The organism is Streptomyces sp. NPDC048257, assembly GCF_043201855.1.
Classification (GTDB): domain Bacteria; phylum Actinomycetota; class Actinomycetes; order Streptomycetales; family Streptomycetaceae; genus Streptomyces.
The window spans coordinates 1-54,911 of the sequence record NZ_JBICZI010000011.1 but is presented as its reverse complement, the minus strand read 5'-3'; the positions used below and the strand labels follow the sequence as shown (position 1 = coordinate 54,911).

The window sequence follows — 54,911 nt, the reverse complement described above, 5'->3', positions numbered from 1 at the left end:
AGGTCGTGGATCAGGGCGATGAGCGCCGCGATCGCCATGCGCCACTCGAAGGCGATGGCCAGGTAGATCACCACGAGGACCATGAAGACGCCGAGGCCGGTCCACGCCTTGCTGGCGATCTGCTCGCCCCAGCTGGGACCGACCAGGTCGGCGTTGATGCCGGCCTGGTCGACCTTGAGGTCAGTGGCGAGCTGCTTCTTCACGTCGGTGGCGGCGTCGGTGTCCACACCCGAGATCTGGATGCGCAGACCGCCGGTGCCGAGCTCCTGGACGATCGCGTCGTGGCCGGAGGCCTTCTCCGCGAACTCCCGGGCCCTGGGCTCCGAGACGGCCGTCTTCGGGGTGGTGAAGACCGCGCCACCCTTGAACTCGATGCCCATGTTGAGGCCCTGGACGGCCAGGGCGACGATCGCCGTGATGGTGATCAGGATGGAAACGCCGTACCAGAGAAAGCGCTTGCCGACGAAGTCGTAGCCGACCTCACCGCGGTACAGCTTGGCGCCGAGATCTCCCAGCTTCGACATCTCTCACGCCTCCTTTGCGTCGACGGGGGCGGGGGCGGGACCGGTACGGCGGGACCGGCGCAGCGGAGGCTTGGCGCCCAGCCGCTTCGGGTCCAGCCCGGACCACGGGTGACCGCTGGCGAAGAACTTCGTGCGCGCCAGCAGCGTCATGATCGGCTTGGTGAAGAGGAACACCACGACCACGTCGAGCAGGGTGGTAAGACCCAGTGTGAAGGCGAAGCCCTGGACCTTGCCGACGGTGACGATGAACAGCACCGCGGCGGCCAGGAACGACACGAAGTCGGAGACCAGGATCGTGCGGCGGGCGCGCGGCCAGGCACGCTCGACGGCCGGGCGCAGGGTGCGGCCCTCGCGGATCTCGTCCCGGATGCGCTCGAAGTACACGATGAACGAGTCCGCCGTGATACCGATCGCCACGATCGCACCGCAGACGGCGGGCAGGTTCAGCGCGAACCCGATGCCCTTTCCGAGCAAGGCCATGATCGTGTAGGTCAGGATCGCGGAGACCAGGAGGCTGACGATGGCGACGAACGCCAGGCCCCGGTAGTACACCAGCAGGTAGATCACCACGAGCAGCAGGCCGATGGCACCGGCGATCAGGCCGGCCTTCAGCTGCTCCCCGCCGAGCGCGGCGGTGACGGTGGTGACGCTGTCCTCGCTGAAGGAGAGCGGCAGGGCGCCGTACGAGAGCATGTTGCCCAGGTCCTGCGCGGACTGCTGGGTGAAGCCGCCGGAGATCTCGGCGTTGCCACCGGTCAGCGCCTGGCTCACGGACGGGTCGGAGATGACCCGGCCGTCGAGCACGATCGCGAACTGGTTCTGCGGCATCTGCTTGGTGGCCAGCTCACCGGTGATCTTGGCGAACTTGTCGGCGCCCTTGTCGGTGAACTGCATGGTGACGATCCACTGGCCGCGCTGGGGGTCGATGACTCCCTTGGCTTCCTTCACGTCCTGGCCGTTGACCTGGGCCGGGCCGAGCACCCACTTGCCCCAGGCCTCGCCGCGCTGGCCACAGGCGAGCATCGGCTCCTCGGGCTTGGCGCCCTTGCCGGCGGCGGCGCGCTGCGCCTCGTCGTTGCAGTCCAGCGCCGCGAACTTGGCCTGGAGGTCCGCAGCGGCGGCCTCGTCGCCGGTCGGCGGTGCCGAGGCGGAGGCCGAGGGCGACGGCGCCTTGGTGTCGTCTGCCTTCTTCGACTCGCTCGCCTTGGGCGAGGGAGTGGGGGCGGCCGGGGCCTTGAGGGCCTCACTGAGCGCGCGGCCCTGGGAAGTGGCCCTGGACGACGGGGCGGCCGAGGGGCTGGTCTTGCCGTCACCGGCCTTGGGAGCCTCGGAGCCGCTCGTGGAGGGGCTCGGGCTCGGGGTGCCCTCGGGGGCGGCCGGGGCGCCGTCCGCGAAGGCGATGACCGGGCGGAAGTACAGCTGGGCGGTGGTACCGACCTGCTCGCGCGCCTGCTGCTCGTTCGTCCCCTTGGGGATGTTCACGATGATGTGGTCGCGGCCCTGCGTCTGGACCTCGGCCTCGGACACGCCGAGACCGTTGACACGGCGCTCGATGATGCCGACCGCCGTGTTCATGTTCGTCTCGTTGATCGCGTCCGGCTTCCCGGGCTCGCTCTTGGCCTTGAGCGTGATGCTCGTGCCGCCCGCGAGGTCGATGCCCAGCCTGGGAGTCGTCTGCTTCGTGAGGAACATCCCCGCGGTGAGCGCCACCATCGCGATCAGGATGATCGCCAGGGCACGCCCCGGCCTCCCCTGAGCCCCCGTGGGCCGCCGGCCCTTCTTCGGTGCTGCCACCTTGTCGTTTCTCCCTGTCCAACCGTCCCGCGCCGGGTCAGCGCGCGGACGGCCACGAAATGTGTGGTGGGGACCCCTGCCCCCCGCAGAAGTGTCACAGACGGGGACCGTGCCGGTCGCCGGTCGGGCGCCTCCACGGTCCCCCGCCGAGCGCTACTTCGCGCCGGCCTCGCCGTCGGACTTGCCGTCCTTGGGCTCGTCGTCGCCCTTGGGCGCGTCCTCGTCCTTCTTGCCCAGGTCGAGCTTGGGAGCCTCGTCCTCGTCCTTGGTGAGGTCCGTCTTCGGAGCCTCGGTCAGCGAGGAGGCGTCGTCCGGGACGACCGGCGTGTCGGTCGTCGCGTCGTCGCTGACGCCGTGGACGATGCGGTTGTACTCCGCGTCCTCGAGAACGGCGCCGATGGAGTTCTTCGCGAAGATCGCGTGGACGCCGGGAGCCACCTCAAGGGTGACCGTGTCGTCACCGATCTCCTTCACCGTGGCGTACATGCCGCCGATGGTGCGGACCCCGGTGCCGGGCGTCATCTGGTCGCGCATCTGCGCGGCTGCCTGCTGCTTCTTCTTCGCGGAGCGGGTCATCAGGAACATCGCCCCGATGAGCACGATGAACGGGAGGAGTGTCACGAGATTCACGGGACGGAGATCCTTCGCACGACCGCACGCGGACGGCGGCCTTTTCTACGGGGGTGGGCACACCGACCCGAAGGGTCGGCATCGGCGGAGTCTAGGCGAGTCCGCACCGATGGAACAACGCCCAGCATGGCACCGCAGTTCCTGAGGGGTCGAACCTCCGCGCCGTCAGGCCCCGAACAAGCCCTGTTGTCCGCTTGATCCATTCCCGCCGTGCTGCGGCGGTACGAGTCCCAGGTGAGCCCATGCGGCAGGCGTCGCCACCCGCCCCCTGGGCGTGCGCGCGAGCAGCCCCTCTCGGACCAGGAACGGCTCCGCGACCTCCTCCACGGTCTCCCGCTCCTCACCGACGGCCACGGCGAGGGTGGACAGGCCCACCGGGCCGCCGCCGAACAGCTTGAGCAGTGCCTCGAGAACGGCCCGATCCAGTCGGTCGAGGCCGCGCCCGTCCACCTCGTACACCTGGAGGGCGGTACCGGCGACCTCGCGGTTGATCACACCGTCCGCCCGGACCTGGGCGTAGTCGCGGACGCGGCGCAGCAGGCGGTTGGCGATGCGCGGGGTGCCGCGGGAGCGTCCGGCGATCTCCGCGGCGCCGGCGGTGTCGATCTCCACGTCGAGGAGGCGGGCGGAGCGGTGGATGACGCGTTCCAGCTCCTCGGGGGCGTAGAACTCCATGTGCCCCGTGAAGCCGAAGCGGTCCCGCAGCGGCGGGGGCAGCAGACCGGCCCGGGTGGTGGCGCCGACCAGGGTGAAGGGCGGCAGCTCCAGCGGGATCGCGGTGGCCCCGGGCCCCTTGCCGACGATCACGTCGACGCGGAAGTCCTCCATGGCCATGTAGAGCATCTCCTCGGCGGGCCGGGACATGCGGTGGATCTCGTCGAGGAAGAGGACCTCGCCCTCCTGGAGGGAGGAGAGGATCGCGGCGAGGTCGCCGGCGTGCTGGATGGCGGGGCCGGAGGTGATGCGGATGGGCGCGCCCATCTCGGCCGCGATGATCATGGAGAGGGTGGTCTTGCCGAGGCCGGGCGCGCCGGAGAGCAGGACGTGGTCGGCCGTGGCGCCGCGCTGGCGGGCTGCCTTGAGGACGAGGTCCAGCTGCTGGCGGACCTTCTCCTGGCCGACGAACTCCCCGAGGTCCTTGGGCCGCAGCGCCGCCTCGACGGCGGTGTCCTCACCGTCGGCGGCGGCAGCCACGATCCGGTCGTCGCTCTCGTCATCCCAGTTCACGCTGTCAGTCTGCCTTCTCGGTGGTGGAGCAGTTCGTCGGACCCCTCGGGGCCCCTCCGGGCGCTGCCCGGTCCCGCGCTCAACGGGCCCCGTCGGCGTTCGAGCCGCGGGGCCCGGGGCCCGAGCCCCGGGGGCGGCGCCGCAGGGGGCGCCGCCCGGGCGGTCAGCGGGCCCGGTTCAGGGACTGCAGAGCCGCCCGCAGGAGCTGCGGCACGGGCGCGGAGCCCCCGGCGGCGATGGCCGCCTCGGCCTGCGGTGTCACGGCCGAGACCGCGTCCTCCGCGTCGCGCGCGGCGTACCCGAGGCCGATCAGCGCGGCCGACAGCTGCTCGGTCCAGGGGGCGGGCCCGGCGGCCGCGGCACGCTGGGCGCCGACCAGGCCGCTGCTGCCCAGCGGTGCCCCCAGCTTGCCCTTCAGTTCGAGGAGCAGCTTCTGCGCGCCCTTCTTGCCGATGCCCGGCACCGCCACCAGCGCCTTCTCGTCCCCCGTGGAGACCGCCAGCCGCAGCGCGTCCGGGCTGTGCACCCCGAGCATGGCCTGCGCGAGCCTCGGCCCGACCCCGCTGGCGGTCTGCAGGATCTCAAAGACCTGCCGCTCGTCGTCGTCGGCGAAGCCGTACAGGGTCAGCGAGTCCTCCCGTACGACCAGGGAGGTCGCGAGCCGGGCCTGTTCCCCCGTGCGCAGGCCGGCGATGGTGTTCGGGGTGCAGTGCACGGCCATGCCCACTCCCCCGACCTCGATCACGGCAAGGGTGGGTGCGAGTGCGGCGACGGGGCCGCTGACGAAGGCGATCATCGGGTACGGCCTTTCGAGGCGTGCAGAGCGACCGCCTGCTGGAGGCGGTTCTGGGCGGGGGCCCGCCAGATGTGGCAGATGGCGAGGGCGAGGGCGTCGGCGGCGTCCGCGGGCTTGGGCGGTGCGTCCAGCCTCAGCAGCCGGGTCACCATCGCGCCGACCTGGGCCTTGTCGGCCCGGCCGCTGCCGGTGACGGCGGCCTTGACCTCGCTGGGGGTGTGCAGGGCGACCGGTATGCCGCGGCGGGCGGCGCACAGCATCGCGACGGCGCTCGCCTGGGCGGTGCCCATCACGGTGCTGACGTTGTGCTGGCTGAACACCCGCTCCACGGCCACGACTTCGGGCCTGTGCGTGTCGAGCCATTCCTCGATGCCCTGCTCGATGACGACGAGCCGGTGGCCCAACTCGGCGTCCGCGGGCGTCCGTACGACCCCCACGCCGAGCATGGTCAGGGGGCGGCCGGCGACACCCTCGACGACGCCGACGCCGCACCGCGTCAGGCCCGGGTCCACACCGAGTACGCGCACGCCACCCCTCCTTCGCCTGTCAGTGCGTGCAGGCTAACCGCTGGCACTGACAAAGCGGCGGGCCGGCGGGGTGTGTCCCCGCCGGCCCGCCGCTGATGCCCGATCAGGCGTCGACCTTCTCCATGACCTCGTCCGAGACGTCGAAGTTGGCGAAGACGTTCTGCACGTCGTCGCTGTCCTCCAGCGCGTCGATCAGCTTGAAGATCTTGCGCGCGCCCTCTTCGTCCAGCTCTACCTGCATGGTCGGCAGGAAGTTGGAGTCGGCCGAGTCGTAGTCGATACCGGCGGCCTGGAGCGCGGTGCGGACCGCGACCATGTCGGTGGCCTCACTGATGATCTCGAAGCTCTCGCCGAGGTCGTTGACCTCTTCGGCACCGGCGTCGAGCACCGTCTCCAGGACGTCGTCCTCGGAGAGCTCGCCCTTGGGCAGCAGGACGACACCCTTGCGGTTGAACAGGTACGAGACCGAGCCCGGGTCGGCCATCGAGCCGCCGTTGCGGGTCATGGCGACGCGCACGTCGGACGCGGCACGGTTGCGGTTGTCGGTGAGGCACTCGATGAGCACCGCGACGCCGTTCGGACCGTAGCCCTCGTACATGATCGTCTCGTAGTCGGCGCCGCCGGCCTCGAGACCACCGCCGCGCTTGACCGCGGAGTCGATGTTCTTGTTCGGTACCGAGCTCTTCTTGGCCTTCTGGATGGCGTCGAAGAGCGTCGGGTTGCCGTCGATGTCGGCACCGCCCATACGGGCGGCGACCTCGATGTTCTTGATCAGCTTCGCGAAGAGCTTGCCGCGCTTGGCGTCAACCACGGCCTTCTTGTGCTTCGTCGTAGCCCATTTAGAGTGGCCGGACATCTGCCTGTCTCCTTCGCGTCACCAACAATGTTCGCCTCAGATCCTACCGGGACGCCGTTACAGCCCTGCGCGCACCATGTCGACGAAGTACGCGTGAACGCGGTCGTCTCCGGTCAGCTCGGGGTGGAAGGAGGTCGCCAGGACGTTGCCCTGGCGCACGGCGACGGTGTGGCCCTCGTACGTGGCGAGCACCTCGGCGGCGCCGCCGACGGACTCGACCCAGGGGGCGCGGATGAAGACGCCCTCGACCGGTCCGTCCGCTATGCCCGCGAAGTCGATCTTCGCCTCGAAGGACTCGTTCTGGCGGCCGAACGCGTTGCGGCGGACGATCATGTCGATGCCGCCCAGGGTCTCCTGGTCCTCACGGCCGTCCAGGAGCTTGTCCGCCAGCATGATCATGCCGGCGCAGGTGCCGTACACGGGCATGCCGGCTGCCACGCGCTCGCGCAGCGGCTCCAGCATGCCGAACAGCACCGCGAGCTTCGACATGGTGGTGGACTCGCCGCCGGGGATCACCAGGGCGTCGACCTCGGCGAGCTCCTCGGGACGCCGGACCGGCCTGGCCACGGCGTCCGCCGCGGCCAGGGCGATCAGGTGCTCCCGTACGTCGCCCTGAAGGGCCAGGACTCCAATGACGGGTGTGGTCATATCCGACTACCAGCCGCGGTTGGCGTAGCGCTCGGCCTCGGGGAGGGTGTCGCAGTTGATGCCGACCATGGCCTCGCCCAGGTTGCGGGAGGCGTCCGCGATGATCTTCGGGTCGTCGTAGAAGGTGGTGGCCTTCACGATGGCGGCGGCACGCTTGGCCGGGTCGCCCGACTTGAAGATGCCGGAGCCGACGAAGACGCCCTCGGCGCCGAGCTGGCGCATCAGCGCGGCGTCGGCCGGGGTGGCGACGCCACCGGCGGAGAACAGCACGACCGGGAGCTTGCCGAGCTCGGCAACTTCCTTGACGAGCTCGTACGGGGCGCGCAGCTCCTTGGCGGCGGCGAACAGCTCGTTGTTGTCGTAGCCGCGCAGGCGGGCGATCTCGTTCTTGATCTGACGCAGGTGGCGGACGGCCTCGACCACGTTGCCGGTACCGGCCTCGCCCTTCGAGCGGATCATGGCCGCGCCCTCGGCGATGCGGCGCAGGGCCTCGCCCAGGTTGGTGGCGCCACAGACGAAGGGGGTGGTGAACGCCCACTTGTCGGAGTGGTTGACCTCGTCGGCCGGGGTCAGGACCTCGGACTCGTCGATGTAGTCGACACCGAGGGACTGCAGGACCTGGGCCTCGACGAAGTGGCCGATGCGGGACTTGGCCATGACCGGGATCGAGACGGCCTCGATGATCTCTTCGATCATGTTCGGGTCGGACATGCGCGCGACGCCGCCGTCCTTGCGGATGTCGGCCGGGACCCGCTCGAGGGCCATGACGGCCACGGCGCCGGCGTCCTCGGCGATCTTCGCCTGCTCGGCGTTGACCACGTCCATGATCACGCCGCCCTTGAGCTGCTCGGCCATGCCGCGCTTGACGCGCGAGGTGCCGATCGCCGACTCGGCGGACTGGGGGGAGGTGGGAAGCGTGCTCACGGATTGACCTCACTCGAAAGGAAGACGGGGTACTGCTCGTACTACTCGGCTGAGGAAACCCCAGGAGACCAGTCCACTACAAGGGCCAATGTGGAGCCTGTGGCTCCTTGATTTGTCCCTCGCGGCCCTTGGGCAGCCCTGGACACCCCCTAGGCCGGGCGATCCGCAAGATCCACCGGAGGCTCGTCGTCCATTTCGAAGGCGAGCGGGAAGGGCGCGTGCCCGGCCAGTCTGAACCAGCGGACCTTGCGATGCCTGCGCAGCGCGCGGGCGGCCCGTACCGAGTCGTTGAGGAAGCGCCGCGCCATGGGCACCCGGCGGACGGCCGCCGCCAGCTCCTCGGTGGCCTCCGCCCCGCCGGGGGCCGCCTTCAGCACGTCGACCTGCTCGGCATCGGCGAAGACCGCCCGCAGCGCCTGGCTGAGCTCGCTCTCGGCCACCTCGCGGTGCTCCTCCTCGGCCTGCCGGGCGCCGTGCGCGGCCTCGTACAGCACCAGGGAGGAGGCGGGGTCGAGCACCCCGGAGGTGGCCACCTCCAGCACGACGGAGGCCCGCCGTACGAGCTGCGCGTCGAGCGCGGCCCGCGCGGCGTCCATCCGCGAGTGCAGCCGGTCGAGCCGGCCGGCGGTCCAGCTGAGGTAGACCCCGATGACTCCGAGAGCCAGGGCGATCCAGACAAGGGTTTCGATCACGCTGCGCGACCCTACCGCTCCGCGCGCCCCCGCCCCCCATCGGCCCCGGCCGGTCCGCCCCGGGACCCCTGGGGTCCGGGGGCGGCACTACCCGGCGTCGCGGGAGAAGCCCAGGCGGGTGCGGAGGGGGACGCGTTCGTCCGTCGCCACCGCCGCCGCGCCGTCCGTGACCGTTTCGTAGACGGCCAGGATGTCCGCGCCGACCGTGGACCAGTCGAAGCGGCGGACGTGCGCCGAGCCGCGGGTGCTGAGCTCGGCACGGCGGTCCGGGTCGCGGAGCAGGGTGATCGCCGCCGTGGCCAGGGCGTCCGCGTTCTCGTTCGCGAAGAGGTCGCCCGCCCCGCCCTGGTCCAGGACCTGCGCGAAGGCGTCCAGGTCCGACGCGAGGACCGCCGCCCCCGCCGACAGGGCCTCGACCAGGATGATGCCGAAGCTCTCGCCGCCGGTGTTCGGCGCGACGTACACGTCGACGCTGCGCAGCAGCCGCGCCTTGTCCTCGTCCGAGACCATGCCGAGGAACTCGACGCGGGAGCGCAGCTCCGCCGGGAGGGTGGCCACCGCCTCCTCCTCGTCACCGCGGCCCGCGACGAGCAGCCGTACGTCCGGGCAGGCCTCCGCGATCTTCGGGAACGCGGCCATCAGCACCGGCAGGCCCTTGCGCGGCTCGTCGATGCGGCCGATGAAGCCCAGCGTCTGCCCGGACCAGTCCGGGTTGGGCTCGGCCTTGGCGAAGAAGTCCACGTCGACGCCGTTGGGGATGACGACCGCGTCGCCGCCGAGGTGCTCCACGAGCGTGCGCCGCGCGTACTCGCTCACCGCGATGCGCGCGCTGATCTTCTCCAGGGCCGGCTGCAGGATCGGGTACGCCGCGATCATCGCCCGGGACCGGGGGTTCGAGGTGTGGAAGGTCGCCACGATCGGCCCCTGCGCCGCCCAACAGGACAGCAGTCCCAGCGAGGGCGAGGCCGGCTCGTGGATGTGGATCACGTCGAAGGTGCCGTCGTGGAGCCAGCGGCGCACCCGCGCCGCCGATAGGAAACCGAAGTTCAGCCGGGCCACCGAGCCGTTGTACGGGACCGGCACCGCCCGTCCCGCCGAGACCACGTACGGCGGCAGCGGGGTCTCGTCGTCCGCCGGGGCGAGCACCGACACCTCGTGGCCGAGCCGGATCAGGTGCTCCGCCAGGTCCCGGATGTGGAACTGGACGCCACCCGGCACGTCCCACGAGTACGGGCACACGATGCCGATCTTCACTACGGGCGCTCCCCCTGGTCGGCCAGATCGTCCAGCCACAGCCGCTGCAGCATGTGCCAGTCCTCCGGGTGCTCGGCGATGCCCCACGCGAAGGCGTCCGCCACCGCCTGCGTCATCACGGCGGTCTTCTCGATCCGGGTCCCGGTCTTCGGTACCTCCACCTCGGGGTGTATCCGGCCGTACATCTTCGGCGTGTCGCCGTAGTGCATGGTCGCCGGGAGCAGGACCGCACCGGTCTGCTGGGCCAGCAGCGCCGGGCCGGCCGGCATGCGCGCCGTGGAGCCGAAGAAGTCCACCTCGATCCCGGAGGCCGACAGGTCCCGGTCCGCGACCAGGCAGACCAGGCCGCCGGAGCGCAGCCGGCGGGCGAGGGTGCCGAAGGCGGCTCCGCCGCTGTGCGGCAGGACCTCCATGCCCAGGCTCTCCCGGTAGGCCACGAACCGGTCGTAGAGGCTCTCGGGCTTGAGCCGCTCGGCGACCGTGGTGAAGGGCACCCCGATGTGGCCGATGGCCCAGGCCCCGGCGAGGTCCCAGTTGGCGAGGTGCGGCAGCGCCACGACGACCCCGCGCCCGGAGGCGAGGGCCTCGCGCAGCAGGTGCTCGTCCTTGAACTCGACATCCGTGCCGAAGCGCTCCGGGTCCATGGTCGGCAGCCGGAAGGACTCCATCCAGTACCGCATGTAGGAGCGCATGCCCGCCTGCGACAGCTCGCGCAGCCGCTGCGGACCCGCGTCGGGCACGACCCGGGCCAGATTCGACTCCAGCCGCAGCACGCTCTTGCCGCGCCGCTTCCACGCCAAGTCGGCGATCCGCCGGCCCAGGGCCACGGCGGCCGGCTCGGGCAGCTTCTTGACCCCGGCCCAGCCGAGCCCGTAGAGCCCGTCGACCAGCTTGTCCTGCATGGCGCCCATCAGGCCGCGCCACCCTCGGCGGCGGCCGCGGCGTCGGCCTCGGCCGATTCACGGCGTACGGTGACCACCCGCTGGATCAGCGTGACGAGCGAGCCCGCGGCCACCACCCACAGGGCGATCGGCAGCAGCACCCCGATCCAGGAGGGCACCCCGAAGGTCTGCAGCCCGGACAGGCCGGCCGCGACCAGCGAGATCACCAGGCGTTCGGCGCGCTCGATGAGCCCGTTGACGGCGACCGGCAGCCCGATCGCCTCGCCGCGGGCCTTGGTGTACGAGACCACCTGGCCGCTGGCCAGGCAGAAGATCGCCACCGCGCACAGGACGTTGTCGTGGCCGCCGCCCGCGTACCAGAGGGCGAGTCCGCCGAAGATGGCCGCGTCGGCCACCCGGTCGAGGGTGGAGTCGAGGAACGCGCCCCATCGGCTGGAGACCCCGGCCTGGCGGGCCATGTTCCCGTCCACCAGGTCGGAGAAGACGAAGAGGGTGATGGTGATCGTGCCCCAGAAGAACTCGCCCCGGGGGAAGAAGACCAGCGCTCCCGCCACCACTCCGGCCGTGCCGATCAGGGTGACCGCGTCCGGACTCACCCCCCGCCGGAGCAGAAAAGCGGCGAATGGCGTGAGAACACGCGTGAAGAATGCACGCGCGTACTTGTTCAGCATGGCCTTCCCGGAGGGTCGCTGGGCCGCACGGCCACCACGGCCACCGGCTGGCCCATCGTAGCCAGCGCGCCACCGCGCGGACGCCGCGCACCCACCGGTTCGTGTCACGTAAGACGTACTTCACGTCCCGGACCGCCTCCGGTGGGCCCCGGCCACGTCCCCGGTACGACGTATGGACGTGATGTGACACCAGTGCAAAGCTCGAAGAATCCCGCATTCCTCCTCCGGGGAAGGGCCGGGAACACCGATCCGGACACCGATCCACCCACCACCCCACCCTCCTCACCGTCACCACCGGGAGGCATGAGCACCATGGGAGCCACATCACACCAAGCCGGAGCCGCCGGCAGGGCACTGGCGGCCGACCGCCCCTCTTCCATCCGGAACGTCGTGCTGGTCGGCCACAGCGGATCCGGCAAGACCACGCTGGTCGAAGCCCTCGCCCTGACCGCGGGGGCGGTCAACCGGGCCGGTCGGGTCGAGGACGGCGCCACCGTCTCCGACTACGACGAGATCGAGCACCGCCGGCAGCGTTCCGTGCAGCTGTCCCTCGTCCCCGTCGAATGGGGCGGAATCAAGATCAATATCCTGGACACCCCCGGATACGCGGACTTCGTCGGGGAACTCAGGGCCGGTCTGCGCGCCGCGGACGCGGCCCTTTTCGTCGTCTCCGCCTCGGACGGGATCGACGGCGCCACCCGCATGGTCTGGGACGAGTGCGAGGCCGTCGGCATGCCCCGCGCCATCGTCGTGACCCATCTGGAGGCCGCCCGCTCCGACTACGCGCAGATGACCACCGTCTGCGGCGAGATCTTCGGTGCCGACGACCCCGACGCGGTCATCCCCCTCTACCTGCCCCTGCACGGCCCGGCCGGACCCGACGGCCACGCCCCCGTCACCGGCCTGCTCGGCCTGCTCTCCCGGCGCGTCTACGAGTACGCCTCGGGCGAGCGCGTGGAGCGCGACCCCGACCCCGCCGAGCTCTCCCTCATCACCGACGCCCGCGCCCGCCTCATCGAAGGGATCATCGCCGAGAGCGAGGACGAGAGCCTCATGGACCGCTACCTCGGCGGCGAGGAGATCGACCTCAAGACGCTCGTCGACGACCTGGAGCGGGCGGTGGCGCGCGGCACCTTCCACCCCGTCCTGATGGCCGCCCCCGCCACCGACGGCGCCCGCCAGGGCCTGGGCACCGTGGAACTCCTCGAACTGGTCACCGGCGGCTTCCCCACCCCCCTGGAACGCGCCGCCGTCACCGTCACCCGCCCCGACGGCTCCGCCCGCCCCGACGTCACCTGCGATCCCGACGGCTCCCTCGTCGCCGAGGTCGTCAAGACCTCCTCCGACCCCTACGTCGGCCGCGTCTCCCTCGTACGCGTCTTCTCCGGCACCCTGAAGGCCGACGAGACCGTCCACGTCAGCGGGCACGGCCTCGCCGACCGCGGGCACGAGGACCACGACATCGACGAGCGCGTCGGCACCCTCTCTTCCCCCTTCGGCAAACAGCAGCGCGTCCTCACCCGGTGCATCGCCGGCGACCTCGCCTGCGTCGCCAAACTCACCCGCGCGGAGACGGGCGACACCCTCTCCGCCAAGGACGACCCGCTCCTCATGCAGCCCTGGACCATGCCCGATCCGCTGCTCCCGCTCGCCATCGAGGCCCACAGCAAGGCCGACGAGGACAAGCTCTCCCAGGGCCTGGCCCGGCTCGTCGCCGAGGACCCCACCATGCGGCTGGAGCAGAACCCGCACACCCACCAGGTCGTCCTGTGGTGCCTGGGCGAGGCACACCAGGACGTCGCCCTGGAGCGGCTGCGCACCCGCTACGGCGTCCAGGTCGATCCCGTCCCGCACAAGGTGAGCCTGCGCGAGACCTTCGGCGCCAAGGCCTCCGGGCGCGGTCGGCACGTCAAACAGTCCGGTGGTCACGGCCAGTTCGCCATCTGCGAGATCGAGGTCGAGCCGCTCCCGCCCGGCAGCGGCATCGAGTTCGTCGACAAGGTGGTCGGGGGCTCCGTGCCCCGGCAGTTCATCCCGTCCGTGGAGAAGGGCGTACGGACGCAGGCCGCCCGCGGGGTGGCCGCCGGGTACCCGCTGGTCGACGTGCGCGTCACCCTCCTCGACGGCAAGGCGCACTCGGTGGACTCCTCCGACGCCGCCTTCCAGACGGCCGGGGCCCTGGCACTGCGCGAGGCCGCCGCCGAGGCCCGGATCGAGCTCCTCGAACCGGTCGCCGAGCTCGCCGTCCTCGTCCCCGACGAGTACGTCGGCCCGGTCATGAGCGACCTCGCGGGCCGCCGCGGCCGCGTCGTCGGCACCGACCAGGCCGGGCCGGGCCGCACCCGGGTCCGCGCCGAGATCCCCGAGATCGAGATCGGCCGCTACGCCGTCGAGCTGCGCTCCGTCTCGCACGGCACCGGCCGCTTCGCCCGTGCGTACGCCCGCCACGAGCCGATGCCGCCACAGATCGCGGACAAGGTGCGCGCACAGCCGGAGAAGGGAAGTTAAAGGGAAGCCGATGGGCGCAGGACCGGTTCGGCCGCCCACCCAACCAGCTTGCGGTGGGCGGCATTTCCCTGTCCCATGACCATGGGGCGGGATCCGCCGATAGGCTCGTCGGCGCACCAAAAGAGCACGAACGCACAGCGATGGGGGCAGCGGTGGCGGACGACGGATTCGACTTCAGGCCCGGAGCGCAGGTCCCGCTGCAGGGCGGCGGTGGGCAGACGGCGGCGACCAACGCCCTCGCCTCGGCCGCGTACCGCGACGGCGGCAAGGACAGCAAACTCGACGTCATACTCGGGGCCAACAACGAGCACCACCCGGCCACGGTCAAGCCCCCCAAGATCTCCCTCTTCGAGCCAAGCCTCGGCGAGGCCTTCTGCCGGGCCGTGGAGGCCCGCACCCTCGGCGCGGGCCGCAAGCCGCTCATCCAGTCCTTCGGCGCCGACCCGCAGACGGTGGTGGAGCACTGCCTGGCCGCCTCGCACATCCGCAAGGACCGCGACCGCAGGCTCCGGCTGATCATGCTGGTCTGCGGTGTGCTGTTCCTGCCCGGCCTGCTGCTGTGGCTGGGCCTGTTCCAGCTCCGCAAGAGCCTGGCCGGCAGGGAGGGCAGGGCCTCCTGGCTCGGCACCGTGCTCCTCGTCGGCGTCGGTGTCGTGGTGGCCGTCCTGATGTTCCGGCTGCCGCTGACCGGTTTCCTCGGCCTGTACGCCCGCGGCATGATCATCGCCCCGGCCCTGGGCTGGCTGCTGGCCCGCCGCACCTGCGAGGCCACGGCCAAGGACCTGCGCGCCCGCTGGGACGGACTGCTGTCGGGCGGCGGGGTCGGCGCCAAGGTCCCCGAGGCCGTGCCCGGCAACCCCGACGAGAAGGCGCGCGAGGACCTGCGCCACCAGCTCGCGAAACTGACCGCGGAGGACCGTAGCAACCAGGTCTTCTACGCGGGCCCCAAGGGCATCCTCGGCATGGGCACCCGGTGGGGCAGCTGGCAGATGGCCGAGGAGCTGGCCCCCAAGAGCGAGGGCATGGAGATCCACCCCTTCCGCAGCTGGGACGTCATACGCGGGATCGACGCCCAGCTCCGCAAGCTGGAGCGGGGTCCCCTGCACACCGGCGGCTTTCCGGCGGCCGCGATCCAGCACTGGATCGTCACCCCGATCGGCGAGGGCGCGGCCGAGGTGGCCCGCCCCGCCGGCGAGAACGTGGACGCCTTCCTCATCAAGCCGCACGAGATCACCCGGATCTGCAACGAGCAGCAGTTCAGCGCCGGAAACCGGCACTACCTGGGCATCCAGTACCCGCTCTGGGACGGCCAGCTGGTCATCAACATGCTGGTCACGGTCACCGTGCTCTACAAGACGCTGCGCGTGGACGTCACCGCGCACGCCCTGGGCCCCGTACACGGCCTGTTCACCAGCAAGTCCAAGGCGCCGACCGTCGAGGTGCCCAAGAGCATCCGCTTTTGGGAGACCGTGGAGCGCCCGCTGCCGCTGGTGGACGCCCAGGAGGTGGTACGCCTCGCCGTGCGGGCCCCGCTGACCTGGTACCCGCCGCTCCTGGAGTTCTTCGGCGGGAAGCTGGTCCTGCCCGAGCCCTTCGGCCTGCGCCACGTCTGGGCGAGCTCGATGTGGCGCCACCGGTTCATGGCGGACGACGCCCTGCGCACGGTGGCCCCGGTCCTGCGGTCGATCCACGCGGCGACCTTCAAGGTGCTCGAGGAGAACGGCGTCGACACCGACCGCTTCACCAACCGCTCCTCGATCATGAGCGGGCTCATCCAGGAGCCCTCCCCGCGCAAGGCCGACGTCTACGACGCGTAGCAGCCGGGCCTGAGTACGCTGGAGGGACGGCCGAGGAGGGACGATGACCGAGCGCAAGCCACCGGGTGTCAGCGTCGAGTCCTGGGTGGACCGGCAGATCCGGGAGGCCACCGAGCGGGGCGAGTTCGAGAACCTGCCGGGCTGGGGAAAGCCGCTGGCCTCGCTGGACGCGCCCTACGACGAGCTGTGGTGGATCAGGGGGAAGCTGCACCGCGAGGGCTTCGCCGTCCTGCCCCCGGCGCTCGCGCTGCGCAAGGAGGCCGAGGACGCCGTGGACAGGGTCCGGGCGGCCCGCTCCGAACGCCAGGTACGGGCGATCCTCACGGAGATCAACGAGAAGATCGGCGCGGCCCTGCGCATGCCCCCGCCGGGCCCGCCCCTGAGCCTGACCGAGTTCGACGTGGAGGCCGAAGTCGAGACCTGGCGCAGGACCCGCACGGACGGGGCCTAGGCAGCGTCTTGTCGATCCGGCCTGATCGACAAGACACCCCCTAGCCGACCGGCCAGGCGTCGGCGAGCATCTGGCGGGTGTCCGCCAGGAGTTGGGGCAGGACCTTGGTGTGGCCCACGACCGGCATGAAGTTCGTGTCGCCGCCCCAGCGGGGGACGATGTGCTGGTGCAGGTGCGCGGCGATGCCGGCGCCGGCGGCCGCGCCCTGGTTCATGCCGATGTTGAAGCCGTGCGCCCCCGAGGCCTTGCGCAGCGCGACCATCGCCCGCTTGGTGAGGTCGGCGAGCTCGTCCGTCTCCGGCCCGTCGAGCTCCGTGTAGTCGGCGACGTGCCGGTACGGGACGACCATCAGGTGGCCGCCGTTGTAGGGGTAGAGGTTCAGCACGGCGTACACGTGCCGGCCCCGGGCGACGACCAGGCCGTCCTGGTCGGACATCTCCGGAATGCCGCAGAAGGGACAGCCGTCCCCGGCCTCCGGGCCGGTCGGCTTGTTCTCCCCCTGGATGTAGGCCATCCGGTGGGGCGTCCACAGACGCTGGAACGCGTCCTGAGTGCCCACACCGATCTGCTGCTCCGGCTGAGTCGTCATGGCGGCAAGCATATGACCTTGGCTTCGCGGACGAGGAAGGCCCCCGGAAAGTGATCACTTCCGGGGGCCTTGCACCGACGGATCAGACCTGGACGCGGTCCGCGACGACCTTGGCGAGCTTGGCCAGCGCCTCGTCCTTGGCGATGCCGTTCTCCTGCGAACCGTCGCGGTAGCGGAAGGAGACGGTGCCCGCGGCCATGTCCTCGTCACCGACGATGATCATGAACGGGACCTTGAGCTTCTGGTGGTTGCGGATCTTCTTCTGCATGCGGTCGGAGGAGGCGTCCACCTCGACCCGCAGGCCCTGCTTCTTCGCCGCCGCGGCGAACTCCTGCAGGTACTCGACGTGCCCGTCGCCGATCGGGATGCCGACCGCCTGGACCGGGGCCAGCCACGGCGGCATGGCGCCCGCGTAGTGCTCCAGCAGCACGGCGAAGAACCGCTCGATCGAGCCGAAGAGCGCACGGTGGATCATGACCGGACGCTGGCGCGAGCCGTCGGGCGCGGTGTACTCGAGGTTGAACCGCTCCGGCAGGTTGAAGTCGAGCTGCACGGTCGACATCTGCCAGGTACGGCCGATGGCGTCCTTGCACTGGACCGAGATCTTCGGGCCGTAGAAGGCCGCGCCGCCCGGGTCCGGGACCAGCGGGAGACCCTGCTTCTCGGCGACCTGGGCGAGGACCGCGGTCGCCTCCTCCCAGGCCTCGTCCGAACCGACGAACTTCTCCGGGTCCTTGGTGGACAGCTCCAGGTAGAAGTCGGTCAGACCGTAGTCGCGCAGCAGGTTGAGCACGAAGGTGAGGGTCGTGTCGAGCTCCTCGGCCATCTGCTCACGGGTGCAGTAGATGTGCGCGTCGTCCTGGGTGAAACCGCGGGCGCGGGTCAGGCCGTGAACGACACCCGACTTCTCGTACCGGTACACGGTGCCGAACTCGAACAGGCGCAGCGGCAGTTCGCGGTAGGAGCGGCCGCGCGCGTCGAAGATCAGGTTGTGCATCGGGCAGTTCATGGGCTTGAGGTAGTAGTCGGTACCACCGTCGAGCTGCATGGGGGGGTACATGCCCTCCGCGTACCAGTCCAGGTGGCCGCTCTTCTCGAAGAGGGCGCCCTTGGTGGCGTGCGGGGAGTAGACGAACTCGTAGCCCTCCTCCTCGTGCCGCTTGCGCGAGTAGTCCTCCATGGTCCGGCGGATGATGCCGCCGCGCGGGTGGAAGACGGCGAGGCCGGAGCCGATCTCGTCCGGGATGGAGAAGAGGTCCAGCTCGTTGCCGAGCTTGCGGTGGTCGCGCTTCTCGGCCTCGGCCAGGAAGTCGAGGTGGGCCTTCAGCTCTTCCTTCGACGGCCAGGCGGTGCCGTAGATGCGCTGGAGCATCGGGTTCTTCTCGCTGCCGCGCCAGTAGGCGGCCGCGTTGCGCATGAGCTTGAACGCCGGGATGTTCCGGGTGGTGGGCAGGTGGGGACCGCGGCAGAGGTCCTTCCAGCACAGGTCGCCGGTCTTCGCGTCCAGGTTGTCGTAGATGGTCAGCTCGCCGCCGCCCACCTCGACGTTCGCGCCGTCGTCGGTGGACGCGGAGCCCTTGATGCCGATGAGCTCCAGCTTGTACGGCTCGTCGGCGAGCTCCTCGCGGGCCGCCTCGTCGGTGACCACGCGGCGGGAGAACTTCTGACCCCGCTTCTGGATCTCCTGCATCTTCTTCTCGATGGCCTTGAGGTCATCGGGGGTGAAGGGGCGGGCGACGTCGAAGTCGTAGTAGAAGCCGTTCTGGACCGGCGGGCCGATGCCCAGCTTGGCCTCGGGGAAGAGCTCCTGCACGGCCTGCGCCATGACGTGCGCGGTCGAGTGGCGCAGGATGTTCAGACCGTCCTCGGAGGAGATCTCCACCGGTTCGACGGTCTCGCCGTCCTGCACCTCGTACGCGAGGTCCTTCAGCTCACCTGCGATGCGCGCGGCGACGATGGTGCGCTCGCCGGCGAAGAGCTCAGCCGCCGTAGTGCCCGTGGCCACCACGCGCTCGTCCCGCTCGGAATCGCGTTGGATGATCACACGGACGTCTGACACCGGTCTCTCCTGACTCAGGGGTGCGCGGGCGAACGGCCGCGCGCCTGAATCGTACCGAGCGGAGTGGCTGCGCCGCTAAACGGTTACCGGGTGGGCCGCCCGACGGGGCCTCCCGGACCCGGCCCGGGACCCGGCCGGGCTGGGCCGGCCTGGCCTGGGCCGGCTCAGGCAGCGCTCCACCGCGAAGCCGTGGCTCCGGCCCGGGCGGGCGCAGGCGGGCTCGTGGGGTGGGCCCCCCGGGGGGCGTCTCCTCGGCTCACGAGCCCTTCGCCGGGTCGGCCCGTTGCCCGGCGGTGGGTTCGCTCGACCTGCGGGGACGCCCCGGTGTGCCCCCACCCCACCGGAAACTCAGGGCCTGTCGGCGCAAGGCACGGATAGCGTGGCCCGGACCGCCCCACTCCCCGGAGGGACCCGCATGCCCATACGTCCGCTGGACCTGACCGACGATGCCATCGCCGATGCCGTTTACCGGATCGGGCGGGCCGCGTACGCGGTGGAGGCGCAGCTGATCGGCTTCGACGGCATCCCGGCGCTGGGCGAGAGCCTCACGGAGATGAGGGCCCGCCCGCTGCACTGGCTCGGAGCGTTTTCGGGGGACGGCTCACTCGACGGCTTCCTCGCGTGGGAAGTGGAGGGGGAGGGGATCTGCATCGATCGGCTGTGTGTGGATCCGGGGCGGTTTCGCCGGGGCGTCGCCTCCCTGCTGTTGCGCCACGTCCTGGCGGAGCTGTTCCCGGGGCGTCCCGTCGAGGTGACGACGGGCGCCGCCAACGCCCCCGCGGTGACCCTCTACGAACGTCTGGGCTTCGCTCGGGGGCCGGACTTCTCCCCCGCGCCGGGGCTGACCATGGCCTCCTTCGCCCGCGCCGCCGGGTGCGGCCCGTGGGAGGGTGGAAGGGGATCTTCCGATCTGGGGTGAGGTGACACCCATGAGAGGTGCGGGGAGAGCGGTTGCCTTGGCCGCCGCGACGGCCGTCACGGCGGGCGGGCTGCTCGCCGGGACCACCGCGGTGGCGGCGCCGGTCGCCGCGTGCACCGGGGAGCAGCTCTCGGCCTCCGGTGCGGTGCGTACGGACTCCACGCGGGTGCGGTTCACCGTGGTCAACGACGGCCCGGCCTGCGAACTGCGCGGATTCCCGACGGTGGCCCTCGCGGGCCAGGGCTCGCCGGACCGGAACCAGCCGCTGCGCGTCATTCCCCGGGGCGAGGCCCGGCCGGTGCTGCTGTCCGAGGGCGGGACCGCCTCCTCGGTCCTGACCTTCACCCCGGTCCTCGGCGAGGCGGACGGGTACTGCGCCTCCGGCGCCGCTCCGGCCGTCGCGCCCTCGCTGGTGGTCGGCATCGCGGGCATGGGCTTCCAGGTGGCGCCCTCCGACGGCGGCCGGTTCGCCCTCTGCGGCAACACCGTCCGCGCCACCGCCTTCCGCTAGTGCTGTGGCCGGAAAGGTTTGCCGGGTCGCGGCGTCCGGTGCGGTGCATCGCCAGGCGGAGGGCCACGGCTCGTACTGGACGTCCTTCCGTGGTCCGACAACGCCGCGAGGTGCCGTGCCGGGCGTCGCGACCCGGTGAACCTTTCCGGTCACGGCACTAGTCGTCGGAGGGCAGGACGTCCTCCGGGTCGAAGGCCGCGTCCAGGGACTTCATCAGCCGGTCCCGCTCGACCTCGTCCATCGGTACCGGCGTCACGTCCGCCGCGTCGGACAGCCGCCGGAAGCCGCCCCGCCGTTGCAGTCGCCCGGTGACCCGGACCGGCAGGCCCACCAGGTGGGCGTGGCCCGCGATGCGGTACGCCTCCTCGTCGAGCGCCGCCCGGACGTACGGGACCTCCGCGCCGGCCAGCACGCGCAGCCGGACGGTGCCCCCTCCCCCGGCGGCCTTGCGCCGCATCCGCACCACGGCCCCCGCGAGCCGGACCTGTACGGCGGGTTCCGCGCGGGTGTAGCGGGCTGCGGCCTCCCGCAGGACGGGCAGGTCGCCCGGGGAGAACTCGACCGGCTCTGGGCGGGCCGCGCAGCCCGCCGGGACTCCCGCCGCGGGTGCCCAGGCCAGCGCGATCCGGGCGCCCTCCGAGCCCCGGACCAGGCGGATGAGCGCCTCGGCCAGTTCCCGGCTGACCCCGGCCGCCACCGCCGCGTCGAAGGCCTCCATGCCGCCGGTGGCCCGCCGGTAGTCCACCGCCTCGCGGGCCGCGTGCAGGGCGTGGTGCAGCCGGGTCACGGGTCCGCGGCCGCCGTCCACGGGGACGTACGCGGTCAGCCGCCGACCGCCCGGGGAGGGCCCCACCAGGACGCCGTCCAGGGTGCGTTCGGCCTGTGCCTGGTGCCGGGCCCCGTAGTACCCGGCGCGGGCCCGGTCGGCGAGGGCCGCCGCGAGCAGGAGCCGGCGGGCGGCCGAGCGCAGCTGTTCCTGTACGGGCCAGGCGGCCTCGCCCCGGATCCCGTAGGGCCCCTCCGGGATCTCCCGCTCCCAGCGGATCTCGTCGCTGGGCACGCTCAGCCCGAGGAGCACCTCGCGCGCCGAGGGCAGGCCGCCGTGCGCGAGGGCGGCGAGCGCCTCCTCCAGCAGGTCCGCGCAGTCGGGGAAGGTGCGGCTCTCGGGGACGAGGAGGCTGGTGCCCGAGCGCCCGGGCGGGGTCCAGCGGCCGTACCGCCCGGCCGCGCCGCCACGCCGCAGCCACCCGTGCCGGTGCAGCAGCGCCCCCAGCACCTGCGGGTCGACCTGCGCCGGATCGGGACCGCCCGACGGGTACTGCGGGGACGGGAGCGGTTCGAGGTGCGGTGAGTGCAGGTTCATCAGGGTGTCCCTCCCGACCCGACCCGGGTCATGATCTCGCACAGCGCACGGTCGTCGAAGATCCGCGTGGTGGGGATCCGTACGGTGGTGCGGCGCCGGCCGGTCACGGGGTGCCCGGCGAGGTTGGTCCAGTAGCAGCAGTGCCTCAGGTCGAGCCGGTCGTGCCCGGCGGCGAGCCACTGGTCGCGCTCCCTCGGTACGAGCATCACGACGAGGATCTTGTGGACGGCGACGGGTGTCCGGGCCAGCTTCACCAGGTGCTCGTTGTCGAGGGTGAAGCCGAAGGTGGCCCCGGCCGGCCGCGGCGGTGTCTGGTAGGTCGCCTTGAGCTGCACCTTGATGGTGACCTCGTCGTCGACGACGTGTTCGGGTGCCCCGTGGGAGACGTGCCAGTCGATGCCGTTGTCGGGGAAGGGCTGGGAGAGCGAGCACCCCGCGGCGGCCGCGACGGCGTGCAGGTATCCCACCTGGAGGGTCTCCATACAGGCGGTGGTGGCGAGTGTGCCGCGCAGGGCTGCGGTCCGCGGACCTGTCCCCTCGTGCAGCACCCCACCCGGTTCGGGCTGTGTGAGCGCCATGGCCGGCTCCCCATGCCTTGCGGGCTCTGCCGCGAGCGTGCTGGGTGACGACCGGTCATGCGTACGGTCCCCCAAGGAAGTTGTCTCCGCACCCGAGTGCCCGCAAACGGCGTACGGGGCAAACAGCCCGGGTATCACCGATGCGGCGGGGGTGGTGTGTTCAGGAAGCTCCACCCGCCGCTCGGGGACGAGGAGTTCGCCATGACACGCTGGTACGAGGGCCCGCTGGCCGCATTCGACACGGAGACCACCGGGGTGGACGTCGAGCAGGACCGGATCGTGTCCGCCGCGCTCGTCGTCCAGGAGTGTGCGGGCGGCCGGGTCCGCACCACGCGCTGGCTGGTCAATCCCGGGGTTCCGGTGCCCCCTGGCGCCACGGAAGTGCACGGGCTGACCGACGAGCACCTGCAGCGTCACGGGCGCTGGCCGGCGCCGGTGGTGGAGGAGATAGCCCGGGCGCTCGGGGAGCAGCAGGTGGCGGGCCGGCCGGTGGTGGTGATGAACGCGCCGTTCGATCTGACGCTGCTGGACCGGGAGTTGCGCCGGCACCGGGCGTCGTCGCTGTCGCGTTACCTGGACAACCGGCCGCTGACGGTGCTGGATCCGCGGGTGCTGGACAAGCACCTGGACCGGTACCGCAAGGGGCGCCGGACGCTGACGGACCTGTGCGCGCACTACGGGATCGAGCTGGAGGGCGCGCACGACGCGGCGGCGGACGCGATGGCCTCGCTGGAGCTCGTCCGGGCGGTGGGCCGGCGGTTCGCGGCCCGGCTGGAGCGGCTGTCGCCGGCCGAGCTGCACACCCTGCAGGCCGTGTGGCACGCGGCGCAGGCGCGCGGTCTGCAGGCGTGGTTCGCGCGTCAGGGGACACCGGAGGCGGTGGATCCGCACTGGCCGCTGCGGCCGGACCTGTCGACGGCCGCGTAGGCGTGGCCGCAAGCGGGGCCCGAACATGCGGAAGGCCGGTCCGTCTGGGACGGACCGGCCTCTCCCGGTGGGCGATACTGGGATCGAACCAGTGACCCCTTCGGTGTGAACGAAGTGCTCTCCCGCTGAGCTAATCGCCCGGGAACGCACCGAACAATACAGAAGGCCCGGGGCTGGTTCAAACCGCTTCCCCCGGCACGGCCCCCCGTCCGCACGTCAGGTACCTACTCAGGGCACATCTGAGTACGCACGCCCATGTCCTGACTGCGTGACCGGCGCCACACTCCGGATATGAACACCCCACTGCCGCCCGCCGAAGAGCTGGCGCTCATCGACCGCGAGCTGGCCCAACTCGATGCCCGGCGGCTGTATTTGCTGAGCCGCCGGGACTGGCTGCTGCGGCTCCTGCAGCAGGCCGGCGCCGCGCCCGCTCCGGTGCGCTGGGGGCCCGCCGCGTCCGCCGCGCCCACCGGGCCCGCCAAGGAGGCCTCGGCTCCGAGCGCGCAGAACGTGCTGCTCGCCTTGGGCGCGGTGCTGCTGGCGGTCGCCGCGCTCGCGTTCACGCTGGTCAGCTGGGGGTCCATGGGGATCGCCGGGCGCTCGGCGGTGCTGGCCGCGGTGACGGCGGCGGCGCTGGGCGCGCCCGTGCTCCTGCTGCGCCGCGGTCTGCGGTCGACGGCGGAGTCGGTCGCGGCGGTGGGGCTGCTGCTGACGGTGCTCGACGCGTACGCGCTGTACGCGGTCGGCCTGGCGGACCTCGACGGCACCGGTTACGCGGCGGGGGCGGCCGCCGTGCTGGCGGCGGTGTGGGCCGGGTACGGCGCGGGCCTGCGCACCCTGCGGATCCCGCTGCCGGCGGCGGTGCTGGCCGCGCAGCTCCCGGTGCCGCTGGCGGCGCTGGCCGCGCAGCCGGGCCCGCTGGGACTCGGCTGGGCTCTGCTGGCGACGGCGGCGCTGGACGCCGCGCTCGCCCTGCGGGTCAGGTGGGCGGTTATCCCCGCTGCCGTGCTGGGCTCGGTGGCGCTGCTGACCGGGGCCGCCCAGTCGTGGTCGGCCGGTTCGGCGGGCCAGGCCCTGGCCCCGGCGGCGCTGCTGCTGGCGGGCGCGGGCCTCGGGGTGGCGGTGGCCTGGCGGGAGCCGCGCGCCTCGGCCGCGGCGCTGGTGGCCGCCCTGGCGGCGGTGGCCGGCCTGGGCGGGGTGGCCCGTCCGGGCCTGGAGCCGGCCTGGACCGTGGTGGTGCACCTGCTGCTGGCGCTGCCGCTGCTGGCGGCGGTACGGGTTCCCGCGCTCCCGGCGGCGGTCCGGCGCGGGCTGGCCCGGGGCGGGGCGGCGGTGGTGGCCCTCGCGGCGCTGTCGGCGGGCTCCGCGGTGGTTCCGGTCCTGGTGACCCGGCTCCGGGTGCTGGCCGAGGTGTGGGCGCCGACGACCCCGGACCTGGATCCGTACGGGCCGGGTCCGGCGGCCGCGGTGGCCCTGCTGATCTCGGCGGGGGCGGCCTGGTGGCTGTCGCGGGCGCTGTCCCGGCCGGAGCCGCTGGTGGTGGCGGTGGTCCTGGCCTGGTCGGGACTGTTCACGGCCCCGGTGCTGCTCGGCTTCCCGGTGGCGGCGGTCTTCGTCGCGCAGCTCGCGGTGGCGGGCGCGGCGGGGGTCCTCGCCCTGCGCACTCCGGCACGCGGGGCCCGGATCGCGGCCGCCGCGTGCGCGCTGATCGGCGCCGCGAACGTGTCCCTGGGTGCGCTGGACGGCCGGGCGGCGACCTTCGCGGTGTGGGGCCTGCTGGGGGCGGGCTGTGGGGCGGGAGCGGCGTACGGGCCGGCTCCGCGGCCGGTCCGTTCCGGAGCGGCCATGTGCGCGGTCGGGTACGCCACGGGCGTGCTGGTGGCGGTGGGCGCGGTGACGGAGGTGGCGGTGGTCTGGTGGTCCCTGCCGGTGCTCACGGTCCCGGCCGTGGTGGCGGCGCTCGGGCCGCGGCTGGGCGGGGTCCGGCTGTCCGCCGAGATCGCGGCGGCCGTGGCGGGCGCGGCGGCGGTGGCCCTGTCGGCCGGGCGACCGGGAACGCTGGCACTGGTCCTGGCGCTGGCCGGGGTGATCTGCGCGGGGGCCGCGGTGCGGCCGGACCGCCGGGTGCTGGGCTGGGCGGCGGGGGCGCTGTTCGCGGCGGCGACCTGGGTCCGGCTGGCCGAGGCCGGGGTGACCGCGCCGGAGGCCTACACGCTGCCGGTGACGGTGCCCGCCCTGGTGGTGGGCCTCCTGCGGCGCCGCAGGGACCCGCAGGCCTCGTCCTGGACGGCGTACGGCCCTGGGCTCGCGGCGACGCTGCTGCCGAGCCTGCTGGCGGCTTGGGGGGACCCGGACTGGATGCGCCCGCTGCTGCTCGGGGTGGCCGCGCTGGCGGTGACCCTGACGGGCGCCCACCGGCGGCTGCAGGCCCCGCTCCTGCTGGGCGGTGCGGTGCTGGCGGCGGTGGCGGTGCACGAGCTGGCCCCGTACGTGGTGCAGGTCGCCGGGGCGCTGCCGCGCTGGGTGCCGCCGGCCCTGGCGGGCCTGCTGCTGCTGGCGGTGGGGGCGACGTACGAGCGGCGCCTGCGCGACGCCCGCCGGCTGCGGGCCGCGATCGGCCGGCTGCGGTAGCGGAAACGCCAGAGGCCCGGAGACTTTGAAAGTCTCCGGGCCTCTGGTCCGGGTGGGCGATACTGGGTTCGAACCAGTGACCCCTTCGGTGTGAACGAAGTGCTCTCCCACTGAGCTAATCGCCCGGACGCACCGCAAACATTACCGCATGTCAGCGGTGCTCCTTGACCATCACTGGTCCTTGAGGTTCCAGGGCAGGACGAGCCCGTACTTCCACAGGTAGAAGCCGATCAGGGCGCCCGCGATGACGAGGCCCACGCTGGTCAGGATGATGTTGCGGCGGCGGACCTTGGGGTCGAGCGCCTTCTGTGCGGCCTCGGTGACCTTCCGCTTGGTCCAGCGCAGCACGAGGTGGGCCCAGGCGAACTCGGTGGCCCAGATCGCCAGGCCCGCGAAGATCGCGACCCAGCCGGGGCCGGGCAGCACGAGCATGGCGATGCCGGCGCCGATCACCGCGAGGCCGACGATGAAGACGCCGACCTGCCAGCTCAGGTGCAGGCTCCGGTTCCGCTTGATGAAGGCCGGGGCCTTCGACACGTGCGGCGTTTCCTCGGCTGCCTCGGCCGCGGCTTCCGCGCCGGATGCGTTGGCGGACGCCGTGGCCGATTCGTCAGCGGCGGACCCATGCGTTCCGCGGTCACTCCCCGTATTCATGGGTCCGAATCTACCGGAGCGGGATGCACACGTGAATGCAGGTTTGGATCCGCCGTCCGAGGGACCCAGAGGTCCGCAAAACGGTCAGAGGGGTTTACAACGGCACCGTAGGTGGCATGTCGATTTCGCCGACGTGCGAATCCCCGAGCGCACACTGAGCGAAAGGCCCTGGCGCTTATGAACACCACGGTCAGCTGCGAGCTGCACCTGCGCCTCGTTGTGTCGAGCGAGTCCTCACTGCCTGTTCCCGCGGGCCTGCGGTATGACACGGCCGACCCCTACGCCGTGCACGCCACCTTCCACACCGGCGCCGAGGAGACGGTCGAATGGGTATTCGCCCGCGACCTCCTCGCGGAGGGCCTCCACCGGCCCACCGGTACCGGCGACGTCCGCGTATGGCCGTCCCGCAGCCACGGTCAGGGCGTCGTCTGCATCGCCCTGAGCTCACCGGAGGGAGAAGCACTGCTCGAAGCACCTGCCCGAGCACTCGAGTCGTTCCTCAAGCGGACGGACGCCGCGGTCCCACCCGGGACCGAGCACCGGCACTTCGACCTCGACAAGGAGCTCTCCCACATCCTGGCCGAAAGCTGAGCCAGGCCTACAGCCGCTCGACACCGTCCGACTCGGGGCGACGGTGCGGGTCGGCCGACAACCACATACGCAGTGCCGGCGCTGTTCCCGCGGAAGCCAACCGCGAGGACGGCGCCGGTCTGCTTCGACGGGACCCGCTATTGTCGGGCGGCAGTGGCGGCGCCTTTCCCGTCGCCGCAGGCCCGGCCCCTGAGGGAGACCCCGTGCAGATCCCCCACGACACCCGTCGCGCGCTCGACGTCGTCGTCGCGCTGGTGAACACCGCGGCCGAAACGGACCAGCCCGACGGGCTCTCGGACATCGGCGCGCTGCGCGGATTCGTCCAGGAGTACTCGATCAGCGACGTCGGCGAGCTCAGCGCCCGCGACCTGGCCGGCGTGCGGACCGTGCGCAGCAAGTTCGCCCAGGTCTTCGCCTCGCCGAACCCGCGTGCGGCTTCCATACTGATCAACGAGCTCGTGGCCACGGCCGGCACCACGCCGCAGCTGACCGACCACGACGGCTACGACTGGCACGTGCACTACTTCGCGCCGGGCGCGTCGGTGGGCGACCACCTGGCGGCCGACGGCGGCATGGCCCTGGCCTTCATCGTGGTCTCCGGCGAACAGGAACGGCTGCGCCGCTGCGAGGCCCCGGACTGCCGGCGGGCCTTCGTGGACCTGTCCCGCAACCGCTCCCGGCGCTACTGCGACAGCCGGACCTGCGGGAACCGGCTGCACGTGGCGGCGTACCGGGCGCGGCGCAAGGAGGCCGACGCGGAGGCGTCAGAGCAGGAAGAGATCGTGCACGGCGGCAAGCAGCAGCAGGATGCCGATCACCGCTAGGAAGATCATCAGGGGTGGTTGGGAGAGCGCGAAGAGACAGCCTCGCGGCTCCTCGACGACAGGGGCGGGTACCGGCGGCTCACCATGCGATGTGTCGAACATGTCGGGCCGATGATGGCGCAGGGCACCACCGCCCGCCCCTCAACACGCCAACATCCGCGCGGGAGTTCGCCCGATCTTGTGGACGAGCCGGGGCTCGGGCCGGATCCCGGACTCAGATCCCGTGCTTCTTGAGAATGGCCTCGATGTCGGAGAAGTCGTCCGCGGGGGCGGTGGGCTGGGGCTGCGAACCGGCTCGGGCGCTGCCCAGGGACGGCGCGGAGGCCGACGGGGCGACGGCCTCGGTGACCGGGCTCCCCTTGACCTTCTTCGCGGGCTTCGCGGGCTTCCCGGAGGCGGCGAGGCTGCGGCGCTCGATGGCGCGGGTGGTCATGAAGAGCAGCCAGGACACGCCCAGCAGCCCGAAGCCGGCCCAGACGGTCGGGTCGAAGACCATCCCGGACACCCACTCGACGAACCCCGTCATCACCAGGGCGACCGGCACCAGCGCGTAGGCGGCGATCCGCGCGGCGGCCAGGAAGCGCTTGCGGTAGGCGGTCACCGCGGCGAGGCCCAGGCCCGCCGCTGACACCGCGGAGCAAATGGTCTCGGCAAGCATGCGGTCCTCCGGACTGTCGGCGGGGTGACGATCTGTCCCTGTCCATCCTGCACCGGCCACCGCCGCAGCGGCCAGGTCCGAAGGCGCACCCGTACGGATCTCCGGGACATCTCCGGGTCGCGGCTCCTCCCCAGGTCCCGGTCGGTGGGGCGGGCGGGGGCTGGGAGACTGTCCGTATGACCGATTCCGTGATCCTCGACGTCTGGTGCGAACTGCAGTGCCCGGACTGCCACCGCGCCCTGGACGACGTACGCGCCCTGCGGGCCCGCTACGGCGACCGGCTGGACATCCGGCTGCGCCACTTCCCCCTGGAGAAGCACAAGGACTCCTTCGCCGCGGCGCAGGCCGCCGAGGAGGCCGCTCTGCAGGGTCAGGGCTGGCCCTACGCGGAGGCCGTGCTGGCGCGCACCGCCGAGCTGGCCGAGCGCGGCGAGCCGGTCCTGCTGGACGTGGCGCGTGAACTGGGTCTCGACGTCGAGGAGTTCGACACCGCCCTGATCGACGGGCGGCACATCCTGATCGTCGACGCCGACCAGGCCGAGGGCAAGGCGATCGGCGTGACCGGCACGCCGACGTACGAGATCGACGGACAGCGTCTCGACGGCGGCAAGAGCCAGGACGGTCTGCGCGCCCGCATCGAGGAGATCGCGGACCGTCTGCTGGCCACCCCCTAGAGCAGGTCCTTGGCGAAGTTGAAGTGGGTGGGACGGTAGTCGAGGGACTGGTACAGCCGCAGGGCCGGGGTGTTGTCGGTGAAGACCTGGAGCGCCAGCAGCCGGTGGCCCTCGGCGAGGGCCGAGCGCTCGGCGAGCAGCATCAGGTGGCGGCCGTGCCCGCGGCCCCGGTGCTCGGCCCCCACCGCGATGTCGTAGACGTACGAGCCCTCCCCGCGCGGCGCGAGCCACACGTGGCCGACGGGCGCTCCGTCCGCCTCGAGGACGACGAAGGTGGCTCCCGGAGTCGCCGGGCCCCGGGGCAGCCGGCTCTCGTGGTCGGCCACGGACTTGGCGCGGGCGGCCTCTTCGGACATGCCGCGGCTGCTCCAGTTCGCGGCGTACGCGTCGACGGCCCCGGCGTGCCAGACCTCGTACTCGGCGTCCGTCATGGGCCGCCCGAGCACCCCCTCGGGGAGGACGGGCGGCTCGGCCGGCAGGTCCTTGGCCATGTTGCGGCTGTACTCGGCGTACCCCAGGGCCCGAGCCATGCACAGGCCGCCCTCCGAGTCGGCCGGAACCGTGACGCGGACCCGGCGGCAGCCCCAGCCGCGCAGTACCTCCTCGGCGGCGAGCGCGGCCACGGTCGCCCGGCCCCGCCGCCGGTCCCCCTCCTCGACGTCCAGGTCGCGGATCTCCCCGACCGTCGGCCCGAAGGGGGTGTCGGAGGCGATCAGCAGGGCGCCGACCGGCCTGCTGTTGACCCGGATCTCGTACGGGCGCGACCGCGCCCCGCCCGCCGTGCGCTGGAGCGGCCCGGACGGCCGCAGGGTGGTGGTCATCCCCCGAGTTCTACCCCTCCCGCGGCCGCCGCGACAGCCCTTACGGGTCGAGGTCCGCGCCGGACATCACCTCGAAGATCCGCATCACCTCGGCCGTGACGGGTCCGGGGGCGGTGCCCAGCTCACGGTCGTCGATCCGCAGCACCGCCTGGGCGTCGCGCAGCGAGGAGGTCAGGAAGATCTCCTCGGCCCGCTCCAGCGCCTCGAAGGGCAGGTCGGTCTCCTTGGCGCCGGCCCAGTCGATGATCAGGGCCCGGGTGATGCCGGCCAGGCAGCCGGAGTCCAGCGGCGGGGTGTGCAGTTCTCCGTCGAGTACGACGAAGACGTTGGAGCCGGTGCCCTCGCAGAGACGGCCGAGGGTGTTGGCGAGGAGCGCCTCGGAGGCGCCGGCCCGGTGCGCGGCGGCGAGGGCGACCACGTTCTCGGCGTACGAGGTGGTCTTCAGCCCGGCCACGGCGGAGCGCTCGTTGCGTACCCAGGGCACCGTGACGACGGCGGTGGTGTCCGGGCGGCGGGAGGACTCCGCGACGGCGGCGATCAGGGTGGTCCCGGAGTCCCCGCGGTCGGAGCCGAGGGGGGAGACCCCGCCGGTGTAGGTGACGCGCAGCCGCCCGTGCTCCACCGGTTCGGCCTCCAGTACGGCGGCGCAGGCACGGCGGACCTCGTCCAGGTCGGGGTCCGGCAGGCCCAGGCCCCGGGCCGAGCGGGTGAGCCGTTCCAGGTGGCGGGTGAGGGCGAAGGCGTGGCCGCGCTCCGCCTTCAGCGTCTCGAAGACGCCGTCACCCACGGTCAGGCCGTGGTCGAGGACGGACACCTTCGCGCTGTTGACCTCGGTCAGCGCTCCGTCGAGCCAGATTCTCATGGTGCGGTCCTTCCGATCGTGCCGTTCGTCCCCTGGGTGCCGTCCACCTCGTGACCCATTGCCACCCGCAGCAGGCGGGCGGCCTTGAGTTCGGTCTCCGCCCACTCGCGGTCGGGATCGGAGCCCCAGGTGATGCCCGCGCCGGTGCCGAAGAGCAGGCGGGGGCCGCCGGGTGCCGCGCGGTCGATCCAGAAGGTGCGGATGCCGACGGCGAGCTCGGCGGTGCCCCGGTCGGCGTCGACCCAGCCGATGCCTCCGCAGTAGGGGCCGCGGGGGACGGTCTCCAGGGCGTCGATGATCCGCAGGGCGGAGGATTTGGGGGCGCCCGTGACGGATCCGGGCGGGAAGGTGGCGGCGAGCAGCTCGGGCCAGCCGGCGCCGTCGGCGAGCTCACCGCTGACGACGGAGACGAGGTGGACCAGACCCGGGTGCTCCTCGACGGCGCACAGCTCGGGGACGGCGACGGAGCCGGTGGCGCAGACCCGGCCGAGGTCGTTGCGTACGAGGTCCACGATCATCACGTTCTCGGCGTGGTCCTTGGGGAGCAGGTCGTCGACGGTGCGGCCGGTGCCCTTGATGGGTCCGGACTCGACGTGGCGGCCGGCCCGGCGCAGGTACAGCTCGGGGGAGGCGGTGGCGATCTCGACTCCGTGCGCGGCCAGGCGAATCGTTCCTGCGAAGGGTGCGGGGTTGCCGCGCGCGAGGAGCGCGGTGAGCGCGTCGACGTCGGCGCGGTCCGGGTGGGGCAGCGGTGCGGACATCACGCGGCACAGATTGGCCTGGTAGACCTCACCGGCGGCGATGTGCTCGCGGACGCGCCGGACGCCGGCCACGTACGCGGCGCGGTCGAGCGAGGAGGTCCACCGGTCGGCCTGGGGGCCGTGCCAGGCGCCGGGCACGGGCGCGGGGACGGGCTCGTGGCGGACGTCGCCGAAGCGCGCGCAGACGAGCCGCCCCTCGAAGTCGGCGGACACCGCCCAGAAGCCGGCGGAGTCGAGAGCGGCGGGGTCGCTGGTGACGTCCCGGAGGTCGGTCGCGAGGAGGCCGCCGAAGCGGGCCATGGGGGGCAGGTCGTGCACGGCTGCGAGTCTATGACCGGTGAGGACGTGGCGCCGGTGCGGTGACGGGCGGGTGACCTGTGGTGATCGAGCGGCAGCACGCTGCGGAAACGCGTTTTTGAGCTGGCCCGGGAATCCGCTAGAGTTCAACACGTCGCCAGGCAGCGAAGGGGAAAACCCCCGGAGCGAACACGGTGACCTGCGGACGTAGCTCAGTTGGTAGAGCACCACCTTGCCAAGGTGGATGTCGCGAGTTCGAGTCTCGTCGTCCGCTCGAAGTGGGGGATCTTCCCGAGAATCCCTGCAGCTCCATGGTGGAGTGGCCGAGAGGCGAGGCAACGGCCTGCAAAGCCGTCTACACGGGTTCAAATCCCGTCTCCACCTCCAAGGACGATTAGCTCAGCGGGAGAGCGCTTCCCTGACACGGAAGAGGTCACTGGTTCAATCCCAGTATCGTCCACTGATCCGCAAGGATCCCCGCGCGATTAGCTCAGCGGGAGAGCGCTTCCCTGACACGGAAGAGGTCACTGGTTCAATCCCAGTATCGCGCACGCATCACCCCGCATTACCTGCTTGACCTGCGGCTTTCGAGCCGTGGAGCCCGCGCGATTAGCTCAGCGGGAGAGCGCTTCCCTGACACGGAAGAGGTCACTGGTTCAATCCCAGTATCGCGCACCGACCGAAAGCCCCGGCCGTTCTCACGGCCGGGGCTTTCGCGTTCCTCCGCACGAGTGGGCGCAGCCGCCGCTTCCCCGGTCCGGGCATGAAAAAGGGTGCTGCCCGTCCGACTCCCCAGTCGTACGGGCAGCACCCTTCACCTGCCGTCCGTCCGTCGCTCCCCCGTCCCCACGGAGTTCGACAGGCCGATGTCCCGGTCCGGGCCGCTCTCCCGGACCTGGGGCGCCGCTCAGCGCCCCAGCATCAGGCCTACGGACGACGCCTGCGCCGCCAGCTGATCGAAGCCTCCGAAGAGGAAGAGCAGCAGGGCGGCCAGGGGGAGCACCATCGCCGCCGCCACCAGCGGGTGGCGGGTGCCGGACTCGTGGCCGTTGAACGCGAATGCCTTGCGTCCCTGCCGTGCGATGTCCGCCATGGCCCTCTCCCTGTCGTTTGGCAGCGGCGGGCTTGTGACCTCGGGGGACGAGTGCGCCACCCGCCGCTTGTCTTCAACACTAGGCGGGCGGGCGGCCCCTGGCCTCATGCCCTCGTACCCATTGGCGGGCCTCCGGGAGGATGACGGGGACTCCCCCGTGTACTCCCCTGGGTGGAGACCGGTCCCCCGTTGTGGGGGTCTTCCCGGAGGGGATGACCGGAGGGTAGTGACTTCGCTCACTTCCGTCACTCCCTGTTGCCACGTGTCCGCCCGGCGGCCGTCGGCAAGATCGACTCGACCGGGGACCCCGTACGGGCGCGCCACAGTGGGCCCGGGCGCGCTCGCCGGCCTCAATCCCCTTGGCGCAAGGGCTGCTTGGGCGGACGGAGCCCTGCGGACGCATTCCCGGACCGCAGCACTGATGCCCCCTCAAGTGTGCTGTGCCGCACTGACAATCGAATCCCCCGGCGAGGGCGCGGCCTCTGAGCACGCATGCCGGATGGTCCGTAAGCTGTGCCAGGTCAACAGGACGACCGGTCAGCGGGGTGGACATGGCGATGATGCGGCTCCGGCGCGAGGACCCGCGTGTCGTCGGCTCGTTCAGACTGCACCGCAGGCTCGGCGCCGGCGGTATGGGCGTGGTCTACCTGGGATCGGACCGGCGCGGACAGCGCGTCGCGCTCAAGGTCATCCGGCCGGACCTCGCCGAGGACCAGGAGTTCCGCTCGCGGTTCGCCCGCGAGGTGTCCGCCGCCCGGCGGATCCGGGGCGGCTGCACCGCACGCCTGGTGGCGGCGGACCTGGAGGCGGAGCGGCCCTGGTTCGCGACCCAGTACGTACCCGGCCCCTCGCTGCACGACAAGGTGGCCGAGGAAGGCCCCCTGACGGCCGCGCAGATCGCCGCCGTCGGCGCCGCGCTCTCGGAGGGCCTGGTCGCCGTCCACGAGGCGGGGGTCGTCCACCGCGACCTCAAGCCCTCGAACATCCTGCTGTCGCCCAAGGGCCCCCGGATCATCGACTTCGGCATCGCCTGGGCCACCGGGGCGAGCACCCTCACCCATGTCGGTACGGCCGTCGGCTCCCCCGGATTCCTCGCCCCCGAGCAGGTGCGCGGCGCGGCGGTCACCCCGGCCACCGACGTCTTCGCCCTCGGCGCCACCCTGGCCTACGCGGCCACCGCCGACTCGCCCTTCGGGCACGGCAGTTCCGAGGTCATGCTGTACCGCGTGGTGCACGAGGAGCCCCACCTTCAGGGCGTCCCGGACGCGCTGGCGCCCCTGGTGCGGGCCTGCCTGGCCAAGGACCCCGAGGAGCGGCCCAGCACGCTCCAGCTGTCGATGCGGCTCAAGGAGATCGCTTCCCGCGAGGCGCAGGGGCTCTCCGACGGGCGCCCGCCGGCGCAGCGGGGCCGGGTCGAGCGGCCTACGGGACGGCTCCCCGAGGCCGAGCTCCCCGGCGGGGCCGAGGAGTACCCGGGGCGGCGTACGGACCGTCGTACGGGCGGCGCCACCACGCCCCGGGCCCAGGGCGGGTCCCCGAGCGGACCGCACTCGCGGCCCTCGTCCTCCCGCAACCCGCAGAACCCGGGCGGCCCGTCCTCCCGGCCGACCTCGGGGCGTACGGGCGGCCGTCCGGCCCCCAGGACGACGGGCGCGGGACGGCGGCCCTCGCGGCCGGACCCGAAGCTGATGCGGCAGCGCCTGATCGTGTTCGTCGTGGTGACGCTGATCGTGGCGCTGGGCATCGCGGCGGCCCAGAAGATCTAGGGCTAGGGGGTGTTCTGCGGTCGGACCCGCGGGCCCGACCGCAGAACCCACCCGAGCGCTCCTACTGCGCGGGGCGGCCCTGGGCCACCGCGTAGAAGGCGACCGCGGCCGCCGCGCCCACGTTCAGCGAGTCCACGCCGTGCGCCATGGGGATCCGTACCCACTCGTCGGCGGCGACCAGCGCCTGCGTGGACAGGCCGTCGCCCTCGGCGCCTAGCATCAGCGCGACCCGTTCCAGGGACTGCGGCGCCGCCACGTCGATCGGCGTGGCCTTCTCGTGCGGGGTGAGGGCGAGCAGTTTGAAGCCCGCCTCGCGCACCGAGTCCAGGCTCTTGGGCCAGGCCTCCAGACGGGCGTAGGGGACGGAGAACACCGCTCCCATGGAGACCTTCACCGAGCGGCGGTAGAGCGGGTCCGCACAGTCGGGCGACAGCAGTACCGCGTCCATGCCGAGGGCGGCGGCGCTGCGGAAGATGGCCCCGATGTTGGTGTGGTCGTTGACCGCCTCCATGACGACCACCCGGCGGGTCGTGGAGAGCAGCTCCTCCGCCGTCGGCAGCGGCTTGCGCTGCATGGAGGCGAGCGCCCCGCGGTGCACGTGGTAGCCGGTGACGCGTTCGGCGAGCTCGGGGCTCACGGCGTAGACCGGTGCCGGGAGTTCGTCGATGACGTCGCGCATCACGTCGACCCACTTGGCGGAGAGCAGCATCGAGCGCATCTCGTACCCGGCGTCCTTGGCGCGTCTGATGACCTTCTCGCCCTCGGCGATGAACAGGCCTTCGGCGGGCTCGCGCCTGCGCCGGAGTTCGACGTCGGTCAGGCCCGTGTAGTCGCGCAGGCGCGGGTCGTCGGGGTCCTCGACGGTGATGAGATCAGCCACAGGGTGATACTGCCTTGTCCTGGGTGCGGTGCCAACGGCCTGTCAGGCGCTGGTGGTGGGGAGGGTGCCCGGGTCGTTCACGCGGACGACCTCGCCGATGACGATGACGGCCGGCGGGCGGACCTCTTCGGCGCGCACGGTCGCGCCGACCGTGGCCAGGGTGGCGTCCACCCGGCGCTGGGTGGCGGTGGTGCCCTCCTGGATCACCGCGACGGGCGTGTCCGCGGAACGGCCGTGGCGCACCAGCGCCTCGGCGATCAGGCCGATCTTGTCGACGCCCATCAGGATCACCAGGGTGCCGGTGAGCTTGGCGAGGGAGGCCCAGTCCACGAGGGAGCGCGGGTCGTCGGGGCCGACGTGGCCGCTGACCACGGTGAACTCGTGCGCCACGCCGCGGTGGGTGACCGGGATGCCGACGGCGCCGGGCACCGAGATGGAGCTGGAGATACCGGGGACGACGGTGCAGGGGATGCCGGCCTCGGCGAGGGCCAGGAGCTCCTCCATGCCGCGGCCGAAGACGTACGGGTCCCCGCCCTTGAGCCGGACCACGGCCTTGCCGGCCTTGGCGTGCTCGATCAGGGCGTTGTTGATGGCCTCCTGGGCCATGAACCGGCCGTACGGGATCTTCGCGGCGTCGATGACCTCGACGTGCGGCGGGAGCTCGTCGAGCAGGTCACGGGGGCCCAGCCGGTCGGCGATGACCACGTCGGCCTCGGCCAGCAGACGGCGGCCGCGCACGGTGATCAGGTCCGGGTCGCCCGGGCCGCCGCCGACGAGGGCCACGCCCGGGGTGGCCTTGTGCCGGTGGGAGGGCGCGGTGAGGGTGCCGTCGCGCAGGCCCTCCACGACGGCGTCGCGGACGGCGGCGGAGCGGCGGGGGTCGTTGCCGGTCAGCACGGCGACGGTGACGCCTTCGATGCGGCCGGTCGCGGGGGTCCAGGCGGTGGCGGCGGAGGCGTCGTCGGCGCGCACGCACCAGACGCGCTCGCGCTCGGCCTCGGCGGAGGCGCGCTCGTTGTCCTCGCGGTTCTGGGTGGCGATCAGTGCGTACCAGGCGTCGGCGAGGTCACCGTCCTGGTAGCGGCGGCGCTCCCAGCGGATCTCGCCGGTCTCGGCCATGGCGTCCACGGAAGGGGTGGCGGAGGGCGAGATCAGCAGGACGTCGGCGCCGGCCGCGATGAGCGCGGGGAGGCGGCGCTGCGCGACCTGTCCGCCGCCGATGACGACGACGCGGCGGCCGGCGAGGCGGAGTCCTACGGGGTAGGCGGGGGTGTCGGCCATGGCGGTGCGGCTCCTGGTGCGGCGGGCGTGCGGTCTTGCCGCTGCGGCTCTGGAGCGGCGGGTTGCTGACGTGCGGCTTCTTGGTGCGGGTCCACCATACGACTCGGGTCGTCCCGAAGCGCGGACGGGGCTGCGGGTGCGGGTCAGGGCACGGGGCTCCGCCCCGGACCCCGCGCCCTCAAACGCCGGCGAGGCTGATTCTGCCCGGCGATCGGGATTGCCGGGTTTCCCCTGACGGGCCGGGCCCGCCGTGGGGCGGGGACACTCCGGGACGTCCCCGCAGGTCGAGCGAACCCGCCCCCCGATCAGCGGGCCGACCCGGCTCAGGGTTCGCGAGCCGAGGAGACGTCCCGGAGGGGCCCCGCCCCACCGCGAAGCCCCCTCGGGCCCGCTCGGGGTCTACTTCTCCGTCACGCCCGCCGAGTCGAAGGTGGCGACCTCGTGCATCGCGCGGGCCGCGCTCTGGACCAGGGGGAGCGCGAGCAGGGCGCCCGTGCCCTCGCCGAGGCGGAGGTCGAGGTCGACCAGCGGGCGCAGGCCCAGCTTGTTGAGCGCCGCGACGTGGCCCGGCTCCGCGCTGCGGTGGCCCGCGATGCACGCCGAGAGGGACTCGGGGGCGATGGCGCGGGCCACCAGGGCGGCGGCTCCGGCGCTCACGCCGTCCAGGATCACCGGGGTGCGCAGGGAGGCGCCGCCGAGGAGGAGGCCCACGATCGCCGCGTGCTCCAGGCCGCCGATCGCCGCGAGGACACCGATCGGGTCCGCCGGGTCCGGCTGGTGGAGCTCCAGGGCGCGGCGGACGACCTCGACCTTTCGGGCGTGCGTCTCGTCGTTGATGCCCGTGCCGCGGCCGGTGACCTCGGCCGCGTCCACGCCGGTGAAGACCGAGATGAGGGCCGCGGAGACCGTGGTGTTCGCGATGCCCATCTCGCCGGTGAGCAGGGCCTTGTTGCCCGCCGCGACGAGGTCGCGGGCCGTTTCGATGCCCACCTCGATGGCGGCGACGGCCTCTTCGCGCGTCATGGCCGGGCCCGTGGAGAGGTCGGCCGTGCCCGGGCGGATCTTGCGGGGCAGGAGGCCCGGGGTGGCCGGGAGATCGCCGGCGACGCCGACGTCGATCACGCAGACCTCGGCGCCCACCTGGTTGGCGAAGGCGTTGCAGACGGCTCCGCCGCCCAGGAAGTTGGCCACCATCTGGGTGGTGACCTCCTGCGGCCACGGGGTGACGCCCTGGGCGTGCACGCCGTGGTCACCGGCGAAGATCGCGACCGCGGCCGGCTCCGGGATCGGCGGCGGGCAGACCCGGGAGAGGCCGCTGAGCTGGGCGGAGATGATCTCGAGCATGCCCAGGGCCCCGGCGGGCTTGGTCATGCGCTTCTGCCGCTCCCAGGCCTCGCCGAGTGCCTTCGCGTCCAGCGGGCGGATGCTGGCGACGGTCTCCGAGAGCAGGTCGTGCGGCTCCTCGCCGGGCAGGGCGCGGCGGCCGTAGGTCTCCTCGTGGACCACCCAGGAGAGCGGACGGCGCTGCGACCAGCCGGCCTGGGCCAGCTCGGGCTCCTCGGGGAACTCGTCGACGTAGCCGACGCAGAGGTAGGCGACGACTTCGAGGTGCTCGGGGAGGCCGAGCTCGCGGACCATTTCGCGCTCGTCGAAGAAGCTGACCCAGCCGACGCCGAGGCCCTCGGCGCGCGCGGCGAGCCAGAGGTTCTCGACGGCGAGGGCCGAGGAGTACGGGGCCATCTGCGGCTGGGTGTGCCGGCCGAGGGTGTGGCGGCCGCCGCGGGTGGGGTCGGCGGTGACGACGATGTTCACCGGGGTGTCGAGGATGGCCTCGATCTTGAGTTCCTTGAACTGCTTCGCCCGGCCCTTGGGCAGCGACTTGGCGTAGGCCTCGCGCTGGCGCTGGGCGAGCTCGTGCATCGTCCGGCGGGTCTCGGCGGACCGGATGACGACGAAGTCCCAGGGCTGCGAGTGGCCGACGCTGGGCGCGGTGTGGGCCGCCTCCAGGACGCGGAGCAGCACCTCGTGCGGGATCGGGTCGGTACGGAAGCCCTTGCGGATGTCGCGGCGCTCGCGCATGACGCGCAGGACGGCCTCGCGCTCGGCGTCGGCGTAGCCGGGGGCCGGGTCGCCTGCGGCGGGCTCGGCCGGGGCGCCCACCGCGGGCTCGGCCTGGGCGGCGGGCACTGCCTCCGGCTGCGCCTCGGGCTGCGCGTCCGGCTGTGCTTCGGGCTGCTCCGCCCGGACCGGCTCCGGGGCGGCCTCGGGGTGGATCTCGAGGCGGGGTTCGTGCTGCTCCGGCTGGACGGCCTGCGGCTGGACCGGCTCGGCCACGACGGCCGGAACCGGGAGCACCGGCTCGGGCTGCGCCTCGACCGGCTCCGGGGCGGCCTCGGGCTGCTCCGGCTGGACGGCCTCCGGCTGAACGGGCTCGGCCACGACGGCCGGAACCGGGAGCACCGGCTCCGGCTGCGCCTCGACCGGCTCCGGCGCGGCCTCGGGCTGCACCAGGACGGGCTCCGGCTCGGCCGGTGCGGCGGCGACGGGCTCGGGGGCTTCGGGTGCGGCCTCGGCCGGTACCACCGGCTGGACCGGCTCGGCGGCGACCGGCTCGGGTCCGGCGGGGAGCGCCTCGGCGGCCGCCGGCTCGGGGGATTCGGCTGCCGCGGCGGTCTCCACGGCCGGGGCGGCCTCGGGCTGTGCGGGCGGAAGCACCGGTTCTTCGGCGACGGCTACCGGCTGCGGCTCCACCGGGGGCTGCGCGGCCTCGGCGGTGGCCGCGACGGGCTCCGCCACCGGCTCGGGCGCGGCGACCGGCTCCGGCGTCCACGGTGTCCCGGCCTGCGGCGGGATCTCGCCCAGCTGGGCCGCGGGAGCCTCGGGCGTCTCGGCGCGCGGGATGTCCAGGTACTCCGGCCCCGTGGTCGGGGGCCCCGCCTGGCGCAGCGGCATGGGCGCCGCCGGGGTGCTCACGGCGGCCATCGGGGCGGCCTGGGCGGGCGCCGCGGCCGGACCGCGGTCCGCGAGGGACCGTACGACTCCGCCGTTGGCCTCGGGCAGGGGCGGGCCCATGTGCAGCGGGCGCCGGAGGGGGGCAGCGGGGGCGACGGGGGCCGCCTGCGGCGGGACGACGAGGCCGCCGAGGTCGAGCGCGCCGGAGTCACGGCCGCCCGTCTCGTGCGCACCGGCGCTGTAGCCGCCGTCGGGGAACACGGGCGGGGGGAACTCGGTGTACGCGGCGGGCTCGGGGTACGCGGCCGGGGCCTCGGGGTAGGCGGGCTCGGCGGCGTAGGACGGGTCCGCGTACGTCTGCGGCTCGAGGGGCTGCGGCGCGACGGGGAAGGCGGGGGCCTGCGGCACGACCTGCGGGTCGCTCCACGCGCCCTGGCCGCTCGGCATCAGCAGCAGTTCCTCGTCCTCCGGCTCGGCCGGGTTGTCCATGAGGTCCTGGAAGGCGTAGCCAACGGGGATCGGTGCCGGGATCTGGACCGGAGCGGGGACGCCCTGCTGATCCACCATGCCCGCGTTGTCCGGGAGACCCTCGCCCGGGACCTGGCCGGTGTCAGTCATGCTTACCCCTCGCCCATCGGTGTTGCCTCTTCGATCGCCCGGTCGCCCACGAGGCCGCCGAACGGTTGTGCCTGCGGGGTTGCGGTGCGACGGACTCGTCTCGCATACGCCTGCACGACAACCACTAAGCATTGTCGCGCCCGTCGGCCACCGTGGCGGCCATAACCGTCACGGTCCTCTGTGGACTGCGCCACGTCGCGCGTCCAGGCGGTGCCGCGATGCCCGAATCGTCCGGGGCAGTACGACGATCGGCCAGCCTACCCCGGCCCTCGTCTCAGCGCGTGACGGGGCGTTCCGCTGCCAGGAGGAACACCACGGAACGGTCCTGTTCGGCCCAGGTTCGGGGGTCCAGGGCGACGGACTGGAGGAGCGCGCACTCGACGGCGTAACCGTGTTCGGTGAGTACCCCGCCGATCGCCTCCGCCTCGTCGCGGGTGGAGGCGTGGCTGACGATCCGTTCGGGGCGGCGTTCCGCGACGGCCGCGACGACGGCGGCGCCCCCGCCCCCGACGCGCACGACATCGGGCTCGGGCAGGTTCTCCAGTACGTGCGGTGCGCGCCCGGCGTGGACCTGGAGCTGCACACCCCGCTTGCGGGCGGCGGCAGTTACGCGGTCACATGCGGCCGGGTCGGCGTCCACCGCGATGACGGCGGCGCCGAGGGCGGCCGCGTCCACGGCCACGCCACCGGAGCCGGCGCCGATGTCCCAGACCAGGTCGCCGATACGCGGGCCGAGGCGGGCGAGTTGGGCCGCGCGCAGTTGCGCCGACTCCCCCTCTCCCGCGTCCGGCTGGGGCCTGGCCCAGCCGCGGTCGGCCGACTGGGCGGCGGACTGTCCGAGCAGCCAGCCGGCGTCGGCGGGCGCCGGTCCCCCGCCGCCGATGACGATGACGACGTTGGGGTCGCGCCAGCTGTGGTCGGCGGCCTTGTCGGAGGTGAGGACGCTCACCTGCTCCCGGTCCGTGCCGAGTTCCTCGCAGACGACGAAGGTGCGGTGGACTCCGTCGAGCAGCAGGGCGAGTTCGGCGGGGCCGGCGCCGGGTGAGGTGAGGACGGCGACCTTGGCGTGGGCGCGGCAGACGTTGACGGCGCGGCGCAGGGTGCGGGGGTGGGCCACGACGACCTGGGCGTCGTCCCAGGGCATGCCCGCGCGGGCGAAGGCGGCAGCCACGGAGGAGACGGCCGGGACGACCTCGACCTCCAGGCCGTGCTCGGGGGCGCGCAGGGTACGTACGACGCCGAAGAAGCCGGGGTCCCCGTCGGCGAGGACCACCGCGGTGCCGCGGTGGCCGGCGATGCGGCGCGCGGCGAGGCCGAGGCTGCCCAGGCGGATGCGTTCGGCGGTGGGCGGGACTTCGGGGAGGGCGAGGTGGTGTGCGGCGCCGGCCACGAGGGTGGCGGCGGAGAGCGCTGACCGGGCGCCCGCGGTCAGGGGCGAGCCGTCCCAGCCGATCACCGTGACCCGGTCGGCCATCGTCGTGTGTCTCCTGGTCTGGGGGCGGGCGAAGCTTCGTCTGGGGGCGGGCACGGTGAGACTACCCGGTCATCGGTTCAGTTCCAGTCGGCGCCGACGGGGTAGCCGCTCGCGTCGGCCCGCTGCGGGAACGCGCTGCTGCGGGCGTATCCGTCGTAGCTGTCGTAGCTGTCGTACCCGTCATAGCCGTCGCCCTCGTCGAGGTCCTCCGGGAGGAGGCTCCAGACGATGAGGTCGGTGCGGGTGTCGGTCCAGGTGCCGTCGGCCGTCTGCGTACGCACTATCCACGCGTTGCGCAGGACGCCCTCGCTGATGCAGCCGATCTTCTGGGCCACCTGCTGCGAGGCGGTGTTGTCGGCGGCGGTGCGCAGTTCGAGGCGCTCGAATCCCTGGTCGCGGAAGAGCCATTGGGCGACGGCGAGGACGGATTCGCTGGCGTATCCCTCGCCGCGGGCCCAGGGGGCGGTGACGTAGCCGACCTCGGTGGCGCGGGTGCGCCAGTTGGTGTTCTGGAGGTGGACGACGCCGACGAGGCGCTGGGTGAGGAACTCGGTGACGGCGAGGACGATGCCGCGGCCCTCGGTGCGTTCGGTGTGGGAGTGCCGGGTGGCCCAGGCGTGTGCTTCGGCGTGGGTGTAGGGGTGGGGTGCGCCGGTCCAGGCGATGACGTGCTCGTCGTTCATCATCTCGGCGAGCGCGGTGACGTCCTCTTCCTCGAAGGGGCGCAGCACCAGCCGGTCCGTGCTGATGGTGACGTCCGGGAAGGTGGTAGTCATGCGCAGCTCCATGCCTGAGACCGTGGTGCGACCGTGTTGCGATGCGACCGCGGTGCGGGACCGTTCGTGCGGGACCGTGCGTGCGGGTCGTAGGCCACAGCATGCAGCATCGACCGGGTGATGTGCAGGGCCGGGTTGCCCGGAAGCGGGCAGAGCTCGGCCCCGCGCGCCGTCAGGTGCGTGCGGGGCCGAGATTCATGACCGGTTGCGGAAGAACCGGTTCAGGAGGGGTCGGGAGGACCGGTCAGGAGGACCGGTCGGGAGGACCGGGTCGGACCGGTTCAGGAGGCGGGGGTGCCGAAGGCCGGGATGACCGAGCCCTGGTACTTCTCCTCGATGAACTTCTTGACCTCGTCGGAGTTCAGGAGCTTGGCCAGCTTCTGGATCCGCGGGTCGTTCTGGTTGCCGTCCTTGACCGCGAGGAAGTTGGCGTAGGGGTTGCCCTCGGCCTTCTCCAGGACGAGCGCGTCCTTGGCGGGCGACAGCTTGGCCTCGAGGGCGTAGTTGCCGTTGATGATCGCGGCGTCCACGTCGTTCAGGGCGCGCGGGACCGTGGCGGCCTCCAGCTCCTTGAACTCCAGGCCCTTCTTGTCGGTGATGTCGGACAGCTTGGCGCTGGTGCCGACACCCTCCTTGAGGGTGATCAGGTTGTTCGCGGCGAGCAGCTGGAGCGCGCGGCCCTCGTTGGTGGTGTCGTTGGGGACGGCGATGGTCTGGCCGGCCTTGATGTCACCGATGGCCTTGATCTTCTTGGAGTAGAGACCGAGGGGCTCGAGGTGCACGTTCACGACGGGCACGACGTGCGTGTTGTTCTTCTTGTTGAAGTCGTCGAGGTACGGCTTGTGCTGGAAGAAGTTGCCGGCGACCTGGCCCTGCTCGGTGGCGGTGTTGGGCAGGACGTAGTCCGTGAACTCCTTGACCTCCAGCGTGAGGCCTTCCTTGGCCGCGAGCTTGTCCTTGACGAAGTTCAGGATGTCGGCGTGCGGGCTCGGGGAGGCCGCTATGACGAGGGGCTTGCTCTCGTCGGTCTTTCCGCCGTCCGACTTGGCCGAGGACGGGTCCGAGGAGCTGCCGCAGGCGGTGAGGCCGAGGGCGAGCGCGGTGGCCGAGGCGGCGAGGGCGGTGAGCTTGATGTTCTTACGCACGAAGAGTGCCTTTCTTGCTGAACAAGTACCGATGACTTGCTGGTGGTGGCCCAAGCACGACAAGTGCGGGCTCTCTGAGGGGAGGGGAAAGTCTTTTCAGGCGGTGCGGCCGCGGCGGGCGAGGAGTCGGACCACGCCGTCGCCGAGCAGCTGGATCACCGTGACGAGGACGATCAGGACCACGACGGTGGCGACCATGAAGCCGGTCTCGAAGCGCTGGAAGCCGTAGGTGATGGCCTTGGAACCGAGCCCTTCGCCGCCGACGGCGCCGGCCATGGCCGAGTAGCCGACGAGGGTGATGACGGTGGTGGTGACACCGGCGACCAGGGAGGGCAGGGCCTGCGGGAGGAGCACCTTGCCGACCAGGGTGGGGATGCCGCCGCCCATGGACTCGACGGCCTCGATCAGGCCGTGGTCCACCTCGCGGACGGCCGTCTCGACGAGCCGGGCGAAGAAGGGGACGGCGCCGATGGCGAGCGGGACGATCATGGCGGTGGGGCCGATGAAGGTGCCGACGACCGCGGTGGTGACCGGGATCAGGAAGATCAGCAGGATGATGAACGGCAGCGAGCGGCCTATGTTCACGATCACGCCGAGGACCTTGTTGAGCGGCTGGTTCTGCAGGAGGCCGCCCCTGTCGGTGAGGACCAGCAGGATGCCGATGGGCAGGCCGCCGAGCACGGTCACCAGGGTGGACCACAGCACCATGTAGAGGGTGTCGTAGGTGCCCTGGGTGAGCAGGGGCTGCATTTCGGACCAGGTCACTTGGCACCATCCTTGACCAGCGCGGCGAATTCGGTGTCGGTGTCGGAGTCGGTGTCAGCGGCGCCCTCGACGACGTCGATCTGGAGGCCCTGCTCGCGCAGGAAGCCGACCGGCACGACGTTGTCCTCGTAGCCGCCGGGCAGTTCGATGCGCATCCGGCCGATCTGGCGGCCCGCGACGGTGTCCATCGCGGCGCCGAGGATCGAGATGTCGATGTTGTACGTGCGCGAGAGCTGCGAGATGACCGGCTGGACCGCGGCTTCGCCGTGGAAGGTGACGTCGACGACCGTGCGGTCGGGGCCGGTGGCGGTGCCGGTGACCGGGAAGAGTTCACCGGCGAGCTCGGAGCCGGGGGTGGCGAGCAGTTCGGCGACGGTCCCGGACTCGATGATCCGGCCGTTCTTCATCAGGGCGGCCGAGTCGCAGACGGACTTGACCACGTCCATCTCGTGCGTGATGAGCAGCACGGTGAGGCCGAGCTGCTGGTTGAGGTCGCGCAGCAGCTGGAGGATGGAGCGGGTGGTCTCGGGGTCCAGGGCGCTGGTGGCCTCGTCGGAGAGCAGCACCTTGGGGTCGCCCGCCAGGGCGCGGGCGATGCCGACGCGCTGCTTCTGACCGCCGGAGAGCTGGGTCGGGTAGGCCTTGGCCTTGTCGGCGAGGCCGACGAGGTCGAGGAGTTCCAGGGCCTTGCGGGAGCGCTCGCGGCCGGAGACGCCGAGGATCTCCAGGGGCAGCTCGATGTTGGACTGGACGGTGCGCGAGGACAGCAGGTTGAAGTGCTGGAAGACCATGCCGATGCGGCTGCGGGCCTCGCGGAGCTCCTTGCCGGCGCGGCGGCCGCGTCCGGCGAGGGCGGTGAGGTCGACGCCGTCGACGGTCACGGTGCCCGTCGTGGGGCGCTCGAGCAGGTTGACGCAGCGGATCAGGGAGGATTTGCCTGCGCCGCTCTGGCCGATGACTCCGTATACCTCGCCCTCACGGACGTGGAGATCGACGCCGTCCAGGGCGGTGACCTCGCGGCCACGGGACTGGTAGACCTTCGTGAGGCCCGATGTGGTGATCACAGGATTTCCGTCGCTGTCGAGTGCACGGCGCAGCGGGGTGCCGGGCACGGGGCAAACAATCTGGGGACGCGATACGGGACGAACCGTCAGAAAACGATGGCATCGACGCGTGCGCGGGGCAGGAGCGAGCCGTGCGTGCTGTTCATCAGGTGACGAGGCACTGGCGCGTCTGGTCTCGCTTCGGGGCGCGAGGCTCAGGAAGGGGCCCTCAGAAGGCGCACATTCGACACATACAACGAGCACCGGGCGTCATCGTCGCCTCGGTCGCAAGGGTGCGGCTGCTCGTCGTGGTCATGGGCCCCAGTAAAGCAGACGTATCCCGTGACCGATCAACGCCGTCCGGATAGCGGACGCATTCCGACCACATACCGGACGATGCCGGCCATCGCAGGCGATCCGTCCCACGCCCGTTCCCCCGGCACTGACCTGCACCGGAACGGCCACCGGAGCCCCTACGTCCGCCACGGCCCGGGGTGCGGCGACCGAGGCCGCTGTGGTCAAGACCACGGTCGGTGCGCGGCACGCCTCCGGTGCGCGGGAGCCGCGACACAGGGGTGCGCGCATCGGGTCTTTCGGCCCGTAATACCCTCGCTGCATGCTCGACGCCCTGACGGTCGCCATCGGCGTGGCCGCACTCGCCCTCGCCGCCTGGTGCGGCCACGCCGCATGGCGGGACCAGCCGACCAAGGACTGGCACTTCATCGGCATGGCCGTCGTGACCGTGCTGGTCCTGGCGCAGCTGGTGATCGGCCTGGTGAACCTGGCCCAGGGTGAGAAGCCCGACGAGGGCTCGGTGATCTTCGTGGCCTACCTGGTGGGCGCTTTCGCCGCGGTGCCGGCCGCCGGGATGCTCTCGCTGACCGAGCGGACCAAGTGGGGATCGATCACGGTGGCCGCCGGTGCGGTCGTGCTCGCCGTCCTCGAAGTACGGCTCTACGACATCTGGGGAACCACCGGTGCCTGACGCTGACACGACCACTGCCGCTCCGACCGGGCGCAAGCGGCTGGTCTCCGGGCCCGGGCTGCTGCTGGTGTGGCTGTACGGGGTGATGGTGGTGGGCGCGGTCTCCCGCTCGGCCTACCAGATCTCCACCGAGTTCGGCCGGGCGCCGCTGCCCTACTCGCTGTCCGCCGTGGCGGCCCTCGCCTACGCGTTCATCACGTACTCACTGGTCCGCGGCGGGGAGACCGCCCGCAAGGCGGCGCTGATCTGCTGCGCCGCCGAGCTGGCCGGCGTGCTCGCCGTCGGGACCTGGACGGTGCTGCAACCCGAGTCCTTCCCCGACACGACCGTGTGGTCCCAGTTCGGGATGGGCTACCTGTTCATCCCGGTGATCCTGCCGATCACCGGGATGCTCTGGCTGCGCAAGCGCTGACGTACGGGACGGGCCCGCAGGGCACGCAGGGGTCGTACTAGGCGCTGACCGCGAAGTCGGTCGGGTCCTTGGCTTCCTTCTCCAGGATCACCAGCTGGACGCCGTCGGAGGCCGTGCGGCCGCCGACCTTGACGTATCCGGCCTTGCGGTAGAGGCGCAGGTTGGACTCGCTCTTGTGCCCGGTGTGCAGGCGGAAGCGGGCGGTGGTGCCGGGGCCCGCCAGGGCCTCCTCGACCGCACGCAGCAGGCGCGCTCCGAGACCGTGACCCTGCAGGCGCGGGTGCACACAGAGCTTGGCGATCTTGCCGGTGCCGTCCTCGTCGACGTTGCCGCGCACGGTCCCGACGATCTCGTCGCCGAGCCGGGCCACCAGGACGGTGCCCGTCGCCAGCTCCCCCTTCAGGGAGTCGAGGGACTGGGTGAGCGGCTGGATGAGGTAGTTGCCGTACAGCTCGGCCTCACGCTGGAAGGCCAGGTACTGCAGTTTGAAGATCTGCTCAGCGTCCTCGGCAACCGCCGCCGAAATGGTCACGCTCATGCCCATGTGCGCATGCCTCCAGCTCACCTGGTAGCCCGTTGGTCTACCGCTCCTTTCCCCGCAGGCCAGGAGCCGCAACCTCTGCAGCCAGCATTCTGCGCAGACATCCCAGGCAACGGGAACGCACGGGCCCCAAACTTCCTTGTGAGATACCCAACTCTCCTGCGATTTCACGGTAAGTGAGGTCTCTGGGCGAAAGAAGTGCCTTCATCAGCTCGGGACAGCGTCCGGGCAACCGGGCGACCGCCGATCGGAGTGCGCGGTTCTCCTCGCCGTGCAGGAGGGCGTCTTCCGGTTCGGCCGCGGGGGCCGTGCCGGCCGGAGGCCCCCCGTCCACGGAGTGCCGGCGGTGGCCGTCCACGGAGGGGCGGCGGTAGTCGTAGGAGACCTCCCGCCTGGCCCGGCGCCGCGCGAGGCGGGCTTCTGCCCGGACCGCCCGGCGCAGCCAGCGCGCCGGCTCCGCGGGCTCGGCCGGATCGGGGGCGAGGCGGCCGCTCTCCAGCAGCCTGACCCAGACGGCTTGTTCCAGGTCGGCCGCGTCCACTCCGGTGCCCGGGGCCTCCGCGGCCGCCTCGGCGGAGAGCAGCGGGCCGAGCTTGTCGAGGTAATCAGCCTTCAACAGGTCCATGCCGGGCGGGACGAGTGGGCCGGGCCGTGCGGTTTCCGCGCCGGGCCCGGCCCACTCGTACGGGAAGCCGCGCTCAGCGGTTGACGGGGCGCCGGCCCGGACGGAAGGCCTCCGCCGCGAGCAGTCCGGTGTCCGGGTTGTCGGTGAAGATCCCGTCGATGCCCTGTTCGAAGTAGGTCCGGAAGGCTCCGAAGGCGTCCCCGTAGGCGTTCGGGTCGGTGCCCCTGCGGTACTCGGCGGGCAGGAAGCTGTTCTCGTTGCGCGCGGTGTAGGGGTGCAGGAGCAGCCCGCGGGCGTGGGCGTCCTTCACCAGGGTGGTGGGCGTGCCGAGCCGGCCGGCCGCGTCGCGCGGGAGGATCAGGTCCATGGTCGGGCCGATGCCCTGGGCGAAGCCGGCGATCCACTTCAGGCCCTCGGGCTTCACCAGGTCCGCGACCGTGCGCGGGTCCTTGGCCTGTTCGAAGTCCCAGGGGCGGGTGCCGGCCGCGGAGAGCAGGACCACGCGGGGCGCGGAGACCAGCCGGGAGAGCCGCTGGATGCTGGAGGGTTCGAAGGACTGGAGGAAGACCGCTGCGTTCCGGCCGTCGCGCCCGTAGCGGCGCAGCAGCTTGGCGAGGGGCTCCTCCAGGCCGAGGCCGAGCGCCCGGAAGTAGCTGGGGTGCTTGGTCTCGACGTGCAGCCACACCCGCCTGCCGCGCCGCCTGCCCTCGCGGTCGGCCCAGCGGAGCACCTCTTCGAAGGTGGGCACGGCCCACTGGCCGTCGTAGAGCGTGTTGCGCTGGCGGACGGCGGGGATACGTTCCTTCGCGCGCAGGGTCCTCAGCTCGGCCAGGGTGAAGTCCTCGGTGAACCAGCCGGTGACGGAGACTCCGTCGACGGACTTGGTGGTGCGCCGGGAGGCGAATCCGGGGTGCTCGGCGACGTCGGTGGTCCCGCCGATCTCGTTCTCGTGGCGGCACACCAGGTGGCCGTCCTTGGTCGGGACGAGGTCCTGCTCGACGACGTCGGCGCCCAGGTCGAGGGCGAGCTGGTAGGAGCCGAGGGTGTGCTCCGGCCGGTAGCCGCTCGCTCCGCGATGGCCGATGACCGTCGGGTGGGGGAGGTCCCGGTGACCTCCGTCGCCGTGGCCGTCGCCCGCGGCGGACGCGGCGGATGCGGATCCCGCCGTGAGTCCGGTGATGCCGGTCCCCGCCGCCAGGACGGCCGCCCCCAGGACCGTGCGCCGCGCTGCCCCACCCTGTGTCATGAGTGCCACTCCTCGTCGTGAAACGCCGTGTCGCGGCCCGCGATCGGCGTGCCGATGGTAGGCAAAGGGGGGTGACCGTCGGGGGTGCGGCGACGGCACATCCGGGGAACTTGGCGCAAACATGCGTCAACAATGCGTATCCGACACGTGAACCCGATGTGCGCTCGGAGCTGACCCGCGAGTATCGTCCTCACCTGCGCTACCGCCGCTGGGTGGGTGCGCGACCCGCTTTTCGATGCCGGAGGGCCCCACGTTGTTCCGTACGAAGCTCATCAAAGCCACTGTCGGACCGGTCATGCGCATGATGTTCCGTACCCGCGTGGAGGGCATCGAGAACATCCCCGGCTCCGGACCGGTGATCCTGGCGGGCAACCACCTCACCTTCATCGACTCGATGATCCTTCCGCTGGTGTGCGACCGTACGGTCCACTTCATCGGCAAGGACGAGTACGTGACCGGCAAGGGGATCAAGGGCCGTGCCATGGCCTGGTTCTTCACCGGCTCCGGCATGATCCCCGTCGACCGTGACGGTGCGAACGGCGGCGTCGCGGCCCTGATGACCGGTCGCCGGATCCTCGAAGAGGGCAAGGTCTTCGGCATCTACCCCGAGGGCACCCGCTCCCCCGACGGCCGGCTCTACCGCGGCCGCACCGGCATCGCCCGCCTGACCCTGATGACCGGTGCCCCCGTGGTGCCCTTCGCCATGATCGGCACGGACAAGCTCCAGCCCGGCGGCGCCGGCATGCCGCGCCCGGGCCGGGTCACCGTCCGCTTCGGCGAGCCGATGGAGTTCTCCCGCTACGAGGGCATGGACCGCGACCGCTACGTGCTGCGCGCCGTCACCGACTCGGTGATGGCCGAGGTCATGCGCCTCTCGGGCCAGGAGTACGTCGACATGTACGCCACCAAGGCGAAGGCGGCCTAGTCCGCCCGGCCGCCTACTGACGCTGGAGTGACCGGCTGACGCCCGCCGCCGTGGTGGTGGCGAGGATCCAGCCGGTCACGATCAGCAGGTACGACAGCCACTGGTGCCAGCCTCCCGGTGCGAAGGCCGCCTCCTGGCCGAAACTGACGATCGGCACCATCAGGTCGATCGTGTAGAAGACCGCGTTGAAGTCCGGTGCCTCTCCCGTCTTCAGCGCGCGCGGCGGGTCGATCCCGTACGCGATCGATCCCGTCAGTAACAGCGCCAGCAGCCATCCCGCCGCGCGCAGCGGGCGGAATCCGTAGCCGACGGTGGCGTCCTGGAGCAGCCCCCACACCCGGGCGGGCCGGGGCAGGGTGTGGCGGTGTCTGCGCAGCTTCGCGAGCTGGACGGTCCGCGCGGCCGCCTCGTCGCCCGCCGTACGGTAGGCCGCCGCGAGCTGTTCGTAGGCGTAGGGCAGGTATCCGGACTCCTCCCGCTCCAGGGCGGGCAGCCGCTCCTCGGCCGGCAGGTGCGGGGCCAGGGTGCGGTAGCTGAGCCCGTCGATGCGGATCTGTTCCGGCCAGGTTCCCGGATCGATGTGGAGCAGGTCGATGGTCGACCGGCGCAGGTTCACGTCACCCCGGACCGTGTCGCACCGGCGCAGCCACAGCTCGCCGATGGAGCAGCTGGAGGCGCGCAGGGCGATCCCGTCCGGGTTGGCGAGGTCGGCACGGGTGAAGTAGGCCTGGCCCGGTATGCGGGATCCGGTGAGGTTGACCATGCCGCGGGCCTTCAGGCGGTGCCCGCGCAGGTCGGTGCCGACGGTCAGGTTCTCGGCGTGCAGGGCGATCCCGCCGGGGGCCAGGAGCCGCGCCCGGTCGAGCTGGATCTGGCCGCCGACGGTGGCTCCGGTCAGGCGGAGCTGGCCGTGCACGGTCAGGTCGTTCGCGATGATGTCGGTGTCGATCTCGACGTGGTTGAGCTGGAGCGGGGGCTCGTCCGCCTCCTCGCCCGTCGTGGGGCCGATCACGGCCCCCTGGAGGAAGAGCCCGCCGGACACCTTGGCGCCCTGCAGCCGCACCGGGCCCGCGATCCGGCAGGAGGAGAGTCGCAGGACCACCTCGACGCGCACGGTGGACGCGGTCAGGCCGGGCAGCGTGGAGTAGCCGAGGACCAGGGCCCGCAACTGGGCCCCGTAGATCAGGGGCTTGCGCTCGAACCAGCAGTCGCGCAGACGGATGGGGTGGTCGATGACGGCGTAGCGCAGGTCGAGCTTGCCCACGACCTTCGCGCCCTTGACCTTGAGGCCGGGGACCCGGCCCTCCTCGGTGGGGCAGGCTCCCAGCAGGATGGCCCGCAGCACCTCGGCGCGCAGGGTGCGCTCAAGACCCCAGTCGGCTCCGTCGACGGAGCTGTCCTCGGGTGCGGCACGGAAGTCGACCCCGTCGCCGCGCGGGAAGGCCTCCCAGACGCGGCGTTCCGCCGGGGTCAGATCGTTGATCTCCATCGCCGGGATGGTGTCCCGCAGTTCTGCGGACTGTCAACTTTGGCCGGAACAGCATCCCTTGAGCGGATACACCCGCCGGTGCGTCAGTGCTCGACGCCGTCCTGGAGCCGCTGGCCCTTCAGCAGGAACCAGGCGGCCACCGCGGTGGCCAGCAGCACGGCCGCGCCGACGCCGGAGGCGAGCCGCAGCCCGTCGACGAAGGCGTCCTGGGCGGCGCCGACCATCTCCTGGGCGAGGTGGGGGTCCAGCGCCTTGGCGGCCTCGACGGCCCCGCCGAGGGATTCGTGTGCGGCGTCGGCGACCGGGCCCGTGACCGAGGCCGGGGCGGTGAAGCTCTGGTAGACGCCGGTGACGATGGAGCCGAGCAGCGCGATGCCGAGGGCGGCGCCGAGTTCGTACGCCGTCTCGGACACGGCGGAGGCCGAACCGGCCTGCTCCTTGGGCACGCTGGAGAGGATGACGTCGGCAGTGACGGTGAAGGAGAAGCCGGCACCGAGACCGACGACGAGCAGGGCCGCGCCGAGCAGCGGGTAGCCGCTCTCCTTGTGGATCGCCGTCAGCACGGCGAGTGCCAGGCCGATGGCGCCGAGGCCGCCGGCCACGATGGTCCGTACCGAGTACCGGCGGGCGTACCGGCCCGCGATCAGGCCGGTCACCACCGCGCCGATGGCGGCGGGCAGTTCGGCCAGACCGGCCTCCAGCGGGTCGCGGCCCTGGACGAGCTGCAGGAACTGGGAGAGGAAGAAGACCAGTCCGGAAAGGCCGAAGACGGTGAGCAGGTCGGCCAGGACGGCGCCGGAGAAGCCGCGGTGCTTGAAGAGCCGCATGTCGAGCAGCGGGGACGGCAGGGTGAACTGGCGGCGCACGAAGCCGTACAGCGCACCCGCCCCCAGGGCCGCGGTGGCCGCGACCTCCCAGGTCATGCCGTGGGTGGCGACTTCCTTGACGGCGTAGACCACGCCGATCACGCCGACGAGGGAGAGGCCCACGCTGACGAGGTCCCAGGGGCCGGCGACCGGGTTCTTGGATTCGGGAAGCAGCTTGATTCCGACGACGACCAGGGCGATCATGACGGGCAGGTTGATCAGGAAGACCGAGCCCCACCAGAAGTGCTGGAGCAGCGCTCCGCCGACGACCGGGCCGACGGCCGCGCCGGCCGAGGCGGTGGCGCCCCAGATGCCGATCGCGAGGCTGCGCTCCTTGGGGTCGTGGAAGATGTTGCGGATCAGCGCGAGGGTGGACGGCATCAGGGTCGCGCCGGCGACGCCCAGCAGGGCCCGGGCGACGATCATCATCTCGGGGCTGGTCGCGTAGGCGTTGAGCACGGACACGGCGCCGAACGCGGCGGCGCCGGTGAGCAGCAGCTTCTTGCGGCCGATGCGGTCACCGAGGCTGCCCATGGAGACCAGGAGTCCGGCGATGACGAAGGAGTAGATGTCGCCTATCCACAGCAGCTGGGTGCCGGACGGCTTGAGGTCTTCGGAGAGTGCGGGCGTGGCGAGGCCGAGGACGGTCGCGTCGACGGCGACCAGCAGCACGGCGAGCACGAGCACGCTCAGGGCGAGCCATCGGCCGCGGCTCTTGGTCTCCGTCCCGATCGGGCCGGTCAGCTGCTGGATGCTGCTCATTTCTCCACACTCCGTCTGGCGCCACCGAGCAGGAGCTCGATGATCATGTACTGGAAGTCCTTGGCGGCGACCCGGCCGTCCATCACGGCCCAGGCGCAGGTGCCGACGAGGCCGTAGAGGGCCTCGGTGAGCCATGCGGGACTCAGGTCGATCCGGATGTCGCCCTCTTCCTGGCCGCGCCGGAACAGTGCACTCACACGGGCGTCGAGCCGGGCCCATCCCTCGTGGACCTCGTCGCCCTCGAACAGCTGGTTCTCGGTGACGAGGAAGGCCAGTAGCTGGGCGTTGGGCTCGGCCTCGGCGACGAGACGTCTGAGCGCCTCCACCGCCGTGCCCTCGTCGAGGCGTGCGTTGTCGAACGCCACCTCGAACTCCCGGATGCCGAGTTCCTCCAGGGCCCGTACGAGGGCGTCCCGTCCGGCGAAGTGCCGGTGGAGGGTCGCGCGGCCGATTCCGGCGGCGCGGGCGACCTCGTCCATCGTGGCGGTCGACTTGCGGGAAAGCAGGGCGGCCGCATCGCGGAGCACCCGGTCACGATCCATGGCCATGAGACAAGCATAACCCGAATGAGACGTCTCTGTCTCATTCCTCGCGAAAATGGGCTGCCCGAGGGTGGCCGGAACGGAATCCTGCTGCAATGAAGCCACTGCTGCTGATCGACGTCGACGGACCGCTGAACCCCTACGCGGCCAAGGCCCAGCGCCGCCCCGAGGGGTACAGCACCCACCGGATGCGCCCGACGGGCTGGACGGAGGCGGAGCGGGCCAGGCCGCTGCGGGTCTGGCTGAATCACGACCACGGGGCGGAGCTGCTCGCCCTCGCGGAGGCCTACGAGCTGGTCTGGGCCACCACGTGGAAGGACGAGGCCAACGACTGGATAGGCCCGCACCTCGGGCTGCCCCGGCTCCCCTTCGTCGACTGGCCGGTGATGCACGGCCGAGCGCCGCGCGGCACGTTCTGGAAGACCCAGTACATCCTCGAATACGCGGGGCAGCGGCCCTTCGCGTGGATCGACGACGACATCACGGCGATGGACCGCGAGTACGTCGGCCAGCGCCACCCGGCGCAGGCGCTGCTGCTGCGGATCGACGAGCGGATCGGACTGGTCCGCTCGGACTTCGACACGCTGGCCGCATGGGCCACACCGTAACCGGATGACCACTCAGGGCGGTGTCCCGATACGCCGCAGGGGCGGTGGGGGCCGGCGCCGGGGCCCCCCCCCCCCGCGGGGCCGGCGGGGGTCGGGGTGTGGGGCGCCCCGGGGGGGTGGGTGACCACGTCGGCCGTGAGCGGCGGGTGCGTGGTGGGGACCCCCGCCCGGGGCGTG

Annotated in this window: 52 protein-coding genes and 7 tRNA genes (1 of these 59 running past the window's edge); 20 read left to right on the top strand and 39 right to left on the bottom strand. The window is 72.1% G+C overall.

Annotated elements, in window-relative coordinates:
* From secF to pgsA, 13 genes are all read right to left on the bottom strand, one after another.
* On the bottom strand, window positions 1–524 hold the 5' portion of the coding sequence (secF, locus tag ACGFZK_RS21980; protein WP_393850565.1) for a protein translocase subunit SecF. It extends 532 nt beyond the left edge of the window; only the first 524 of its 1,056 coding nucleotides appear in the window; the start codon lies at window positions 522–524; its stop codon lies off the left edge, out of view.
* 3 nt (window positions 525–527) lie between these two features.
* Window positions 528–2,318, bottom strand: coding sequence for a protein translocase subunit SecD (secD, locus tag ACGFZK_RS21975; RefSeq protein ID WP_393850564.1), 1,791 nt, complete (start codon window positions 2,316–2,318; stop codon window positions 528–530).
* 153 nt (window positions 2,319–2,471) lie between these two features.
* Window positions 2,472–2,948 carry a preprotein translocase subunit YajC gene (gene yajC / locus ACGFZK_RS21970; protein WP_393850563.1) on the bottom strand — a complete coding sequence of 159 codons (477 nt, stop codon included), beginning with the start codon at window positions 2,946–2,948 and terminating at the stop codon, window positions 2,472–2,474.
* A 165-nt stretch (window positions 2,949–3,113) separates the two neighbouring features.
* Complete coding sequence (gene ruvB, locus ACGFZK_RS21965; protein WP_393850562.1) at window positions 3,114–4,175, bottom strand: Holliday junction branch migration DNA helicase RuvB; 1,062 nt, start codon at window positions 4,173–4,175, stop codon at window positions 3,114–3,116.
* A 163-nt stretch (window positions 4,176–4,338) separates the two neighbouring features.
* The gene (ruvA, locus tag ACGFZK_RS21960) at window positions 4,339–4,971 is read right to left on the bottom strand and encodes a Holliday junction branch migration protein RuvA (RefSeq protein WP_393850561.1); all 633 of its coding nucleotides are present in this window, start codon (window positions 4,969–4,971) and stop codon (window positions 4,339–4,341) included.
* Window positions 4,968–5,498 (bottom strand): crossover junction endodeoxyribonuclease RuvC, encoded by a 531-nt coding sequence (gene ruvC / locus ACGFZK_RS21955; protein ID WP_393850560.1) that lies wholly within the window; start codon window positions 5,496–5,498, stop codon window positions 4,968–4,970. Before ruvC ends, ruvA begins: the two co-directional genes overlap by 4 nt.
* A 103-nt stretch (window positions 5,499–5,601) precedes the next feature.
* Complete coding sequence (locus ACGFZK_RS21950; RefSeq protein ID WP_030765687.1) at window positions 5,602–6,354, bottom strand: YebC/PmpR family DNA-binding transcriptional regulator; 753 nt, start codon at window positions 6,352–6,354, stop codon at window positions 5,602–5,604.
* 57 nt (window positions 6,355–6,411) lie between these two features.
* Window positions 6,412–7,002: a pyridoxal 5'-phosphate synthase glutaminase subunit PdxT gene (gene pdxT / locus ACGFZK_RS21945; RefSeq protein ID WP_393850559.1), complete on the bottom strand. Its 591-nt coding sequence runs from the start codon at window positions 7,000–7,002 to the stop codon at window positions 6,412–6,414.
* A 6-nt stretch (window positions 7,003–7,008) separates the two neighbouring features.
* Window positions 7,009–7,926 carry a pyridoxal 5'-phosphate synthase lyase subunit PdxS gene (gene pdxS / locus ACGFZK_RS21940; protein WP_030706266.1) on the bottom strand — a complete coding sequence of 306 codons (918 nt, stop codon included), beginning with the start codon at window positions 7,924–7,926 and terminating at the stop codon, window positions 7,009–7,011.
* A 149-nt stretch (window positions 7,927–8,075) separates the two neighbouring features.
* Window positions 8,076–8,618: a hypothetical protein gene (locus ACGFZK_RS21935; RefSeq protein WP_393850558.1), complete on the bottom strand. Its 543-nt coding sequence runs from the start codon at window positions 8,616–8,618 to the stop codon at window positions 8,076–8,078.
* A gap of 87 nt (window positions 8,619–8,705) precedes the next feature.
* Complete coding sequence (locus tag ACGFZK_RS21930; protein WP_393850557.1) at window positions 8,706–9,872, bottom strand: glycosyltransferase family 4 protein; 1,167 nt, start codon at window positions 9,870–9,872, stop codon at window positions 8,706–8,708.
* Entirely contained in the window at window positions 9,872–10,783 is a 912-nt protein-coding gene (locus ACGFZK_RS21925; RefSeq protein ID WP_393850556.1) for a phosphatidylinositol mannoside acyltransferase, read from the bottom strand. The genes ACGFZK_RS21930 and ACGFZK_RS21925 overlap by 1 nt, the downstream gene beginning before the upstream one ends.
* Entirely contained in the window at window positions 10,783–11,445 is a 663-nt protein-coding gene (gene pgsA, locus ACGFZK_RS21920) for a phosphatidylinositol phosphate synthase (RefSeq protein WP_393850555.1), read from the bottom strand. The genes ACGFZK_RS21925 and pgsA overlap by 1 nt, the downstream gene beginning before the upstream one ends.
* 312 nt (window positions 11,446–11,757) lie before the next feature.
* Here pgsA and ACGFZK_RS21915 point away from each other — a divergent pair, with 312 nt between their 5' ends.
* The 3 genes from ACGFZK_RS21915 (at window position 11,758) to ACGFZK_RS21905 (ending at window position 16,221) form a co-directional block, all read left to right on the top strand.
* Entirely contained in the window at window positions 11,758–13,953 is a 2,196-nt protein-coding gene (locus ACGFZK_RS21915; RefSeq protein WP_393850554.1) for an elongation factor G-like protein EF-G2, read from the top strand.
* A 152-nt stretch (window positions 13,954–14,105) separates the two neighbouring features.
* A complete protein-coding gene (locus ACGFZK_RS21910; RefSeq protein WP_393850553.1) occupies window positions 14,106–15,770 on the top strand; it encodes a hypothetical protein in 1,665 nt (554 codons plus the stop codon).
* Window positions 15,771–15,813: 43 nt separating this feature from the next.
* Window positions 15,814–16,221, top strand: a complete 408-nt coding sequence (locus ACGFZK_RS21905) for a DUF1992 domain-containing protein (protein WP_393850552.1) — start codon at window positions 15,814–15,816, stop codon at window positions 16,219–16,221.
* Window positions 16,222–16,261: 40 nt separating this feature from the next.
* Here the strand turns inward: ACGFZK_RS21905 and ACGFZK_RS21900 are convergent, their stop codons facing one another.
* A complete protein-coding gene (locus tag ACGFZK_RS21900; protein WP_393850551.1) occupies window positions 16,262–16,822 on the bottom strand; it encodes an HIT family protein in 561 nt (186 codons plus the stop codon).
* 70 nt (window positions 16,823–16,892) lie between these two features.
* Window positions 16,893–18,869: a threonine--tRNA ligase gene (thrS, locus tag ACGFZK_RS21895; protein ID WP_393850550.1), complete on the bottom strand. Its 1,977-nt coding sequence runs from the start codon at window positions 18,867–18,869 to the stop codon at window positions 16,893–16,895.
* Window positions 18,870–19,284: 415 nt separating this feature from the next.
* Here thrS and ACGFZK_RS21890 point away from each other — a divergent pair, with 415 nt between their 5' ends.
* The gene (locus ACGFZK_RS21890) at window positions 19,285–19,788 is read left to right on the top strand and encodes a GNAT family N-acetyltransferase (protein WP_393850549.1); all 504 of its coding nucleotides are present in this window, start codon (window positions 19,285–19,287) and stop codon (window positions 19,786–19,788) included.
* Window positions 19,789–19,825: 37 nt separating this feature from the next.
* A complete protein-coding gene (locus ACGFZK_RS21885; protein ID WP_393850548.1) occupies window positions 19,826–20,299 on the top strand; it encodes a DUF4232 domain-containing protein in 474 nt (157 codons plus the stop codon).
* Window positions 20,300–20,456: 157 nt separating this feature from the next.
* Here ACGFZK_RS21885 and ACGFZK_RS21880 read toward each other — a convergent pair whose 3' ends face one another.
* The gene (locus tag ACGFZK_RS21880) at window positions 20,457–21,662 is read right to left on the bottom strand and encodes a hypothetical protein (protein ID WP_393850547.1); all 1,206 of its coding nucleotides are present in this window, start codon (window positions 21,660–21,662) and stop codon (window positions 20,457–20,459) included.
* A complete protein-coding gene (locus ACGFZK_RS21875) occupies window positions 21,662–22,240 on the bottom strand; it encodes a DUF4365 domain-containing protein (RefSeq protein ID WP_393850546.1) in 579 nt (192 codons plus the stop codon). Before ACGFZK_RS21875 ends, ACGFZK_RS21880 begins: the two co-directional genes overlap by 1 nt.
* A 201-nt stretch (window positions 22,241–22,441) precedes the next feature.
* Here ACGFZK_RS21875 and ACGFZK_RS21870 point away from each other — a divergent pair, with 201 nt between their 5' ends.
* Entirely contained in the window at window positions 22,442–23,167 is a 726-nt protein-coding gene (locus ACGFZK_RS21870) for a 3'-5' exonuclease (RefSeq protein ID WP_393850545.1), read from the top strand.
* Between the two features lie 68 nt (window positions 23,168–23,235).
* Here ACGFZK_RS21870 and ACGFZK_RS21865 read toward each other — a convergent pair.
* Window positions 23,236–23,307, bottom strand: a tRNA-Val gene (locus ACGFZK_RS21865).
* Window positions 23,308–23,458: 151 nt separating this feature from the next.
* Here ACGFZK_RS21865 and ACGFZK_RS21860 point away from each other — a divergent pair.
* A complete protein-coding gene (locus ACGFZK_RS21860) occupies window positions 23,459–25,798 on the top strand; it encodes an SCO7613 C-terminal domain-containing membrane protein (RefSeq protein WP_393850544.1) in 2,340 nt (779 codons plus the stop codon).
* Between the two features lie 53 nt (window positions 25,799–25,851).
* Here the strand turns inward: ACGFZK_RS21860 and ACGFZK_RS21855 are convergent.
* Both ACGFZK_RS21855 and ACGFZK_RS21850 read right to left on the bottom strand, forming a co-directional pair.
* A tRNA-Val gene (locus ACGFZK_RS21855) sits at window positions 25,852–25,923 on the bottom strand.
* Between the two features lie 46 nt (window positions 25,924–25,969).
* Window positions 25,970–26,452, bottom strand: coding sequence for a TIGR02611 family protein (locus ACGFZK_RS21850; protein WP_393850543.1), 483 nt, complete (start codon window positions 26,450–26,452; stop codon window positions 25,970–25,972).
* Window positions 26,453–26,629: 177 nt separating this feature from the next.
* Between ACGFZK_RS21850 and ACGFZK_RS21845 the strand changes: the two genes are divergently transcribed.
* A complete protein-coding gene (locus ACGFZK_RS21845) occupies window positions 26,630–27,043 on the top strand; it encodes an SsgA family sporulation/cell division regulator (protein ID WP_030011909.1) in 414 nt (137 codons plus the stop codon).
* Between the two features lie 203 nt (window positions 27,044–27,246).
* Window positions 27,247–27,867 (top strand): CGNR zinc finger domain-containing protein, encoded by a 621-nt coding sequence (locus tag ACGFZK_RS21840; RefSeq protein WP_393850542.1) that lies wholly within the window; start codon window positions 27,247–27,249, stop codon window positions 27,865–27,867.
* Window positions 27,868–28,081: 214 nt separating this feature from the next.
* Here the strand turns inward: ACGFZK_RS21840 and ACGFZK_RS21835 are convergent, their stop codons facing one another.
* Window positions 28,082–28,525 (bottom strand): hypothetical protein, encoded by a 444-nt coding sequence (locus ACGFZK_RS21835; RefSeq protein WP_393850541.1) that lies wholly within the window; start codon window positions 28,523–28,525, stop codon window positions 28,082–28,084.
* 176 nt (window positions 28,526–28,701) lie between these two features.
* On the opposite strand from ACGFZK_RS21835, the gene ACGFZK_RS21830 reads away from it, so the two are divergent.
* Window positions 28,702–29,199: a DsbA family protein gene (locus ACGFZK_RS21830; RefSeq protein ID WP_393850540.1), complete on the top strand. Its 498-nt coding sequence runs from the start codon at window positions 28,702–28,704 to the stop codon at window positions 29,197–29,199.
* Here the strand turns inward: ACGFZK_RS21830 and ACGFZK_RS21825 are convergent.
* The 3 genes from ACGFZK_RS21825 to ACGFZK_RS21815 are packed head-to-tail and all read right to left on the bottom strand — an operon-like array spanning window position 29,196 to window position 31,961.
* Window positions 29,196–30,020, bottom strand: a complete 825-nt coding sequence (locus tag ACGFZK_RS21825; RefSeq protein WP_393850539.1) for a GNAT family N-acetyltransferase — start codon at window positions 30,018–30,020, stop codon at window positions 29,196–29,198. The genes ACGFZK_RS21830 and ACGFZK_RS21825 overlap by 4 nt on opposite strands.
* Window positions 30,021–30,060: 40 nt before the next feature.
* Window positions 30,061–30,882 carry an aminotransferase class IV gene (locus ACGFZK_RS21820; protein WP_393850538.1) on the bottom strand — a complete coding sequence of 274 codons (822 nt, stop codon included), beginning with the start codon at window positions 30,880–30,882 and terminating at the stop codon, window positions 30,061–30,063.
* Window positions 30,879–31,961 (bottom strand): chorismate-binding protein, encoded by a 1,083-nt coding sequence (locus ACGFZK_RS21815; RefSeq protein WP_393850537.1) that lies wholly within the window; start codon window positions 31,959–31,961, stop codon window positions 30,879–30,881. Before ACGFZK_RS21815 ends, ACGFZK_RS21820 begins: the two co-directional genes overlap by 4 nt.
* 180 nt (window positions 31,962–32,141) lie before the next feature.
* On the opposite strand from ACGFZK_RS21815, the gene ACGFZK_RS21810 reads away from it, so the two are divergent.
* The 5 genes from ACGFZK_RS21810 to ACGFZK_RS21790 all read left to right on the top strand — a co-directional run bounded on the left by ACGFZK_RS21810 (window position 32,142) and on the right by ACGFZK_RS21790 (window position 32,615).
* A tRNA-Gly gene (locus ACGFZK_RS21810) sits at window positions 32,142–32,214 on the top strand.
* A 39-nt stretch (window positions 32,215–32,253) separates the two neighbouring features.
* A tRNA-Cys gene (locus ACGFZK_RS21805) sits at window positions 32,254–32,327 on the top strand.
* A gap of 1 nt (window position 32,328) precedes the next feature.
* A tRNA-Val gene (locus ACGFZK_RS21800) sits at window positions 32,329–32,400 on the top strand.
* A gap of 19 nt (window positions 32,401–32,419) precedes the next feature.
* Window positions 32,420–32,491: transfer RNA gene (locus ACGFZK_RS21795), tRNA-Val, on the top strand.
* Between the two features lie 52 nt (window positions 32,492–32,543).
* Window positions 32,544–32,615, top strand: a tRNA-Val gene (locus ACGFZK_RS21790).
* Window positions 32,616–32,847: 232 nt separating this feature from the next.
* Here ACGFZK_RS21790 and ACGFZK_RS21785 read toward each other — a convergent pair.
* On the bottom strand, window positions 32,848–33,033 hold the full coding sequence (locus ACGFZK_RS21785) for a hypothetical protein (RefSeq protein ID WP_030387161.1): 186 nt from the start codon (window positions 33,031–33,033) through the stop codon (window positions 32,848–32,850).
* A 545-nt stretch (window positions 33,034–33,578) separates the two neighbouring features.
* Between ACGFZK_RS21785 and ACGFZK_RS21780 the strand changes: the two genes are divergently transcribed.
* Window positions 33,579–34,799: a protein kinase gene (locus tag ACGFZK_RS21780; protein ID WP_393850536.1), complete on the top strand. Its 1,221-nt coding sequence runs from the start codon at window positions 33,579–33,581 to the stop codon at window positions 34,797–34,799.
* 61 nt (window positions 34,800–34,860) lie between these two features.
* Here the strand turns inward: ACGFZK_RS21780 and ACGFZK_RS21775 are convergent, their stop codons facing one another.
* The 8 genes from ACGFZK_RS21775 to ACGFZK_RS21740 form a co-directional block, all read right to left on the bottom strand.
* Window positions 34,861–35,679 carry a TrmH family RNA methyltransferase gene (locus tag ACGFZK_RS21775; protein WP_393850535.1) on the bottom strand — a complete coding sequence of 273 codons (819 nt, stop codon included), beginning with the start codon at window positions 35,677–35,679 and terminating at the stop codon, window positions 34,861–34,863.
* A gap of 42 nt (window positions 35,680–35,721) precedes the next feature.
* Window positions 35,722–36,960 carry a uroporphyrinogen-III C-methyltransferase gene (cobA, locus tag ACGFZK_RS21770; protein ID WP_393850534.1) on the bottom strand — a complete coding sequence of 413 codons (1,239 nt, stop codon included), beginning with the start codon at window positions 36,958–36,960 and terminating at the stop codon, window positions 35,722–35,724.
* Between the two features lie 399 nt (window positions 36,961–37,359).
* Window positions 37,360–40,530: a nicotinate-nucleotide--dimethylbenzimidazole phosphoribosyltransferase gene (gene cobT, locus ACGFZK_RS21765; protein ID WP_393850533.1), complete on the bottom strand. Its 3,171-nt coding sequence runs from the start codon at window positions 40,528–40,530 to the stop codon at window positions 37,360–37,362.
* A 274-nt stretch (window positions 40,531–40,804) separates the two neighbouring features.
* Window positions 40,805–42,004 (bottom strand): precorrin-6y C5,15-methyltransferase (decarboxylating) subunit CbiE, encoded by a 1,200-nt coding sequence (gene cbiE / locus ACGFZK_RS21760; protein ID WP_393850532.1) that lies wholly within the window; start codon window positions 42,002–42,004, stop codon window positions 40,805–40,807.
* Between the two features lie 77 nt (window positions 42,005–42,081).
* Window positions 42,082–42,780, bottom strand: coding sequence for a GNAT family N-acetyltransferase (locus ACGFZK_RS21755; protein WP_393850531.1), 699 nt, complete (start codon window positions 42,778–42,780; stop codon window positions 42,082–42,084).
* A 281-nt stretch (window positions 42,781–43,061) separates the two neighbouring features.
* A complete protein-coding gene (locus ACGFZK_RS21750) occupies window positions 43,062–43,925 on the bottom strand; it encodes a MetQ/NlpA family ABC transporter substrate-binding protein (RefSeq protein ID WP_393850530.1) in 864 nt (287 codons plus the stop codon).
* A gap of 96 nt (window positions 43,926–44,021) precedes the next feature.
* On the bottom strand, window positions 44,022–44,690 hold the full coding sequence (locus tag ACGFZK_RS21745) for a methionine ABC transporter permease (RefSeq protein WP_393850529.1): 669 nt from the start codon (window positions 44,688–44,690) through the stop codon (window positions 44,022–44,024).
* The gene (locus ACGFZK_RS21740; RefSeq protein ID WP_393850528.1) at window positions 44,687–45,754 is read right to left on the bottom strand and encodes a methionine ABC transporter ATP-binding protein; all 1,068 of its coding nucleotides are present in this window, start codon (window positions 45,752–45,754) and stop codon (window positions 44,687–44,689) included. The genes ACGFZK_RS21745 and ACGFZK_RS21740 overlap by 4 nt, the downstream gene beginning before the upstream one ends.
* Window positions 45,755–46,349: 595 nt before the next feature.
* Between ACGFZK_RS21740 and ACGFZK_RS21735 the strand changes: the two genes are divergently transcribed.
* Complete coding sequence (locus tag ACGFZK_RS21735) at window positions 46,350–46,718, top strand: hypothetical protein (protein WP_393850527.1); 369 nt, start codon at window positions 46,350–46,352, stop codon at window positions 46,716–46,718.
* A complete protein-coding gene (locus ACGFZK_RS21730; protein WP_393850526.1) occupies window positions 46,711–47,130 on the top strand; it encodes a hypothetical protein in 420 nt (139 codons plus the stop codon). Before ACGFZK_RS21735 ends, ACGFZK_RS21730 begins: the two co-directional genes overlap by 8 nt.
* A 37-nt stretch (window positions 47,131–47,167) precedes the next feature.
* Here ACGFZK_RS21730 and ACGFZK_RS21725 read toward each other — a convergent pair whose 3' ends face one another.
* The 3 genes from ACGFZK_RS21725 to ACGFZK_RS21715 all read right to left on the bottom strand — a co-directional run bounded on the left by ACGFZK_RS21725 (window position 47,168) and on the right by ACGFZK_RS21715 (window position 49,542).
* Window positions 47,168–47,674, bottom strand: a complete 507-nt coding sequence (locus tag ACGFZK_RS21725) for a GNAT family N-acetyltransferase (RefSeq protein ID WP_393850525.1) — start codon at window positions 47,672–47,674, stop codon at window positions 47,168–47,170.
* Between the two features lie 37 nt (window positions 47,675–47,711).
* Window positions 47,712–48,296, bottom strand: coding sequence for an RNA polymerase sigma factor (locus tag ACGFZK_RS21720; protein ID WP_393850524.1), 585 nt, complete (start codon window positions 48,294–48,296; stop codon window positions 47,712–47,714).
* A 73-nt stretch (window positions 48,297–48,369) separates the two neighbouring features.
* Window positions 48,370–49,542, bottom strand: a complete 1,173-nt coding sequence (locus ACGFZK_RS21715) for a glycerophosphodiester phosphodiesterase (RefSeq protein ID WP_393850523.1) — start codon at window positions 49,540–49,542, stop codon at window positions 48,370–48,372.
* 235 nt (window positions 49,543–49,777) lie between these two features.
* Between ACGFZK_RS21715 and ACGFZK_RS21710 the strand changes: the two genes are divergently transcribed.
* Complete coding sequence (locus ACGFZK_RS21710) at window positions 49,778–50,467, top strand: lysophospholipid acyltransferase family protein (protein WP_351159139.1); 690 nt, start codon at window positions 49,778–49,780, stop codon at window positions 50,465–50,467.
* 13 nt (window positions 50,468–50,480) lie between these two features.
* Here the strand turns inward: ACGFZK_RS21710 and ACGFZK_RS21705 are convergent, their stop codons facing one another.
* The 3 genes from ACGFZK_RS21705 to ACGFZK_RS21695 all read right to left on the bottom strand — a co-directional run bounded on the left by ACGFZK_RS21705 (window position 50,481) and on the right by ACGFZK_RS21695 (window position 54,132).
* Complete coding sequence (locus ACGFZK_RS21705) at window positions 50,481–51,956, bottom strand: membrane-associated oxidoreductase (RefSeq protein WP_393850522.1); 1,476 nt, start codon at window positions 51,954–51,956, stop codon at window positions 50,481–50,483.
* Between the two features lie 83 nt (window positions 51,957–52,039).
* A complete protein-coding gene (locus ACGFZK_RS21700; protein ID WP_393850521.1) occupies window positions 52,040–53,584 on the bottom strand; it encodes an MFS transporter in 1,545 nt (514 codons plus the stop codon).
* On the bottom strand, window positions 53,581–54,132 hold the full coding sequence (locus ACGFZK_RS21695) for a TetR/AcrR family transcriptional regulator (protein ID WP_393850520.1): 552 nt from the start codon (window positions 54,130–54,132) through the stop codon (window positions 53,581–53,583). The genes ACGFZK_RS21700 and ACGFZK_RS21695 overlap by 4 nt, the downstream gene beginning before the upstream one ends.
* An 89-nt stretch (window positions 54,133–54,221) precedes the next feature.
* Between ACGFZK_RS21695 and ACGFZK_RS21690 the strand changes: the two genes are divergently transcribed.
* Window positions 54,222–54,734 carry an HAD domain-containing protein gene (locus ACGFZK_RS21690; protein ID WP_393850519.1) on the top strand — a complete coding sequence of 171 codons (513 nt, stop codon included), beginning with the start codon at window positions 54,222–54,224 and terminating at the stop codon, window positions 54,732–54,734.
* Window positions 54,735–54,911: the final 177 nt, after the last annotated feature.

Excerpts from the sequence above, each read along its gene's own strand:
- ACGFZK_RS21850 (WP_393850543.1), bottom strand. The coding sequence starts at position 26,452 with ATGAATACGGGGAGTGACCGCGGAACGCATGGGTCCGCCGCTGACGAA.
- cobA (WP_393850534.1), bottom strand. The coding sequence starts at position 36,960 with ATGGCCGACACCCCCGCCTACCCCGTAGGACTCCGCCTCGCCGGCCGC.
- ACGFZK_RS21845 (WP_030011909.1), top strand. The coding sequence starts at position 26,630 with ATGAACACCACGGTCAGCTGCGAGCTGCACCTGCGCCTCGTTGTGTCG.
- ACGFZK_RS21720 (WP_393850524.1), bottom strand. The coding sequence starts at position 48,296 with ATGGACCTGTTGAAGGCTGATTACCTCGACAAGCTCGGCCCGCTGCTC.
- ACGFZK_RS21690 (WP_393850519.1), top strand. The coding sequence starts at position 54,222 with ATGAAGCCACTGCTGCTGATCGACGTCGACGGACCGCTGAACCCCTAC.
- ACGFZK_RS21905 (WP_393850552.1), top strand. The coding sequence starts at position 15,814 with ATGACCGAGCGCAAGCCACCGGGTGTCAGCGTCGAGTCCTGGGTGGAC.
- pgsA (WP_393850555.1), bottom strand. The coding sequence starts at position 11,445 with ATGCTGAACAAGTACGCGCGTGCATTCTTCACGCGTGTTCTCACGCCA.
- ruvA (WP_393850561.1), bottom strand. The coding sequence starts at position 4,971 with ATGATCGCCTTCGTCAGCGGCCCCGTCGCCGCACTCGCACCCACCCTT.
- ACGFZK_RS21695 (WP_393850520.1), bottom strand. The coding sequence starts at position 54,132 with ATGGCCATGGATCGTGACCGGGTGCTCCGCGATGCGGCCGCCCTGCTT.
- ACGFZK_RS21755 (WP_393850531.1), bottom strand. The coding sequence starts at position 42,780 with ATGACTACCACCTTCCCGGACGTCACCATCAGCACGGACCGGCTGGTG.
- ACGFZK_RS21925 (WP_393850556.1), bottom strand. The coding sequence starts at position 10,783 with ATGGGCGCCATGCAGGACAAGCTGGTCGACGGGCTCTACGGGCTCGGC.
- ACGFZK_RS21900 (WP_393850551.1), bottom strand. The coding sequence starts at position 16,822 with ATGCTTGCCGCCATGACGACTCAGCCGGAGCAGCAGATCGGTGTGGGC.
- ACGFZK_RS21825 (WP_393850539.1), bottom strand. The coding sequence starts at position 30,020 with ATGACCACCACCCTGCGGCCGTCCGGGCCGCTCCAGCGCACGGCGGGC.
- ACGFZK_RS21705 (WP_393850522.1), bottom strand. The coding sequence starts at position 51,956 with ATGGAGATCAACGATCTGACCCCGGCGGAACGCCGCGTCTGGGAGGCC.
- ACGFZK_RS21710 (WP_351159139.1), top strand. The coding sequence starts at position 49,778 with ATGCCGGAGGGCCCCACGTTGTTCCGTACGAAGCTCATCAAAGCCACT.
- ACGFZK_RS21875 (WP_393850546.1), bottom strand. The coding sequence starts at position 22,240 with ATGGCGCTCACACAGCCCGAACCGGGTGGGGTGCTGCACGAGGGGACA.
- ACGFZK_RS21870 (WP_393850545.1), top strand. The coding sequence starts at position 22,442 with ATGACACGCTGGTACGAGGGCCCGCTGGCCGCATTCGACACGGAGACC.
- ACGFZK_RS21830 (WP_393850540.1), top strand. The coding sequence starts at position 28,702 with ATGACCGATTCCGTGATCCTCGACGTCTGGTGCGAACTGCAGTGCCCG.
- ACGFZK_RS21890 (WP_393850549.1), top strand. The coding sequence starts at position 19,285 with ATGCCCATACGTCCGCTGGACCTGACCGACGATGCCATCGCCGATGCC.
- cobT (WP_393850533.1), bottom strand. The coding sequence starts at position 40,530 with ATGACTGACACCGGCCAGGTCCCGGGCGAGGGTCTCCCGGACAACGCG.
- ACGFZK_RS21785 (WP_030387161.1), bottom strand. The coding sequence starts at position 33,033 with ATGGCGGACATCGCACGGCAGGGACGCAAGGCATTCGCGTTCAACGGC.
- ACGFZK_RS21715 (WP_393850523.1), bottom strand. The coding sequence starts at position 49,542 with ATGACACAGGGTGGGGCAGCGCGGCGCACGGTCCTGGGGGCGGCCGTC.
- pdxT (WP_393850559.1), bottom strand. The coding sequence starts at position 7,002 with ATGACCACACCCGTCATTGGAGTCCTGGCCCTTCAGGGCGACGTACGG.
- cbiE (WP_393850532.1), bottom strand. The coding sequence starts at position 42,004 with ATGGCCGACCGGGTCACGGTGATCGGCTGGGACGGCTCGCCCCTGACC.
- ACGFZK_RS21735 (WP_393850527.1), top strand. The coding sequence starts at position 46,350 with ATGCTCGACGCCCTGACGGTCGCCATCGGCGTGGCCGCACTCGCCCTC.
- ACGFZK_RS21725 (WP_393850525.1), bottom strand. The coding sequence starts at position 47,674 with ATGGGCATGAGCGTGACCATTTCGGCGGCGGTTGCCGAGGACGCTGAG.
- ACGFZK_RS21700 (WP_393850521.1), bottom strand. The coding sequence starts at position 53,584 with ATGAGCAGCATCCAGCAGCTGACCGGCCCGATCGGGACGGAGACCAAG.
- ACGFZK_RS21820 (WP_393850538.1), bottom strand. The coding sequence starts at position 30,882 with ATGAGAATCTGGCTCGACGGAGCGCTGACCGAGGTCAACAGCGCGAAG.
- ACGFZK_RS21950 (WP_030765687.1), bottom strand. The coding sequence starts at position 6,354 with ATGTCCGGCCACTCTAAATGGGCTACGACGAAGCACAAGAAGGCCGTG.
- ACGFZK_RS21915 (WP_393850554.1), top strand. The coding sequence starts at position 11,758 with ATGGGAGCCACATCACACCAAGCCGGAGCCGCCGGCAGGGCACTGGCG.
- ACGFZK_RS21860 (WP_393850544.1), top strand. The coding sequence starts at position 23,459 with ATGAACACCCCACTGCCGCCCGCCGAAGAGCTGGCGCTCATCGACCGC.
- ACGFZK_RS21880 (WP_393850547.1), bottom strand. The coding sequence starts at position 21,662 with ATGAACCTGCACTCACCGCACCTCGAACCGCTCCCGTCCCCGCAGTAC.
- ACGFZK_RS21835 (WP_393850541.1), bottom strand. The coding sequence starts at position 28,525 with ATGCTTGCCGAGACCATTTGCTCCGCGGTGTCAGCGGCGGGCCTGGGC.